Annotated in this window: 51 protein-coding genes and 1 tRNA gene (2 of these 52 only partly in view); 28 read left to right on the top strand and 24 right to left on the bottom strand. The window is 66.0% G+C overall.

Annotated features, from left to right (window positions below; genetic code table 11):
• From AC5LXK_RS11830 to AC5LXK_RS11795, 8 genes are all read right to left on the bottom strand, one after another.
• A protein-coding gene (locus AC5LXK_RS11830; protein ID WP_493388994.1) for a MotA/TolQ/ExbB proton channel family protein crosses the window boundary here: on the bottom strand, positions 1-656 show its 5' portion. Its footprint begins 76 nt before the window's first position; only the first 656 of its 732 coding nucleotides appear in the window; its start codon is at positions 654-656; its stop codon lies beyond the left edge, outside the window.
• A gap of 35 nt (positions 657-691) precedes the next feature.
• Entirely contained in the window at positions 692-1,417 is a 726-nt protein-coding gene (locus tag AC5LXK_RS11825; protein ID WP_493388993.1) for an energy transducer TonB, read from the bottom strand.
• Between the two features lie 218 nt (positions 1,418-1,635).
• Positions 1,636-1,872, bottom strand: coding sequence for a (2Fe-2S)-binding protein (locus AC5LXK_RS11820; RefSeq protein WP_493388992.1), 237 nt, complete (start codon positions 1,870-1,872; stop codon positions 1,636-1,638).
• Between the two features lie 150 nt (positions 1,873-2,022).
• The gene (gene murI / locus AC5LXK_RS11815) at positions 2,023-2,886 is read right to left on the bottom strand and encodes a glutamate racemase (protein WP_493388991.1); all 864 of its coding nucleotides are present in this window, start codon (positions 2,884-2,886) and stop codon (positions 2,023-2,025) included.
• A 28-nt stretch (positions 2,887-2,914) separates the two neighbouring features.
• On the bottom strand, positions 2,915-3,391 hold the full coding sequence (bfr, locus tag AC5LXK_RS11810) for a bacterioferritin (RefSeq protein ID WP_174994539.1): 477 nt from the start codon (positions 3,389-3,391) through the stop codon (positions 2,915-2,917).
• 197 nt (positions 3,392-3,588) lie between these two features.
• Positions 3,589-5,112 (bottom strand): fumarate hydratase, encoded by a 1,524-nt coding sequence (locus AC5LXK_RS11805; protein WP_006762441.1) that lies wholly within the window; start codon positions 5,110-5,112, stop codon positions 3,589-3,591.
• A 44-nt stretch (positions 5,113-5,156) separates the two neighbouring features.
• Complete coding sequence (locus AC5LXK_RS11800; RefSeq protein WP_493388990.1) at positions 5,157-5,741, bottom strand: TIGR00645 family protein; 585 nt, start codon at positions 5,739-5,741, stop codon at positions 5,157-5,159.
• A gap of 112 nt (positions 5,742-5,853) precedes the next feature.
• Positions 5,854-6,762 (bottom strand): DMT family transporter, encoded by a 909-nt coding sequence (locus AC5LXK_RS11795; protein ID WP_493388989.1) that lies wholly within the window; start codon positions 6,760-6,762, stop codon positions 5,854-5,856.
• A gap of 318 nt (positions 6,763-7,080) precedes the next feature.
• Here AC5LXK_RS11795 and acs point away from each other — a divergent pair, with 318 nt between their 5' ends.
• The 3 genes from acs to AC5LXK_RS11780 all read left to right on the top strand — a co-directional run bounded on the left by acs (position 7,081) and on the right by AC5LXK_RS11780 (position 11,512).
• Complete coding sequence (gene acs, locus AC5LXK_RS11790) at positions 7,081-9,063, top strand: acetate--CoA ligase (protein ID WP_493388988.1); 1,983 nt, start codon at positions 7,081-7,083, stop codon at positions 9,061-9,063.
• An 85-nt stretch (positions 9,064-9,148) separates the two neighbouring features.
• Positions 9,149-9,493: a DUF4212 domain-containing protein gene (locus AC5LXK_RS11785; RefSeq protein WP_493388987.1), complete on the top strand. Its 345-nt coding sequence runs from the start codon at positions 9,149-9,151 to the stop codon at positions 9,491-9,493.
• A gap of 3 nt (positions 9,494-9,496) precedes the next feature.
• Positions 9,497-11,512 (top strand): sodium:solute symporter family protein, encoded by a 2,016-nt coding sequence (locus AC5LXK_RS11780; protein ID WP_493388986.1) that lies wholly within the window; start codon positions 9,497-9,499, stop codon positions 11,510-11,512.
• A 70-nt stretch (positions 11,513-11,582) separates the two neighbouring features.
• On the opposite strand, the gene AC5LXK_RS11775 is transcribed toward AC5LXK_RS11780, so the two are convergent.
• The 4 genes from AC5LXK_RS11775 to AC5LXK_RS11760 form a co-directional block, all read right to left on the bottom strand.
• The gene (locus AC5LXK_RS11775) at positions 11,583-12,185 is read right to left on the bottom strand and encodes a hypothetical protein (protein WP_493388985.1); all 603 of its coding nucleotides are present in this window, start codon (positions 12,183-12,185) and stop codon (positions 11,583-11,585) included.
• 99 nt (positions 12,186-12,284) lie between these two features.
• The gene (locus AC5LXK_RS11770) at positions 12,285-12,905 is read right to left on the bottom strand and encodes a DUF2939 domain-containing protein (RefSeq protein ID WP_493388984.1); all 621 of its coding nucleotides are present in this window, start codon (positions 12,903-12,905) and stop codon (positions 12,285-12,287) included.
• A 661-nt stretch (positions 12,906-13,566) separates the two neighbouring features.
• Positions 13,567-13,657: transfer RNA gene (locus AC5LXK_RS11765), tRNA-Ser, on the bottom strand.
• 57 nt (positions 13,658-13,714) lie between these two features.
• On the bottom strand, positions 13,715-15,895 hold the full coding sequence (locus tag AC5LXK_RS11760; protein WP_493388983.1) for a TonB-dependent receptor: 2,181 nt from the start codon (positions 15,893-15,895) through the stop codon (positions 13,715-13,717).
• A gap of 344 nt (positions 15,896-16,239) precedes the next feature.
• On the opposite strand from AC5LXK_RS11760, the gene AC5LXK_RS11755 reads away from it, so the two are divergent.
• The 14 genes from AC5LXK_RS11755 (at position 16,240) to AC5LXK_RS11690 (ending at position 31,530) form a co-directional block, all read left to right on the top strand.
• Positions 16,240-16,869: a LysE family translocator gene (locus AC5LXK_RS11755; protein WP_493388982.1), complete on the top strand. Its 630-nt coding sequence runs from the start codon at positions 16,240-16,242 to the stop codon at positions 16,867-16,869.
• A gap of 45 nt (positions 16,870-16,914) precedes the next feature.
• Positions 16,915-17,130, top strand: coding sequence for a hypothetical protein (locus tag AC5LXK_RS11750; RefSeq protein WP_493388981.1), 216 nt, complete (start codon positions 16,915-16,917; stop codon positions 17,128-17,130).
• A 437-nt stretch (positions 17,131-17,567) separates the two neighbouring features.
• Positions 17,568-20,345: a type VI secretion system Vgr family protein gene (locus AC5LXK_RS11745; protein WP_493388980.1), complete on the top strand. Its 2,778-nt coding sequence runs from the start codon at positions 17,568-17,570 to the stop codon at positions 20,343-20,345.
• Between the two features lie 23 nt (positions 20,346-20,368).
• Entirely contained in the window at positions 20,369-22,630 is a 2,262-nt protein-coding gene (locus tag AC5LXK_RS11740) for a T6SS effector phospholipase Tle3 domain-containing protein (RefSeq protein ID WP_493388979.1), read from the top strand.
• Between the two features lie 50 nt (positions 22,631-22,680).
• Positions 22,681-24,108, top strand: coding sequence for a virulence factor (locus AC5LXK_RS11735; protein ID WP_493391217.1), 1,428 nt, complete (start codon positions 22,681-22,683; stop codon positions 24,106-24,108).
• 9 nt (positions 24,109-24,117) lie between these two features.
• On the top strand, positions 24,118-24,381 hold the full coding sequence (locus AC5LXK_RS11730) for a PAAR domain-containing protein (RefSeq protein ID WP_027784933.1): 264 nt from the start codon (positions 24,118-24,120) through the stop codon (positions 24,379-24,381).
• A 47-nt stretch (positions 24,382-24,428) separates the two neighbouring features.
• A complete protein-coding gene (locus AC5LXK_RS11725) occupies positions 24,429-25,766 on the top strand; it encodes a virulence factor (protein WP_493388978.1) in 1,338 nt (445 codons plus the stop codon).
• 33 nt (positions 25,767-25,799) lie between these two features.
• Positions 25,800-26,108: a hypothetical protein gene (locus tag AC5LXK_RS11720; protein ID WP_493388977.1), complete on the top strand. Its 309-nt coding sequence runs from the start codon at positions 25,800-25,802 to the stop codon at positions 26,106-26,108.
• 87 nt (positions 26,109-26,195) lie between these two features.
• Positions 26,196-27,293 carry a toxic anion resistance protein gene (locus AC5LXK_RS11715; protein WP_493388976.1) on the top strand — a complete coding sequence of 366 codons (1,098 nt, stop codon included), beginning with the start codon at positions 26,196-26,198 and terminating at the stop codon, positions 27,291-27,293.
• Positions 27,294-27,313: 20 nt separating this feature from the next.
• Positions 27,314-28,054 carry a VWA domain-containing protein gene (locus tag AC5LXK_RS11710; protein WP_493388975.1) on the top strand — a complete coding sequence of 247 codons (741 nt, stop codon included), beginning with the start codon at positions 27,314-27,316 and terminating at the stop codon, positions 28,052-28,054.
• Between the two features lie 43 nt (positions 28,055-28,097).
• A complete protein-coding gene (locus AC5LXK_RS11705) occupies positions 28,098-29,114 on the top strand; it encodes a DUF475 domain-containing protein (RefSeq protein ID WP_493388974.1) in 1,017 nt (338 codons plus the stop codon).
• Positions 29,115-29,215: 101 nt separating this feature from the next.
• Positions 29,216-29,872, top strand: coding sequence for a TerD family protein (locus tag AC5LXK_RS11700; RefSeq protein WP_493388973.1), 657 nt, complete (start codon positions 29,216-29,218; stop codon positions 29,870-29,872).
• A 51-nt stretch (positions 29,873-29,923) separates the two neighbouring features.
• The gene (locus AC5LXK_RS11695; protein WP_493388972.1) at positions 29,924-30,790 is read left to right on the top strand and encodes a hypothetical protein; all 867 of its coding nucleotides are present in this window, start codon (positions 29,924-29,926) and stop codon (positions 30,788-30,790) included.
• Positions 30,791-30,909: 119 nt separating this feature from the next.
• Positions 30,910-31,530, top strand: a complete 621-nt coding sequence (locus tag AC5LXK_RS11690) for an HAD family hydrolase (protein ID WP_493388971.1) — start codon at positions 30,910-30,912, stop codon at positions 31,528-31,530.
• Positions 31,531-31,545: 15 nt separating this feature from the next.
• On the opposite strand, the gene AC5LXK_RS11685 is transcribed toward AC5LXK_RS11690, so the two are convergent.
• On the bottom strand, positions 31,546-32,655 hold the full coding sequence (locus AC5LXK_RS11685) for a fatty acid desaturase (RefSeq protein WP_493388970.1): 1,110 nt from the start codon (positions 32,653-32,655) through the stop codon (positions 31,546-31,548).
• 226 nt (positions 32,656-32,881) lie between these two features.
• On the opposite strand from AC5LXK_RS11685, the gene AC5LXK_RS11680 reads away from it, so the two are divergent.
• Positions 32,882-33,919 carry an AraC family transcriptional regulator gene (locus AC5LXK_RS11680; protein ID WP_493388969.1) on the top strand — a complete coding sequence of 346 codons (1,038 nt, stop codon included), beginning with the start codon at positions 32,882-32,884 and terminating at the stop codon, positions 33,917-33,919.
• 55 nt (positions 33,920-33,974) lie between these two features.
• Here AC5LXK_RS11680 and AC5LXK_RS11675 read toward each other — a convergent pair whose 3' ends face one another.
• From AC5LXK_RS11675 to cysD, 5 genes are all read right to left on the bottom strand, one after another.
• A complete protein-coding gene (locus AC5LXK_RS11675) occupies positions 33,975-35,024 on the bottom strand; it encodes a lactonase family protein (RefSeq protein ID WP_493388968.1) in 1,050 nt (349 codons plus the stop codon).
• Positions 35,011-36,378 (bottom strand): MFS transporter, encoded by a 1,368-nt coding sequence (locus AC5LXK_RS11670; protein WP_493388967.1) that lies wholly within the window; start codon positions 36,376-36,378, stop codon positions 35,011-35,013. The genes AC5LXK_RS11675 and AC5LXK_RS11670 overlap by 14 nt, the downstream gene beginning before the upstream one ends.
• Positions 36,379-36,676: 298 nt before the next feature.
• The gene (locus tag AC5LXK_RS11665; protein ID WP_493388966.1) at positions 36,677-37,864 is read right to left on the bottom strand and encodes a helix-turn-helix transcriptional regulator; all 1,188 of its coding nucleotides are present in this window, start codon (positions 37,862-37,864) and stop codon (positions 36,677-36,679) included.
• A 131-nt stretch (positions 37,865-37,995) separates the two neighbouring features.
• Positions 37,996-39,918, bottom strand: a complete 1,923-nt coding sequence (gene cysN, locus AC5LXK_RS11660; RefSeq protein ID WP_493388965.1) for a sulfate adenylyltransferase subunit CysN — start codon at positions 39,916-39,918, stop codon at positions 37,996-37,998.
• Entirely contained in the window at positions 39,918-40,814 is an 897-nt protein-coding gene (gene cysD, locus AC5LXK_RS11655; protein ID WP_493388964.1) for a sulfate adenylyltransferase subunit CysD, read from the bottom strand. The genes cysN and cysD overlap by 1 nt, the downstream gene beginning before the upstream one ends.
• Before the next feature lie 214 nt (positions 40,815-41,028).
• On the opposite strand from cysD, the gene AC5LXK_RS11650 reads away from it, so the two are divergent.
• Genes AC5LXK_RS11650 through AC5LXK_RS11635 form a run of 4 tightly spaced genes read left to right on the top strand, consistent with a single transcriptional unit; the run spans position 41,029 to position 45,159 of the window.
• Positions 41,029-42,138 (top strand): DUF1214 domain-containing protein, encoded by a 1,110-nt coding sequence (locus tag AC5LXK_RS11650; protein ID WP_493388963.1) that lies wholly within the window; start codon positions 41,029-41,031, stop codon positions 42,136-42,138.
• The gene (locus AC5LXK_RS11645) at positions 42,135-43,328 is read left to right on the top strand and encodes a sulfotransferase family protein (RefSeq protein WP_493388962.1); all 1,194 of its coding nucleotides are present in this window, start codon (positions 42,135-42,137) and stop codon (positions 43,326-43,328) included. The genes AC5LXK_RS11650 and AC5LXK_RS11645 overlap by 4 nt, the downstream gene beginning before the upstream one ends.
• A gap of 41 nt (positions 43,329-43,369) precedes the next feature.
• The gene (locus AC5LXK_RS11640; protein ID WP_493388961.1) at positions 43,370-44,161 is read left to right on the top strand and encodes an SDR family oxidoreductase; all 792 of its coding nucleotides are present in this window, start codon (positions 43,370-43,372) and stop codon (positions 44,159-44,161) included.
• Between the two features lie 17 nt (positions 44,162-44,178).
• Positions 44,179-45,159 (top strand): acetyltransferase, encoded by a 981-nt coding sequence (locus AC5LXK_RS11635; protein WP_493388960.1) that lies wholly within the window; start codon positions 44,179-44,181, stop codon positions 45,157-45,159.
• 67 nt (positions 45,160-45,226) lie between these two features.
• On the opposite strand, the gene AC5LXK_RS11630 is transcribed toward AC5LXK_RS11635, so the two are convergent.
• Positions 45,227-45,679, bottom strand: a complete 453-nt coding sequence (locus tag AC5LXK_RS11630; protein WP_493388959.1) for a nuclear transport factor 2 family protein — start codon at positions 45,677-45,679, stop codon at positions 45,227-45,229.
• Positions 45,680-45,692: 13 nt separating this feature from the next.
• Entirely contained in the window at positions 45,693-46,172 is a 480-nt protein-coding gene (locus AC5LXK_RS11625; RefSeq protein ID WP_493388958.1) for an SRPBCC domain-containing protein, read from the bottom strand.
• A 317-nt stretch (positions 46,173-46,489) separates the two neighbouring features.
• Between AC5LXK_RS11625 and AC5LXK_RS11620 the strand changes: the two genes are divergently transcribed.
• Positions 46,490-47,968, top strand: a complete 1,479-nt coding sequence (locus tag AC5LXK_RS11620; RefSeq protein ID WP_493388957.1) for a cryptochrome/photolyase family protein — start codon at positions 46,490-46,492, stop codon at positions 47,966-47,968.
• A gap of 22 nt (positions 47,969-47,990) precedes the next feature.
• Here AC5LXK_RS11620 and AC5LXK_RS11615 read toward each other — a convergent pair whose 3' ends face one another.
• The 3 genes from AC5LXK_RS11615 to AC5LXK_RS11605 all read right to left on the bottom strand — a co-directional run bounded on the left by AC5LXK_RS11615 (position 47,991) and on the right by AC5LXK_RS11605 (position 50,443).
• On the bottom strand, positions 47,991-48,113 hold the full coding sequence (locus AC5LXK_RS11615) for a hypothetical protein (RefSeq protein ID WP_006478335.1): 123 nt from the start codon (positions 48,111-48,113) through the stop codon (positions 47,991-47,993).
• Entirely contained in the window at positions 48,104-49,336 is a 1,233-nt protein-coding gene (locus AC5LXK_RS11610) for an MFS transporter (RefSeq protein WP_493388956.1), read from the bottom strand. Before AC5LXK_RS11610 ends, AC5LXK_RS11615 begins: the two co-directional genes overlap by 10 nt.
• Positions 49,337-49,501: 165 nt before the next feature.
• Positions 49,502-50,443: a LysR substrate-binding domain-containing protein gene (locus AC5LXK_RS11605; RefSeq protein WP_493388955.1), complete on the bottom strand. Its 942-nt coding sequence runs from the start codon at positions 50,441-50,443 to the stop codon at positions 49,502-49,504.
• A 350-nt stretch (positions 50,444-50,793) separates the two neighbouring features.
• On the opposite strand from AC5LXK_RS11605, the gene AC5LXK_RS11600 reads away from it, so the two are divergent.
• Entirely contained in the window at positions 50,794-51,834 is a 1,041-nt protein-coding gene (locus tag AC5LXK_RS11600; protein ID WP_493388954.1) for an alpha/beta hydrolase family protein, read from the top strand.
• 124 nt (positions 51,835-51,958) lie between these two features.
• Positions 51,959-52,714, top strand: coding sequence for a 4'-phosphopantetheinyl transferase family protein (locus AC5LXK_RS11595; protein ID WP_493388953.1), 756 nt, complete (start codon positions 51,959-51,961; stop codon positions 52,712-52,714).
• A gap of 21 nt (positions 52,715-52,735) precedes the next feature.
• On the opposite strand, the gene AC5LXK_RS11590 is transcribed toward AC5LXK_RS11595, so the two are convergent.
• Positions 52,736-53,656: a glutamate/aspartate ABC transporter substrate-binding protein gene (locus AC5LXK_RS11590; RefSeq protein ID WP_493388952.1), complete on the bottom strand. Its 921-nt coding sequence runs from the start codon at positions 53,654-53,656 to the stop codon at positions 52,736-52,738.
• Between the two features lie 214 nt (positions 53,657-53,870).
• Here AC5LXK_RS11590 and hutH point away from each other — a divergent pair, with 214 nt between their 5' ends.
• The 3 genes in view from hutH to hutU are tightly spaced (at most 39 nt apart) and all read left to right on the top strand, a layout consistent with a single transcriptional unit that may run on beyond the window.
• Positions 53,871-55,394, top strand: a complete 1,524-nt coding sequence (hutH, locus tag AC5LXK_RS11585; RefSeq protein WP_493388951.1) for a histidine ammonia-lyase — start codon at positions 53,871-53,873, stop codon at positions 55,392-55,394.
• Between the two features lie 4 nt (positions 55,395-55,398).
• Positions 55,399-56,094, top strand: coding sequence for a histidine utilization transcriptional repressor HutC (gene hutC, locus AC5LXK_RS11580; protein ID WP_085043442.1), 696 nt, complete (start codon positions 55,399-55,401; stop codon positions 56,092-56,094).
• 39 nt (positions 56,095-56,133) lie between these two features.
• Positions 56,134-56,634 carry the 5' end (the start) of a urocanate hydratase gene (gene hutU, locus AC5LXK_RS11575; protein ID WP_493388950.1) on the top strand. It continues 1,188 nt past the right edge of the window, so only the first 501 of its 1,689 coding nucleotides appear in the window; the start codon lies at positions 56,134-56,136; its stop codon lies beyond the right edge, outside the window.

The raw sequence follows: 56,634 nt of genomic DNA, 5'->3' as shown, positions 1-56,634 counted from the left end.
GCGTGGAGGCCGTGCGCGAAGCGACGCAGCTTGCTGACGACACCCTTGTTCGCACGGGTCAGCGCGTTGTAGCCGAGCACGGCCGGAATCGCGACGAACAGGCCGAAGGCCGTCATGATCAGCGATTCGCCGACCGGGCCTGCAACCTGGTCGATCGACGTCTGGCCGGTCGCGCCGATCGCGAGCAGCGCGTGATAGATGCCCCACACCGTGCCGAACAGGCCGACGAACGGTGCCGTGCTGCCGATCGATGCGAGGATCGCGAGACCGCTCTGCATGCGCGAGATGCCTTCATCCATCGTGTCCTTCAGGCAGCGCGTGACCCAGTCCGACACGTCCATGCGATCGTGCAGGTGCGGTTGCGTCTGGTGATGATGGTCGGCGGCTTCCTTGCCCGATAGCGCGAGCGCGAGGAACGGGTTGTCGTTCGGCGTCGATGCAGCGAGGCCGAGCTTCTTGATGCCGTCGTCGAAATCGTCGGAATGCCAGAACGCCTGCTCGGCGTTCTTCGTGAGGCGGTTCAGGCGGATCACGTTCCAGCCCTTGATGACGATCACCATCCACGACAGGACCGACATCACGAGCAGCGTGATCGCGATGGCGCGCGTGACGAAATCACCTTGCGCCCAGACGTGCGCGATACCGTAGCTTTGCATTTTTTGTTTCCTTTGAATCTTCCGGATGAGGCAGGTTAGTCGGTGAGCCCGAATTTGTAGGGCTGTGTACGGGCGGCGCGGATCGCCTGGCCGTTCTCGACATACGGACGGCACGTGGTGGCGCGCATCGCGTCGAGCGCGGCATCGTCTAGGCGCGGATAGCCGCTGCTCTTCTGCAGTTCGATGCTTTCGATCTTGCCGGTCACGCCGACAACGAAGTGAACATACGCCGTGCCCGATTCGCCGCGGCGGCGCGACATCTGCGGGTAGATCGGATCGATGAAATTGCACTGGAGCGTCGGGACGTTCTTCGGTGCGCTGACCTGCATCGTTTCGCGCGCCGGGCTGGGCGTGGCGGCCGGTGCCGAGGGGGCGGGCGCGGAAGGCGTCGGCGTCGGATCGGCGGCCGGTGTAGGCGACGGGGCCGGTGATTGCGCAACCGGCTGCGGCGTCGGCTTTGCCGCCTTCTGCACCGGCTTCGGTTCGACCTTCGGCTTCACGCGCGGTACGGGCTTCGGCGGCGCAGGTTGCGGGATCGATTCGGCCGCGACCTGCTGTGCGATCGGCGCAGGCTGGATGAGCTGTACGGCGATCGACTGAACTTCGACCGTTTTCGGCGGCGGCGGGTTGCGATGGAGCCAGGCGGCCGTCAGCATGATCGCGTGTGCGGCAAGCACACCGACCGCGACGACGATCACTCGGGGATTCATACGTGGTGCAGCCGGCATGGCGCCGGCAGGAGCGAGATGCGAAGCCTGCATGTTAGCTTGAAAGAACGATGTCGCACCCGGGGCGCGGCGGGTGAATCGGCATCACTTGCGGAAGATCAGCAGCGAGATGCAAACGGTGGTCACAAATCCGATCAGCAATTCCATGACAGGCTCCTTGGCAGGTAAGCCGCTGGCTCGCGTAGACGGTGGCTTGCTGACGGTCAAGACAAAAAATGCGGCCGGGGCCGCATGCGCACACTCGGCGCCGGTCAGGCAGCCTTGCGTTCGTAGAACGTGACCGGGATCGGGTGAGCGTGATGCTCGACACCGCACCGGCTCGCGCAGACGCCTTGCTCGGCCATGAGGTCGCGTACGGACTCCTCGCACTTGCCGCAGCACGTGGCCACGCCGAGTTCGAACTGGAGTTCATCGAAAGAGCTCGCGCCCTCGGCGAGGGACGCGCGAATCTTGCGATCGGAAACAGACTTGCACACGCAGACGATCATGATGAGTTGCGATAGCTAACGTTAATGCGAATTATTATCATTAATTTTGCGGGCGTTGACAAGCCTGGGTCGGGCTTTTTTTAAGGTCATCGGACCCTTGAAACGGCGGGAGCGGCGGAGCCGCGGCAGGAGCGGGCGTGCGGGCCCGCGTCAGACGGTCGCGCAGGTGCGCGCGTTCGGCGAGGAAATGGTGACGGATTCGACCGGCGCGTCGAGGCCGAGCAGCGTCGACGCGAGCGCGCGCAGTTGCAGGCCGTCGCTCGTCGAGCAGAAGCGCGGCGGCTCGGCATGCGTGCCGGCGGGCGCGCGCAGGCCGCGTTCGTCGAGCACTCGTGCGAGCTGGCGCGCGATGGCATCGCTCGTGTCGACGATCGTCAGGCGGTCGCCGACAAGGTCACGAATCGTTTCCGTGAAGAAAGGGTAGTGCGTGCAGCCGAGCACCAGTGTATCGGCGCCGTCGTCGAGCATCGGTTGCAGGTAACGCTCGAGCAACGCGCGCAGGGCGGGCGAGTTCGTGTCGCCGCGTTCGATCGCTTCGACGAGCCCGTGGCCGGGCTGGCAGATGAAGCGACGGCCGGCGCCGTAGCGGTCGAGCAGCGCCTGGAAGCGCGGGCTGTTCAGCGTCGATTGCGTGGCGAGCACGCCCGCGACGCCGGTTGCGGACAACGCGGCGGCCGGCTTGATGCCCGGTTCGACCCCGACGAGCGGGATCGACAGGCGCTCGCGGATGGTCGCGATCGCCCGCGCCGTTGCCGTGTTGCATGCGATGACGAGCGCTTTCGCCCCTTCGCGGGCGAGCCATTCGCCGATGGCCAGCGTGCGTTCCGTAATGAACGCCTCGTCGCGCGGGCCATACGGCGCGTGGTGCGAGTCGGCGACGTAGACGAACGATTCGCCGGGCAGGTGCGCGCGCACGGCGCGCAGCACCGACAGGCCGCCGAGCCCCGAGTCGAAGATGCCGACTGGAGCGGCGGGGCGGACCCCGGAAGCGGCTGGCTGGTTCGTCATCGTCATGTGGACGGCCGTGCGGCAGGGAGGCCGGTTACTCGGCCGAACCCATCATCGTTTGCTGGTAGTTCTGCAGGCCGACCTTGCCGATCAGGTCGATCTGCGTTTCCAGCCAGTCGATGTGTTCTTCGGTGTCGTCGAGGATCTTTTCGAAGATCTCGCGCGACACGTAGTCGCGAACCGTTTCGCAGTAAGCGATCGCTTCCTTGCAGGTGGACTGCGAGATCTGCTCGAGCTTCAGGTCGCACTTCAGGATCTCTTCGGTTTCCTCGCCGACGAGCAGCTTGTGCAGGTCCTGCAGGTTCGGCAGGCCGTCGAGCATGAACACGCGCTCGATCAGCCAGTCGGCGTGCTTCATTTCGCCGATCGACTCGTCGTACTCGTGCTTGCCGAGCTTCTCGAGGCCCCAGTGCTTGTACATGCGGGCATGCAGGAAGTACTGGTTGATCGCCGTGAGTTCATTCTTCAGTTGGGCGTTCAGATATTCGATGACTTTCTTGTCGCCTTGCATGGCTGTTCCTTGTTCAGTGGGGCTTCAGAAACCGAACGATAATCGCTCGAACGAGAAAAGCCAAGCCTCAAAGCCTTGTCTGGCCTGCCTTTTGCGTGTAATGAGAATCAGCCTCGAATAACCGGCCGTACACAATAATGAGAATGAGAAGTAAAAAGGCCGGACTTCCGTCCGGCCTTTCGTTCGATCGCGCCTGATTAAGCGGTTGCGACCGGGATCTTGCCGATCTTCGCCTGCCACTCCTTCGGGCCGGTCTGGTGCACCGACGTGCCCGACGAATCGACGGCGACCGTCACCGGCATGTCCTGCACGTCGAACTCGTAGATCGCTTCCATGCCGAGGTCTTCGAACGCGAGCACCTTCGCGCCGCGGATCGCCTTCGACACGAGGTACGCCGCGCCGCCGACCGCCATCAGGTACGCAGCCTTGTGCTTCTTGATCGCGTCGATCGCGACCGGGCCGCGCTCGGCCTTGCCGACCATCGAGATCAGGCCCGTCTGCGCGAGCATCGTCTCGGTGAACTTGTCCATGCGCGTGGCCGTCGTCGGGCCGGCCGGGCCGACCACTTCGTCACGCACCGGATCGACCGGGCCGACGTAGTAGATCACGCGGTTCGTGAAGTCGACCGGCAGCTTCTCGCCCTTCGCGAGCATGTCGGCGATGCGCTTGTGCGCGGCGTCGCGGCCGGTGAGCATCTTGCCCGACAGCAGCAGCGTCTGGCCCGGTGCCCAGCTCGCGACTTCTTCCGGCGTCAGTGTGTTCAGGTCGACGCGCTTGCTCGTTTCCGTGTTCGGTTCCCACTGGACCTTCGGCCAGGCGTCGAGCGACGGCGCTTCGAGCTTGGCCGGGCCCGAACCGTCGAGCACGAAGTGCGCGTGGCGCGTGGCCGCGCAGTTCGGGATCAGCGCGACCGGCTTCGAGGCCGCGTGCGTCGGTGCCGCCATGATCTTCACGTCGAGCACGGTCGCGAGACCGCCGAGGCCCTGCGCGCCGATACCGAGCGCGTTGACCTTCTCGTGCAGCTCGACGCGCAGTTCCTCGACCCAGTCCTTCGGGCCGCGCGCGATGATTTCCTGGATGTCGATCGGCTCCATCAGCGATTCCTTCGCCATCAGCATCGCCTTTTCCGCCGTGCCGCCGATGCCGATCCCGAGCATGCCCGGCGGGCACCAGCCGGCGCCCATCGTCGGGACCGTCTTCAGCACCCAGTCGACGATCGAGTCGGACGGGTTCAGCATCACGAACTTCGACTTGTTCTCCGAGCCGCCGCCCTTCGCCGCGACCTGCACGTCGACCTTGTCGCCCGGCACGATCTCGTAGTGGATCACGGCCGGCGTGTTGTCCTTCGTGTTCTTGCGGGCGCCTTCCGGCGGGTTGACGATCGATGCGCGCAGCACGTTGTCCGGGTGCGTGTAACCGCGGCGAACGCCTTCGTTGATCATGTCGGTCAGGCCCATCGTCGCGCCGTCCCAGCGCACGTCCATGCCGACCTTCACGAAGATCGTGACGATGCCGGTGTCCTGGCAGATCGGACGCTTGCCTTCGGCGCACATGCGGCTGTTCGTGAGGATCTGCGCGATCGCATCCTTCGCTGCCGGGCTCTCTTCCAGCTCGTACGCGCGGCCGAGGGCCTGGATGTAGTCGAGCGGGTGGTAATAGCTGATGTACTGCAGCGAATCCGCGATGCTCTGGATCAGGTCTTCCTGTTTGATGACGGTCATGGCTGAGACTCTGTGGGGACAGTGGGGAATGGTTTGCCGACGGTTCAGGCCGCCGGTCCGGACGTTGCTGGCGCGTGCGTCTCGTGGAAATGGGCCGGGTGCGTGTGCGTCGTCAGGCGGTCGACCCACGCCATCACGAGCGCCGACACGAGGAACGACACGTGGATGATCACCTGCCACATGATCGCGTGCATCGTGTGCTGGTCGGGGTTGATGAACGTCTTCAGCAGGTGGATCGACGAAATGCTGATCAGCGCCATCGACAGCTTGACCTTCAGCACGCCCGCGTTCACGTGGTCGAGCCATTCGGGCTCGTCGGGGTGACCCTCGATGCCGAGACGCGACACGAACGTTTCGTAACCCCCGACGATCACCATGATCAGCAGGTTCGAGATCATCACCACGTCGATCAGGCCGAGTACCGCGAGCATCACGCTGATCTCGTCGAGGCTCGTCGCATGCGACAGCAGGTGCCAGACTTCCTTCAGGAACAGGAATACGTAGACGGCCTGCGCGACGATCAGGCCGAGGTACAGCGGTACCTGGAGCCAGCGGCTCATGAAAATCAGCGCGGGAAGGGGGCGAAGCGGGCGACGGGCGGGACGGCCGGGCGAATGCGGGGCGGACATGTTGGGGTACGGGCGCGGTGCGCAGGTATCGGGGGTAATCTTGAAAAGGCGCGCTATTGTAGCGCGTCGGCCGGCGCGACTGCAGCGACGCGCCGGGTATGCCGGGGACGGATCAGGAGGCCGCGGCCGGCACGCGCTTCACGCGCAGGCTCGCAAGCACGATGCCGGCGACCACGCACGCGAGCGCGATGCCGTGTGCGAGCGTCGGGCGCTCGCCGAGGAACGCGATGCCGTACGCGGCCGCGGCGATCGGCAGCACCGCGCTGAACACGCCGGCGAGGCTGCCCGGCACGTGCCGGATGCCCTTCATCCACAGCCAGAACGAGAAGATGCTGGCCGACAGGCCATACCAGACGACGAGCGCCCAGGTGCCGGCCGGCACGCTCGCGTAATCGAAGCGCCACAGCGCCGTCGCGCCGAGCGGCAGCATCAGGAACAGGCCGAACAGATGGGTATACGCGCAGATGTCGATCGGCGCGAGCGTCTGCGTGAGCCGGCGCGACAGGATCACGTAGATCGATTCGCAGCACACCGCGCCGAGGATCAGCAGGTTGCCGGTCAGCGAGCCGGACGCGTCGCCGTGGGCGCCGTGCGCGGCCGCGCCGCCGTTGGCGAGGTTGATCGTGACGACGCCGGCGATCGCGAGCGCGATCGACACGAGCGCACGGCCGTTCGGTTTTTCACGCAGGATCAGCCATGCGAACAGCGCGACGATCGCCGGGATCGTGCTCGTGATGACGCCGGCCGCCACCGCGCTCGTGCGCTGCACGCCGTTGAGCATCAGCAGCGTGAACATGAAGGTGCCGAAAAAGGCCTGCAGGAACAGGTTCAGCCATTCGCCGCGCTTGACCTGGCGCATCTTCACGGGGCTGAACAGCGGCCACAGCACGGCGATCGCGATCACGAAACGCAGCGTGGCGAGGATGGCGACGGGGACGAATGCAACGATGGATTTACCGATACCGACGTTGCTGCCGACGAACAGCATCGACAGGATGAGGAAGAGGGCGTAGCGATTCAAGCTGGAATCCGGAAGGCGAGTTCAGTTAGGATTGTAGAGTCGCGGTTGTAACAGCGTAAAGCTGACCGTAATGCGGCGCCTCCCGGCGTGCGAAATGCACGATGCCGCGTAAGTGCCGGGTAAGTTCGGGCGCTTATCGTGGAAACCGCCGGGCCGCATGGTCACGTTCGCGTGATGTGGTGCGGCGCAGCATCGCGCGCGGCCTTCACGGCAGCGTGCGGGTGGTGGGAGACAGCGGCGCGCATGCGCCGGCCAAGACGCGCGGCGCGCACGATCGCGCCGCCATGCAGAGGATTCATGTTCACCAAGGGGTAGTCGATGTCTGCGATTGAATCGGTTCTTCACGAAACCCGTCAGTTCGCGCCGCCCGCGGCGCTCGAGAAGGCGGCGACCATTTCCGGCATGCCGGCCTATCGTGCGCTTGCCGCCGAGGCCGAGCAGGATTACGAAGGCTTCTGGGCGCGTCTCGCGCGCGAAGGCCTCGCGTGGCACAAGCCGTTCACGAAAGTGCTCGACGAGAGCAACGCGCCGTTCTACAAGTGGTTCGAGGACGGCGAGCTGAACGCGTCGTACAACTGCCTCGACCGTCACGTCGAAGCCGGCAACGGCGAGCGCGTCGCGGTGATCTTCGAGGCCGACGACGGCACCGTCACGCGCGTCACCTATGCGGATCTGCTCGCCCGCGTGTCGCGCTTCGCGAACGCGCTGAAGAAACGCGGGATCGGCAAGGGCGATCGCGTCGTCATCTATATTCCGATGTCGATCGAAGGCATCGTCGCGATGCAGGCCTGCGCGCGCATCGGCGCGACGCACTCGGTCGTGTTCGGCGGCTTCTCCGCGAAATCGCTGAACGAGCGGCTCGTCGACGTCGGCGCGGTCGCGCTGATCACGGCCGACGAGCAGGCGCGCGGCGGCAAGACGCTGCCGCTCAAGAGCATTGCCGACGAGGCGATCGCGATGGGCGGCTGCGACGCGGTGAAGAGCGTGATCGTCTATCGGCGCACCGGCGGCAAGGTCGATTGGCATGCGGACCGCGACCTGTGGATGCATGACATCGCGGACGGCGAGTCCGACACGTGTGCGCCGGAATGGGTCGGCGCCGAGCATCCGCTGTTCATCCTGTATACGTCGGGCTCGACCGGCAAGCCGAAGGGCGTGCAGCACAGCACGGGCGGCTACCTGCTGTGGGCCGCGCAGACGATGAAGTGGACCTTCGACTGGAAACCCGACGACGTGTTCTGGTGCACGGCCGACATCGGCTGGGTCACGGGCCACACGTACATCACGTACGGCCCGCTCGCGTGCGGCGGCACGCAGGTCGTGTTCGAAGGCGTGCCGACCTATCCGGACGCCGGCCGTTTCTGGAAGATGATCGGCGATCACAAGGTCACCGTGTTCTACACCGCGCCGACCGCGATCCGTTCGCTGATCAAGGCGGCCGAAGCCGACGACAAGGTGCACCCGAAGAGCCATGACCTGTCGAGCCTGCGCATCATCGGCACGGTCGGCGAGCCGATCAATCCTGAAGCGTGGATGTGGTATCACAGGCACGTCGGCCAGGAACGCTGCCCGATCGTCGATACGTGGTGGCAGACCGAGACGGGCGGCCACATGATCACGCCGCTGCCGGGCGCCACGCCGACCGTGCCGGGCTCGTGCACGCTGCCGTTGCCGGGCATCATGGCCGCGGTGGTCGACGAGACGGGCCAGGACGTGCCGAACGGGCAGGGCGGCATCCTCGTCGTCAAGCGTCCGTGGCCGGCGATGATCCGCACGATCTGGGGCGATCCGGAGCGTTTCAAGAAGAGCTACTACCCCGAGGAACTCGGCGGCCGGCTCTATCTTGCCGGCGACGGCACCGTGCGCGACAAGGACACCGGCTACTTCACGATCATGGGCCGGATCGACGACGTGCTGAACGTGTCGGGCCACCGGCTCGGCACGATGGAGATCGAGTCGGCGCTGGTGTCGCACGAGCTCGTCGCCGAAGCCGCCGTGGTCGGCCGTCCGGACGACACGACGGGCGAGGCGGTCGTCGCGTTCGTCGTGCTGAAGCGTTCGCGTCCGGAGGGCGAGGAAGCCGCGGCACTGGCGAAGACGCTGCGCGACTGGGTCGGCAAGCAGATCGGGCCGATCGCGAAGCCGAAGGACATCCGCTTCGGCGACAACCTGCCGAAGACGCGTTCGGGCAAGATCATGCGGCGCCTGCTGCGCTCGCTCGCGAAGGGCGAGGCGATCACGCAGGATACGTCCACGCTCGAGAACCCGGCCATCCTCGAACAGCTCACCGAAGTACGCTGATCGCCCACCGGGTGCGTGTCACACGCACGAGCCCCTGCGCGGCAATCCCGATTGCCCGCGCAGGGGCTTTTTGCTACATAACGGCATGACCGTTCCGACCCGTCCGGCGCCCGCTGCGCCACCGCCCGTTCCCGAGCCGCTCGCGCGTGCCCACGCGCGCTACTGGCGCTTCAACGTTGCGCTGATCGCGGTGCTGATGGTGATCGGCTTCACGGTGTCGTTCGTCGTGCCGTTCTTCGGGCCCGCGCTCGCCGGAATCCGTTTCGCGGGCTTCAGCCTGCCGTTCTACGTCGGTGCGCAGGGCGCGATTCTCGTGTACCTCGTGCTGATCGTCGTCTACATCGGGCTCATGCAGCGCGCGGACCGCATGCTGCGCCGCGCGTACGACGATCATGCGGCGCGTAGCGACTCTGCGAACGGCGGGCGCTGACTCATGCTGACGCATCGACTGATCCGCGCTTACGCGCTCTACACGCTGGGGTTTCTCGGGTTCGTGCTGCTGATGTGGCGGATCGAGCGTGCGACGGGCTCGGGCGTCTGGATCGGCTACGTGTTCCTGTTCGTGCCGATCGCCGTGTACGCGGTGATCGGGCTGCTGTCGCGCACGTCCGATCTCGTCGAGTATTACGTGGCCGGGCGGCGCGTGCCGTCCGCGTTCAACGGGATGGCGACGGCGGCCGACTGGCTGTCGGCCGCGTCGTTCATCGGCCTGGCGGGCTCGCTCTACGCGACCGGTTACGACGCGCTCGCGTACGTGATGGGCTGGACGGGCGGGTTCTGCCTCGTCGCGTTCCTGCTCGCGCCTTACGTGCGCAAGCTCGCGCGCTACACGATTCCCGATTTTCTCGGCACGCGCTTTTCGAGCACGGCCGTGCGCGCGCTCGCGGCCGGCGCGGCGATCCTGTGCTCGTTCGTCTACCTGGTCGCGCAGATCCAGGGGATCGGCCTGATCGCGACGCGCTTCATCGGCGTCGATTTCGCGATCGGGATCTTCTGCGGGCTCGCGGGCATTCTCGTGTGCTCGTTTCTCGGCGGCATGCGCGCGGTCACGTGGACGCAGGTCGCGCAGTACATCATCCTGATCAGCGCGATCCTGATTCCGGTGTCGCTGATCGCGATGAAGAACGGGCTCGGGCCGGTGCCGCAGTTCAATTACGGCAAGTTGATGGAGCGCGTCGCAGCACGCGAAGCGCAGGTGCGCGATGCGTCCGGCGAGCAGCAGGTGCGTGACGCGTATCGCCGGCAGGCCGCGGACATCCAGACGCGGCTCGACCGGCTGCCCTCGTCGTATGCGGACGCACGCCGGCATCTCGCCGATCAGCTGGCCGACCTGCGGCGCCACAACGGGCCGTTGCGCGAGATCAGCCAGCGCGAGCGCGAGCTGGCCGATTTCCCGCGCGATCCCGCGGCGGCGCGGGTCGCGTGGACGCAGGCGCGCGACGACCTGCTGGCGCGGGCCGAGCCCCCGGTACCGATGCACGAGCCGTTTCCGGCCGCGAGCGAAGACGAGCGCAAGCCGCGCGAACGCAATTTCCTCGCGCTGCTGCTGTGCCTGTCGCTCGGCACCGCGAGCCTGCCGCACATCCTGACGCGCTACAACACGACCACGTCGGTCGCGTCGGCCCGGCGCTCGGTCGGCTGGACGCTGTTCTTCATCGCGCTGTTCTACCTGAGCGTGCCGGTGCTCGCGGTGCTGATCAAGTACGAAATCCTCGCGAACCTGGTCGGGCGGCCGTTCGCCGAGTTGCCGGCGTGGGTCACGCAATGGCATCACTTCGAGCCGGACCTGATCAGCGTCGTCGAGGTGATTCGCGACGGCATCGTGCACTGGTCGGAAATCCAGATGCAGCCGGACATGGTCGTGCTGGCCGCACCGGAGATCGCGGGGCTGCCGTATGTCGTGTCGGGGCTGATCGCGGCCGGCGCGCTGGCCGCGGCGCTGTCGACCGCGGACGGGCTGCTGCTGACGATCGCGAACGCGCTGTCGCACGACGTCTATTACTGCATGGTCGCGCCCGATGCATCGAGCCAGCGGCGCGTGACGATCTCGAAGGTGCTGCTGCTCGGTGTGGCGCTGTTCGCATCGTACGTCGCGTCGCTTAACACGGGGAAGATCCTGTTCCTCGTCGGCGCCGCGTTTTCGCTGGCGGCGTCAAGCTTCTTTCCGGTGCTCGTGCTCGGCGTGTTCTGGAAGCGCACGACGACGCGCGGCGCGATCGCCGGGATGGTGACCGGGTTGGCGGTGTGCGTGTACTACATCGTGTCGACGTACCCGTACTTCACGCAGCTGACCGGGTTCGCGGGGCACACGTGGTTCGGGATCGAGCCGATCAGTTCAGGCGTGTTCGGCGTGCCGGCGGGGTTTGCGGTGGCAATCGCGGTGAGCCTGTGCGACAAGCGGCCGGATGAGTACACGCTGGCGCTGGTGGATTACATCCGGCATCCGTGACGCGGAAGGCGTGCTCGAACGCAGGAACGGGCTGCGTGCCCGCTGCCGGTATCGGCGCCGGTGGCGTGGATCAGAGCGCGGATGTCCCGAGCTCGGCGCCCTTGGTCGGTTGCGCGCGACCGACATCGCAGCTTCCGTCCGTCACACCGTTTGCGTTGGGGATCGCGACGCAGACATAGGCACGAATGCCGTGCGGCAATGTCACGTATCGAAACTCGCCCACCTTGATCGTCGCGACCCGGTCAACGGCAAACTGATCGGTGATCGCCGTCGTGCCCGGCGGGATCGATAGCGTCACTTCCGACGTGGCCTGGCTGGTTTGCGATTTCAGTGTCTGGCTGCCGGCGATCTCCATCGTCACCGCGAAGCGGATTGCGGCTTGCCCTTCGGACACGCGCTGGACAGTTACCGCGACCGTCGGCTTGGCGATGCCCGCCGTGCATTTGGCGGCAACGCATTCGCGAACGGACAGGAGCGTGTGGAACGTTGGCGCAGGCTGACCGACGACCGACAGGTCGGTAGCGGACCCGCCGTCGCGCAGGGTTTTCTGCGATGGCGGAGCCGATGTGACGGCAACGGTGGTACTGATCGTCGGGTGCGACGCGACTGTCGCGCACGCCGACAGCATGGCCGAGACGCTGGCCGTCATGACGAACCGCAGGCTGAATCGCATGGACGTGACTCGTGGAGCCGAAACCTCCTATATCGTCAGATCAATGCAGATCTTTAGCGGGCGGCCTTCAGGATCCGGCGTGCGTCGCACGTCCGAAGATCAGTTCGAACCGATCCTGTCGATCGGCACGTCGATGCCGCTCAGTTTCCACGACCAGAGGCCGTCACGCTTGAACACGAGCGTCACCTGGTCGTCCGTTCCTTTTCGTGCAGTTGCGGTGACGGTCGACCAGTTCTTGTAGCGAACCGAATAGTCGACCCTCGGCGTCGTGTCGGCTTCATGTGGCGCAGCGCCGCCGTCGGAACCCGCGTGAGTCGCTTCCGCCGGGGCGGCAGGCGATGCGGGGGCAGCCGGTGCATCGGCGGGGTGCGCGGGTTTGGCCGCCCCCTGAGCCATCATGGTCATGACGCCCGCCGGCGTCACCATCGTGTCGATGAGCTGGTTCGCGAAACCCATCGCCACCATCATTCCCAGACCGGCGAATGAATTGCCTTTCATATCGGGCGAATTCGCCAGTTTCGATTGCACCATCGTCAGGAATTGACCACGCAGGCTTTCACGCAGCGACGGAAAGTCGACGTGCGAAGAAAACGAGTCGGCATCCTTGTCCGTCATGGCCGATCGCATCTGGTACATCGTGATGTATGGGCTCGCATAACTGGAAGCGATGCCTGCGGCGATGGCGATCCCTGCGATCACGATTTGTGTTTTCTTTTTCATGGTCTCGGCGTGTGTCGATATGGTTTATCGGGAAAGCAGTTTAACGGTCGTGTGGAGGAAAGTTTGAGGCGTTGACTGTTCGCGCGGGGGATCGCTGCGCCGTTTCGCGCGATGGCTGGAGGGGCGGCTGTGCCCGCTTTGGCGGATTTATCGTCCTGTCGGACGCAATGCCGCGCTCGTATCGTGCCGAGCGGCCGGATGAATCGTCGAAATGCGGTTGCCGTTCGATTTTGAATGGCGGTTTGAATGGCGCGCCGGGGCTGAAACGACAATGCACCGATGGGAACCGTGTCGAATTGTCTGGCCCGCGCCGGTGAGCGTGGCGAGCCGGAATTGAAGAAGCGGACACAAGGCGTGCCGTCACCCGGATTCCCCGATCACGTTCGACGACGTGCGGTCGGAGGACGAACAATGAAGCAGAAGCCCGTCACGGCAGCCTGCACCGACGACCGGCGAGCGTTTTCGCGGGGAGAAATGAAAAACGGGCCGAAGGGCCCGTTTTTACCGTGTGCTGGCGGCGAGGGGGATTCGCCCACACGAGCGCGGGCCGCGGATTCGCTTGCAGGCGAATCCCTTCGAATCCCCCGTGCAGGCCGAACGATCGGCTTGCACGCTTCTCTCCGGAAACGAAAATGCCCGCTTGCGCGGGCATTTTGAATTCTGGCGGAGAGAGGGGGATTCGAACCCCCGATAGGCGATTAACCTATACACGCTTTCCAGGCGTGCGACTTAAACCACTCATCCATCTCTCCGGAAGAGCGAGAGTATAGCAAACTCTGGCGGCAGCCCGCCACTCTCTTCCGTGCGTGTCAGAAATCCGTCGTCATCGACAGCCACACCGACCGCGGATCGCCCTGCGTCAGATATCCACCCGTCGTCGACGACCAGTACGACTTGTTCGCGACGTTGCGCACGGTCGCGCGGAACGTCGTCTTCTTGCCGAACAGATCCGTCGCGTAGCGCGCACCCAGGTCGAAGCGGTCCCACGCATGGATCGACATCGTGTTCGCGACGTCCACGTACTGCGGCCCCGTATGGATCCAGCGCGCGGTCAGCGTGAGTCCGTTCAGCATCGGCACATCGTATTCGGCGTTCGCGTTGAACAGGAACGACGGCACGCCGATCGGCCGGTTGCCGTCGTTCGCGCCGCCCTCCGTGTTCTGCAGCGTCGCCTTGAGGTACGTCGCGCCCGCGATCAGTCGCACACCTTTCCACGGTTCGCCGTACACGGCCGTCTCGATGCCGCGGTGCCGCTGCGTGCCGTTGGCGCCGAACAGGTTCGAGGCCGGATCGGTGTATGCCATCGGCTTCTCGATCTGGAACAGCGCGAGCGACGCGCCGTACTTGTCGGTGTCGTAGCGGATCCCGGCTTCGTATTGCTTCGACCGGAACGGCGACAGCGACTGGCCCGCATTGCGCGCGGTGTTCGGGGCGATTTCGCCCTGCGCGAGCGCCTCGCTGCGGTTCGCGAAGATCGATACGTTGCGCCAGGGCTTCACGACGAGACCGAATACCGGCGTCGTGATCGCGTTGCTGTAGGTGTTGGTGACCGCGCCCGTGTAGTCGAAGTTGTCGACCGAGATCGACTGGCGGCGCGCGCCGATCGTGAACAGCACGCGGTCGTCGAGGAAGCCGAGCGTGTCGGACACCGCGAAGCTGCGCAGCCAGGTTTTCGTGATCGTGCCGGGATCGTTCATGTCGCCGCCCGAGTAGGCGGTCGCCGGGAATGCGACCGGCGCCGGATCGTAGAGCGTCGTCGGGAATGCACTCGACATCGTGTACGCGGACTGGCTGTCGATGCGGATGAACGACGCGCCGGCCGTCACGAAGTGCGACACGGGGCCGGTCGTGAAGCGACCGCGCACGCCGGCTTCGGCCGACTGCGCATCTTCCTTGTGCGGCACGCTCAGGCGCGAACCGGTCGTGCCGGACGACGAGTAGGTCGGCGTGTAATAGTCGCCGTGCTCGTTCGTATGGCGCGCGCCGGCCGACACGTAGGCCGTCCACGCGGGCAGGAAATCGTATTCGGCGCGCACGATCCCGACCGTGTCCTCGAGCTCGCTGAAGCTCCACGGCTGCGCATAGTTGTGCGTTGCGGACGGTACGGCCGGCAACTGGTTGCCGCTGATCAGCACGACCGGGCGGCCGTTGTCGATCCGCTGCCGCTGATACAGGAAGTCGCCGTACAGGCGCAGCTTGTCGCCGCGCCAGTCGAGCGAAACCGCCGTCACGTTGCTGCGGCGGCGCTCGTCGTCGACGGCCGTGTCGCCGCCGCTGATCGACTGGTTCACGCGCACGCCGAACTGGCCTTCGCTGCCGAAGCGGCGGCCGATGTCGACGTGCGTGCCGAGCGAACCGGACGTGGCGCCGTCGACGGTGACGCGCGTGAGCGGCTTGTCGTCCGCGCGCTTCAACTGCAGGTTCACGCCGCCGCCGATCGCCGAGCCGCCCGGCGACGCGCCGTTCAGGAACGCATTCGCGCCTTTGAACACGTCGACACGCTCGACCGCGTCGGTCTGGACGAGCTGCCGCGGCGTGACGCCGTACAGGCCGTTCAGCGACACGTCGTCGCCGGCGAGCACGAAACCGCGGATGACGAACACCTGCGAGAAGTTGCCGTAGCCGGATGCGCTGCGCACGGCCGGATCGTTGTCGAGCACGTCGGCGAGCGTGCGGGCCTGCTGGTCCTCGATCAGTTTCGACGTGTAGGTGGTCATGCTGAACGGTACGTCGCTGGCCTTTTGCCGGCCGAGCACGCCGAAATCCGCGCCGCGCGCGACCTGGCCGCCCGCATAGGTCGGCGCGAGGTCGCCGGGCAGCGGCTCGGCGGCGCCGGTTACATTGATCGACGGCAGCACGGCTGCGTCGGGCGCGGCGCCGGCGGCGGAAGTGGCCTGCTGGGCCAGGGCGGCGGCAGGGAAGGTGCAGGCGAGCGCAATGCCGCAGGCAATCGGCGTGAGACGCCGGACGGGTAACGAAAGTGTCGACATGGGACGCAATTCGGGTGTGGTCGGTGATCCATCCCAGGGCGGCAAGTCGGAATCCGGGCGGCGTGGCGCGTCCGTACTGTCGCGGACGCGTTTTTTATCGAGCGGCGGAGTCTAACGTAAACGCGAATGATTGTCGTTTACGAAAATGTCGGCTCACTATCTGGGATGGCGGCCGGTTGCCGTCGAAACGAGGGCCCAAAAACCGCCGAGCGGGGATCACGTCGGCCATGCGATCATTGACCGTCCATATTCGTCGCAACAAATCGCGCAGCGGCTCCGGCCTGCACGGCTGACGAGCGACGCTGCCATCCCCGGATCGCCCTCTCCAGAAGGAACACCAGGCCATGTCGCTCTCCGCCTTGTTTGCATTCGCCCTGATCCTGTCCGTCGGCGTCGCGACGCCCGGCCCGACGGTGCTGCTCGCGATGAGCAACGGCTCGCGGTACGGATTGCGTCACGCGATGGTCGGCATGCTCGGCGCCGTCACGGCCGACGTCGTGCTCGTCGCGCTGGTCGGGTTCGGCCTTGGCATGCTGCTCGACGCGTCGGAAACGGCTTTCGTGACGCTGAAGCTGCTCGGCGCGGCGTGGCTAGCGTACGTGGGCATCCGGATGCTGATGTCGAGCGGCAGCCCGGCCGATGCGCAGGCGTGTGTCCCCGCGACGCCCGATCACCGGACCGCTTTCCTGAAGAGCTTCTTCGTCGCGATGAGCAACCCGAAGTACTACCTGTTCATGTCCGCGCTGCTGCCGCAGTTCGTCGACCGGTCGCACGCGATCGCGCCGCAGTACGCGATCCTCGCGGCGACGATTGTCGCCGTCGACGTGATCGGGATGACCGGTTACGCGCTGCTCGGCGTGCATTCGGTCCGCGTGTGGAAAGCGGCCGGAGAGAAGTGGCTAAACCGGGTCAGCGGGTCGCTGCTGCTGATGCTCGCGGGATACGTTGCGCTGTATCGCAAGGCCGCGCACTGACGCGGCGATGCAGCGGGGAGGTGGCACGCCGAAGGCCGTGCGGCGATGAAGCCGGTCGATCGCTTTGCGCTCGAAACGCACGGCGAGGCGTATGAAGCATGGCCGCCGCGTACGCGTGTGCTTGTCGATGGCGTGTGTTCCGCGCTCGCCGTTTCCGGCTATGTGCTGCTGCGCCAGTTCGAAACGCCGGCCGCGTATCTGCTCGTCACCGACTACGACTGCCTGTTCGAGGAAGCCGTCACGTTTACGCTCGTGTCGTAGGCGCCGCTGAAGGTGCTCGTGCGGCGGACGGTCGGTGCGATGGTTGCGTCATGCCATCTGGACGACCTGACGTGGGCCGACGACCGGCATTTCAGCGCGACGTTCGTCGGTATCGACGGGCGATGGGATTTCACGATTCGCGATGTGGCGATGCCGTTCGTCTGGCCCGGATTGGGCATGCGGCACGTACAGGGATGACACCGGGGCGACGATCGGGTGCCACGGGATGAGGCCTGAGCCGATTCGAAAGAATGTGAATTTTCGAATCCGGTCGGACGTTTTACAAAAATGATTCTAAATCCTGTCAAAAAGCCGTCATCAACCTGACAAATTTGCTATGCTCGCCGAAAACCAGACGAGCGGCACTCCCAGGACGGACCAGCGGGCGTGATTGCTCGACGAATAACGAAGTAAAACAAAATCCTGAGAGTCACGCTGTGAATACAGCCGAATTGCTACGCACGTTTGCGTCCGGGGTGGTCGATCAAAACAATCGGCCGGTTCGCATGAACTGGGGGCCCGCTCAGAAGACGCTCGAGCAGGTGCTGGCGCTCCAGTATGCCGACATCCGCGAAGGGTTGATGGCGGGCGTCGACGGGCATCTGACCTGCGTGTCCGCACGGACCGATCTCCCGATCCGCAGCTTCATCGGGCTGCCGGTTTCCGTCGAGATGACGACCGATCGCGGGCGTCTCCACACCATCAACGGCATCGTCACCGACGTTCGCACCGGACAGTCGGACGGTTCGCTGACCTGCTACCAGCTGACGATTCGCGACGTGCTGTCCGTGATGGAGCGGCGGACCAATTCGCGGCTGTTTCGCTCCAAGAGCCTGCCCGACATCCTGGGCGTGCTGCTTCAGGAGTGGCGCCAGCGCAGCCCGGCGCTCGCCGGCGCATTCGAATTCGACCTGTCCGGCCTGCACGGCGAACGATACCCGGCGCGCGAGCTGACGCGGCAGGTCAACGAGTCGGATGCGCATTTCATCCGGCGGCTGTTGCGGCGCGACGGTGCGACCGTATTCGTCAAGGCGGGCAAGGCCGGCGAGCGGGCAAGCGGCAACGCGCATGACACGCCGGTTCACACGCTCGTCTTCGCCGACGACTCGATGAAGCTGCCGGACACGGCCGCCGGCACCATCCGTTACCACCGCGACACCGCTACGGAAGAACGCGATTCGATCACGTTGTGGGCGACGAGCCGCCGGTTGATCCCGGGCAAGATCGTCCGGCCGACGTGGGATTACAAGAGCGGCCGGATGTCGCAAACCGAGCAGGCGACGATCGTCGACCAGGGCGACGGCGGCAACGACCTCGGGCACTTGCTGGCCGACGCCGTCATCGATATCCCGCACGCGGGGGATTCGTCGTCGGACCTCGACCGGATCGGCAAGGACCGGATGCTGGCGCATGAACTGCGTGCCGAATCCGTCGACGGCGTGAGCAATGTGCGCGACCTGGCCGTCGGTCACTGGTTTGCGCTTGCCGAGCATCCGCAACTCGACACCTTGCCGGCCGAACAGCGGCAGTTCGTCGTCACGTCGCTTCATCATCGCGTGCGGAACAACCTGCCGAAGGAGCTGAACGAGCGCGCGCAGTCGTTGTTCGCGGCAAGCCGCGTGCTGTTCAATGCGGTGCCGGCCGACGTGACCGGCAAGCCGGGCGATGAGAGCGACAGGCGCTACGAGAACACGTTCTCGTGCGTGCGGCGCGGCGTACCGCTGACGCCTGCCTACGATCCCCACGTCGACCTGCCGCCCGTGCATCCGATGACGGCCGTCGTCGTGGGCCCGGAGGGCGAGGAGGTGTTCTGCGATGAAATGGGTCGTATCCGCGTGCGGATCCAGGGGCTGAATGCGGACGATCATGCGCACGCGCAGGGCGCCGGCACGAGCGGCACGCCGTCCGACAGCGCGCCGGTGCGCGTCGCCTGCGCGCTCGCCGGGCCGAGTTTCGGTGCGAATACGTTGCCGCGCGTCGGCATGGAGGTGCTGATCGGTCATATCGGCGGCGATCCGGACCGGCTCGTCGTGATGGGCGTGCTGGCCAACGGGCCGAACATGCCGGCAACCTTCAGCCATACCGGCGCGCTGCCGGGCAACCGTTACCTGTCCGGTACGAAGACGAAGGAAATCAAGGGGCAGCGATACAACCAGATCCGCTTCGACGATACACCCGGGCAGATCAGCAGCCAGCTGGCGAGCGAGCATGCGTACAGTCAGTTGAACCTCGGCTACCTGACGCAACCGCGCGATAACGGGCAAGGCGCGGCGCGCGGCGAGGGCGCCGAATTGCGCAGCGATGCGCACGTAGCGATTCGCAGCGGCAAGGCGATGCTGATTTCTGCATGGGAACGGCTGCGCGCGAGCGACGGGCATCTTGCGCGGGACGAGTATCTGCAATTGATGCAGGAATGCGTCGAGCTGTTCAAGAGCCTCGGCGACTATGCGGGCCAGCACCAGGGCGTTGCGCCGGACACGCAGCCGCACGACGCGCTCATGACCACGGTGAAAGGCTGGCCGACTGGCGAGGCGTCCGGCGGCGGTGAATCGTCGGGCGCGTCGATGGCCGCGATCGGCATCACCGCGCCGGCCGGCATCAGCATGGCGACGCCGAAGACCGTGACGACCCATGCGGGTGGCAACGTCGATGTCGTCGCGCAGAACCACTTGCAGTACACGAGCGGTCAGCGGATCAACCTGCAGGCCGGGCATGGCGTGGCGATGTTCGCGCACAGCGAAGGCGTGTCGGCGATTGCCAACCAGGGGAAGGTGGCGCTGCAGAGCCAGAACGACGATACGCAGATCGATTCGGCGAAGAACATCCAGATGACGGCGGGGGGCGGCAAGCTCGCGGGCATGGCCAGCGAGCAGGTCGTGTTCGTGACGTCGGGCGGCGCGTATCTGAAGTTGCATGGCGGCGATATCGAGCTCGGGTGTCCGGGGAGTTTTACCGTCAAGTCCGCGTCGCATACGTGGGCCGGGCCGGCGAGCATGAGCGCCGATTTTCCGAAGTTCGACCAAGGCTCGCTGGGGCGCGTGCCGAAGCTGGTACGGGCCACTGACGGGCAGCCGGTCGAGGGCATGGAAGCCGAGGTGCGCAAAGCGTCGGGCGAGTTGATCAAGGGGAAGACCGACGCGCAAGGCAAGCTGGAGCCGGTCAGTAGCGATCAGTTCGAACAATTGGCGGTTCGCTTCTTCAAGTCGAGAACCTGAGCTGAGTCTTCAAGAAAAACAACATGTTCAACTACAACTTTGCGCAGAACCCGAGCGGGCAGACGTCGGCTGATGATGCGTCGCAGACTTCGGTGGGCGGTGGGGCGGGGACGACGCTGTTCAATCGCAATGATCTCGAATGCGTGATGCAGATGCCGCTGCCGGGTGTGGTCATCTTCGTGCACGGGGTGAATTCTGAGGGCGAATGGTTCAAGGACGCCGAGCAGGGGCTGTGTGCCGGATTGAACCGGCGCATGGGGCGCTATGACGATCAACTGTTCCATTTCGGGCCAGTGGCCGGGCAGATGACGCCGGTCAGCTATATCGAGAGCCTGACGTCCGACGGCTTCCTGAATCCGGAAATGACGTCGAAGACGTACATCAAGCCCGATCCGTCCTTTTCTCCCGTCATTCATTTCCGGTGGGGCTATGCCGCCAATGCTGAGGAGCTGAAGGAGTATGGCGACAAGATCATGCTCAACGAGAAGAATTACTGGGGCGGCGGGCCGTTCGCGGGCGGGTGTTCGAGTCTGCCGGATCTGTGGAACGACGGGTTGCACGACCGGCTTTTTCTCTGGTTGACCGTCCAGCATATGAATTCGATCGGCAACCGCAAGATCTATTCGACGCCGCCGCGTACCTATGGCGTGCTGGGTGCGCTACGGCTTGCGCGCCTGGTCGAATCGATCCGCAAGCGCCAGGCCGACGTGCCGATCACGATCGTGTGCCACAGCCAGGGAAACATGATCGGTCTTGCCGCTGCGTTCCTCGGCGACCGGTTGCCGGAGGTGGAGGACCGGTGGGGCAAGAAAGGACGCTGCGTGGCGGACACTTATGTTCTTGCCAATCCGCCGTACAGCCTGGTGGAGAGCAACTTCACCGATACCTGGGCACAGCGCGGGGTACGCGACAAGAACGGACACGTGGGGCGCGAGACCTATGTCGCCCGCAAGGAAACGCTGAGGGAGTACTTCGATATCCTGCGCGCTCGAGCCGATCTGGAGATGCCTGCGGAGGATCTCGATCGCGCGATGGAAAACGCCAGACCGTCGGAGTGCGGGGGGAAGCCGTATAGCGCAGCCAAGGACCGGGAGGCGCACGGGTTGTACCAGAAGAATACCTACGGGAGAGTGACACTGTATTGCTGTCCGCATGATCAGGTCATTTCCGCCCTGACCGTTCAAGGGATCGGATGGCGCGGCATGAATATCGAAGAGATCAGTGCGACGAACGCGTGGGGTGTTTTCTCGCAACGTGTGTTCGCGTCGAATTTCGAGGTCGGCGGTGAAAATAAGCTATACCGGTATTGGGAGGATGACTGGCGTAGTGGCAAGAACAAAACGGAGGGGTTTTGGTATCCGCCGTCACCGCCCGCGCGATACGGTTTTGCGCGAGGCATGCATTCCAACGAGGGGTGGTTCGCGAAGTTTGTCACGTTTGTAACGAGCCCCGCCCTCTACCTGTTCAACTTGTCGGACATGGAGGTCAATGCCCTGCCGCCGAACGAATGGGAAATCCCGATTACGGCTCCGATGCTCGACAAGGAAACACGCTTCTTTCCAAAGGCGTTGCGTTACGGCAAACCATCAGGCGCTTGTGATGCGCACGGGAAACCGATCGAGGAAGGGCGCTTCAACGAGGGTTACGATCCGCCGTCGGCTGGCCGCGATGCCAATAAGGAGGGTAAGCGGGATGACGACCCATACGACAACTTCGACACGAAGTCGGAAAAATTTGCGACCGAAAGCGACGCGCTGAAAGCGCAGGGGGATGCTGCATCCGAGGCTGCGCAGCGATACGAGGATCACTCCATTCTCCGTATGGAGGCGCGGAGATCCGGAAATCGCCGCTGGGTCGACAAAGATGGAAAGGTAGTCGGAGAGGACAATCCTGAGTCAGCAAGTGCTGATTACACCGAATGGCGGAACAAGGAGATTTTTCAGATTCTGAACGGTGGGGACAAAAATAACCCCACCAACCATTCGACCATCATGACCAACAAGGACCATGCTGAAAAGGCACTCGCTTATGATGTGGCAATTGGTCTTTGCTATCTGACGGAGCTTGATTTCTATAAGCTTCGCATTGAGGCTGACTGGAGGTTTATCGGTGATCTGGATGACAGTCATCCGAGTCAGAAATTTTCTGAATATCTCTCGTACGGTAAATATAAAAAGGATTTCCTTCAGAATTGGGTGAAGAAGGACAAGGATGCAATGATGCCATCTAAGATATATGACGAACGCGATGGGGGGCTTTTCCTGAAGATCGGGGGTGTTCTGTGAGAACGATCATCGCCACATGGCCTCGTCGTGTAGGAATGGCATGCGTTGTGATGATCGTAACCTCTATCGTTTCGCTTGTACTGGCGACTTCGACCGGTGATTCGACTGGTGGGCTATTGAATTTGGGGGAATTGATGAAGCGACTGGTGCTGCTGCCGGGACTTCTGGCAATTGTGGTGTTGGCGTTGACGACCGTTCTTGTAGCACCGAAAGCGATCGCTGCGCCGGCTGCCGGATCGGCTTCCGCAGGTGCGGGGGCAGAGCCGTCTAAGCCTTTTGTGGCTCAAGTGGTGGGCCTTGAGTGGATGAATCCACTGCAGAGGCGTGACTATCCGACAGAGTGGCAATTGTTGTGGACGCTGGGATTGGTGAAGCCGAACAACAACGACGATATGGTTCGGGCAAATCCGAAGAAATATTCGACGTTGCAAGCAATTTCTATTGTGGCCGATGGTCAATGGGGTAGTGAGTCATTTGTTGGGTTTTATAAGAAGTATGTTAGAAAATTGCTCGTGCTTTTTCGTGCTCGATATGTAACGAGTTCTGATTATTTTTATACGGTAAAGTCTGATAATAAAAAGGAGTGGCGCGAATTGGCTGGTGTCCGCGTCGAGCTCGCCATTCCGAAGGGGCGTCTGGATCCGGTGCTTGCCGGATCATTCTTGAGTGACGAAATGACCAATGCGTATGAGATCGGCAATCCGTCCGCGAAAGACCTATGGAGCCACGATACGCCGCCCGATGTGCATGTGACGACGGGCCAGGGGAATGCCGGCTTCACGTCGCTGAACGCGGCACTGGACTATCTGGCTGCCCACCCCGACAAAAGCGTGTGGGTAATGAACTGGGACGCCCCCAGCTTTCCGCCGAAGGATGAACAGATCAACGAGAACATGGTGGTGCTGTTCCTGGCGGGTCCGGACCTGAAGACGGAACGTGAGCCGCTTGCGTGGATCGGCAAAGCCGCGCGAAGCAACGTCAAGGATTTCGAGGCGAAGCAAGGCGTGAGCCGCGCGGTGCAGGCATGGAAGTCGACGCTCGATAAAGCGGCGATCAATGCAGGCGTGCCGGTGTCGTCGGTGAATTACATCGTGCACGACGCAGGCAAGGGCAGCGATGCTGCATCGACACGGATTGCCTCGCTGTCGCAGACGCTGACGGAAGTGTTGCCGGAATACGATTTCCGTACGCAGACCTTCAACACATCGGCGTTGCTCGGCGACATGGGAGCTGGCGCGGCGCTGACCGATGTGGCGCTGGCGATCGGCCGGGCGAATCACCTCGGCGGCAACGTGCTTGTCGCAGGAACGACCGACACCGAGCATCCGACGGCAGTGGTAGTCGTTGCGCCTTCGAAGCTGACGCCGATCGACGCAGGCAAGGACTGGTTCCGCGCACGCGGGGAGAACAACGCGTACTTGCCGTGGTGGGGCCGCCGTCATGACGCGCGTCCGGCATCGCAAGGCTATTCGGAATAAGGAGCACGCATGCGCGGAATCATTCGAGTCGGCGACGCGACGAGCCATGGCGGGCAGGTCGTAACCGGCAGCGCGGTCAGTGAAGTGATGGGGCGGCCGGTGGCCCGGCTCGGTGATACGTGTGTCTGCCCGATCGCGGGCCATCAGGCCTGCTTTATCGCCGAAGGCGATCCGCAGGTTATCGTCGATGGCAAACCCGCTGCATTCGATGGCCACAAGACATCGTGTGGCGCGACGCTGATTTCGAGTCTGGCGTCGTCCGGACGGGAATGAATTGTCGAACCGGCCTCCGTCACTGGCCGGTTCGACCAGGAATATTCATGTATCGCATTCTTGCCGGACGCGTTGGATTCGTCTCACTCGCCATGGCGGCACTTCTGTCGGGCTCGCCGTTGCGGGCCGAGACGAGTACTGCGCTGGCACCATCTGTCGAAGAGGGGGCTGCCGCACCGTTCGTTGCCCAGGTAGTCGGACTTGAATGGCTCAATCCGCTGCAGCGCCGTGACTATCCGACCGAGTGGCAATTGCTGTGGACGCTCGGGTTGGTGAAGCCGAACGTCAACGACGATATGGTGCGGACAAATCCCCAAAAATACTCGACGTTGCAGGCGATCTCTATCGTGGCGGACGGGCGGTGGGGGCGCGAGTCGTTTGTGGGTTTCTACAAGAAATATATTCGCGAACTTCTTGTGTTGTTTCGGACGCGCTATGTGATGAACCCGGATTATTTTTACACCGTCAGCTCGAAGTACAAGAGAGAGTGGCGCGAGCTGGCCGGGGTACGTGTCGAGTTTGCACTTCCTGCCGGTCGGCTCGACCCTGCCGTTGCCGGAGCGTTCTTGCGCGACGAAATGGTGAATATGTATGAAATCGGCAACCCCTCCGCAAAAAATCTATGGAGTCGTGACACGCCGCCCGATGTGCACGTGACGTCAGGCCAAGGCAATGCCGGCTTCACGTCGCTGAACGCTGCGCTGGACTACCTCGCTGCGCACCCTGACAAAAGCGCATGGGTGATGAACTGGGACGCGCCGAGCTTTCCGCCGCACGACGAACAGATCAACGAAAACATGGTGGTGCTGTTCCTCGCTGGTCCGGGTTTGAAGACCGAACGAGAGCCGCTCGCCTGGATCGGCAAGGCCGCACGGGGCAACCTTCGGGATTTCGACGGGAGCACCGATGCAAAGCGTGCGGCACATGCGTGGAGATCGACGATTATCGATGCGGCAGCAAGCAATGCCGGCGTCACGGTCTCGTCGCTGAACTATGTCATTCATGACGCGGGCAAGGGCAGCGATGCCGCGTCGGCAAGTGCTGCGGCCTTCTCGCAAGGACTCGCGGAAGCCTTGCCGGAAAACGACCTTCGCGAAAATACCTTCAACACGTCGGTATTGCTCGGTGACATGGGTACTGGTGCAGCCTTGACCAATGTGGCACTCGCGATCGGTCGTGCGAATCACCTCGGTGGGAACGTGCTCGTGGCGGGAACGACCGACGCCGACCATCCGACAGCAGTGGTGGTGGTCGCGCCATCGAAGCTGACACCGATCGACGCCAGCAAGAACTGGTTCCGCGCTCGCGGCGAAAACAACGCGTACCTGCCGTGGTGGGGCCGTCGTCACGATGCGCGTCCAGCGTCGCAAGGCTATTCGGAGTAGGACCTGGCGCAGGCGACTGCCGCAATACATCGCATGTCCGCACGTCAGGCATCGACGGATACGCCGCCGGCCGATGCGGTGCGACGCCCCTCCGGCGTTAAGCAATCTGTAACAATCAGCGGAATAGCGAGAAGCGAAGTCTTTCAAAATACTTTCTATTTTTCGTTGCTGGTACTTCCCGAGAAATCCGGATTCTCGCTCCATCAAGGCATTGGCCTCTACGTCACGAGAAGCGTCATCGAGATTTTCATCGCATACATTACAAATAGTATGGAAATTGAAAGATTTCCCTCGCTTGACGCACTGCACGATCGCCCTTTATTGTCCGTCTGCCGCCCGTGAGAGAGCACGACGGCAATCGCGGATGCGCGCCTTGCGCGTACGACGACAACACGTAGCAAAAAGCAGAAAAGGAAACGTGGTAGCCACATGAAGCCGCTATTCGATGACAAGAAATCCGATGCGGTCAGCGATCGTCCTTCCACCCCGTCTTTGTCACCCGTCGCGGTGCCTGCCGCCGTCGCCAACGTCGTCGTGCCGGCCGCGCAGCCGACGGAGCATGCGCGCCTGATCACCGTCGACGAGATCGATCAGCTCGGCGCGACGCAGGGCACGCGGATCGCCGCCTTTTCCCAACAGATTCTCGCAAGCGTCCGCGCGTCGGATGCCGACCAGTTCGGCGACAAGCTCAATGAACTGATCGCGACCGCGAAGGGGCTCGACCCGCGCGGCGCCGACAAGGGCGGGCTGCTCACGCAGGTCACGCGGCTGTTCCGCTCGACCAAGGAGAAGCTGCTGTCGCAATACGAGTCGGTGAGCAAGCGGATGGATACGCTCGTCGTCGAGCTTGAAAGCCATTCGCAGCGCCAGAAGGCCGGCATCGACGAACTCGAGCGGATGTACAACGACAACTTTGCGTTGCACCAGGAACTTGCACAGTCGAAGGCGCACGGCGAAACGGCGCTCACGACGCTGCGCGCGCATCTCGCGGCCGGCCAGCAGCCGGCGGACGATGCATTCGCGGCACAGCGCCTGCTCGACGTGAAGCGCAAGGTCGACGCACTCGAAAGCAAGCTCGACGACCTCGATCGCGCGATGCTGATGTCCAAGCAGCTCGCGCCGCAGATCCGGATGGAGCAGGACCAGAAACGCACGCTGACGTCGAAGTTCATGACGATCAAGACCGTGCTGATCCCCGCGTGGACCAATGCGTTCGCGCTCTACCTCGAGCAGCTCAGCACGAAGCGCGCGGCGGCGCTCGCGAATGCGACGTACGACGCGGCCGACGAGGCGATCCGCGCGCAGGCCGACCTGAACCGCCAGAACGCGCAGGAAGTCGCGAAGCTCGGCCAGCGTCCGGTGATCTCGACCGACACGTTCGAATACGCGCAGCAACAGCTGTTCGGCGCATTCGACGACATCACGCAAATCATCGCCGACGGCAAGCGCCAGCGCGAGCAGGACGCACCGCGCCTGCGCCAGCTCGAACAGGACCTGATCACCCGATTCGCTCCGAAGCACAACTGAGAGAACTGAGAGAACACCGCATGATTACGCTTGAGAAACGCGCGGCGAAGGTCGCGATCGTCCTCGAAAAACGTCAGATCCTGAAGCCTCCTGTCGTGCGCGTCGGCGCGGCGCTCGACATCTCGGGCTCCGCGAAGCCGCTGTACCAGTCGGGCGTGATCCAGGAGACGCACGACCGGATCCTCGGCATCGCGCTGAAATTCGACGACAACGGCGAAGTCGACACGTGGACCTTCACCGAAGGCTACGACCGCCTGCCGACCGCGACGCCGGACAACTACGGCTCGTACATCTCCGATCATGTGCTCGAAGCGCGGATCGACAAGTGGGGCGGCACGCAGTACGCGCCGGTGATGAACGACATCGTCGACTTCTTCTTCCGTGCGCCGGAGCCGAAGCGCGAAGAAAAGCGCGGCTTCCTGAGCAGGCTGTTCGGCAGTTCGGAAGATACGTCCACGCCGGCCGCCTCCGCACCGGTGAACGGCCATCTGCCCGCATGGGTGCTGTTCGTCACCGACGGCCAGAACCCGAAGAACGACCGCAAGCGCGTGCGCCAGCTGCTGGCCGAGTCGCAGCACTTCCCGCTGTACTGGTCGCTCGTCGGCGTCGGCGATCCGAGCGAGTTCGGCTTCCTCTCGGAGATCGCGGACGAAATGCCCAACGTCGGCTTCCTGCATCTCGAATCGCTGAATATCAGCGACGAACAGATCTACGAACAGCTGATCACGCAGGAATTCTGCGACTGGGTGCGCGCGAAGTAAGCGCTGCCCGCACGCCCATTTTTCTGAACTCGATTACCCCATCATGTTGAAAGACTTCAAGATCCCGTTGTCGCTCACGGTGCTCGCGCTGGTCGCGGCCTATCTCCTCGGCGGCGTGAAGGACATGCTGATCGTTGCGGTCCTGTCGGTGCTCGAAATCTCGCTGTCGCTCGACAACGCGGTCGTCAACGCATCGGTGCTCAAGAACTGGTCGGAGAAGTGGCGCAACCGCTTCATGGTGTTCGGCCTGCCGGTCGCCGTGTTCGGCATGCGGCTCGTGTTCCCGCTGCTGATCGTCGCCGTGATCGGCCACATCGGCCTGTGGGACGCACTGACGCTCGCGATCGAATCGCCGGAGAAGTACGCAGCGGTGCTGACGTCCGCGCATCACGAGGTGTCGGCGTTCGGCGGCGCGTTCCTGCTGATGGTGTTCTTCAAGTTCATGCTCGACACCGAGAAGGACGAGCACTGGATCGGCTTCCTCGAAGGCCCGATGCGCCATCTCGGCCGCATCACCGCGCTGGAGGTGGCGCTGACGCTCGCGATCGTGATCGTCGCGTCGTTCTACGTGCCGGCGGCCGAGCAGGTCAGCTTCCTGCTCGCGGGCGCGTTCGGCGTGATCGGCTTCGTGATCGCGCACGGCGTGGGCGACCTGGTCGGCGGCGGGGAAACGGGCACGCGCGTGGTGCGCGAAGGCGTCGCGGGTTTCATGTATCTCGAAGTGCTCGATTCGTCGTTCAGCTTCGACGGCGTGATCGGCGCATTCGCGCTGTCGAACAACATCTTCCTGATCGCACTCGGCCTCGGCGTCGGTGCGGCCTATATCCGGGAGATGACGCTCGTGCTGCTGAAGAAGGGAACGCTCGCGCAGTACCGCTTTCTCGAGCACGGCGCGTTCTGGGCAATCGGTGCGCTCGCAACGATCATGTTCATGGGCGTGAAGTTCGAGGTGCCCGAGGTCGTCACGGGCCTGATCGGTGCGGCGATGATCGCCGCGGCCGTGTGGTCGTCGATCGTCGTGCAGCGCAAGGAAGACCGCGCCGCGGTGGCGAGCGAGTAACTGAGCACACGTCGCGCAGGTCGAAAGTCATCAACGAGGGGCCGCACGTGCGGCCCGGCATTGCCGCCGACGCAACGGCGGTTCCAGCAGAAGAGGTTCAGATGATCAATTTGTCGAAAGGCGGTCGCGTCAACCTGTCGAAGGAAGCGCCCGGCACGCAGAAATTCCGCATCGGTCTCGGTTGGGACGCGAACGCAACGGACACGGGTACGGACTTCGATCTCGACGTGTCGGTGTTCCTGTGCAAGTACGACGCGCAGAGCAACCCGCGGCTGATCTCGGATCAGCACTTCGTGTTCTACAACAGCGAAGTGCGCACGATGGAGCGCAAGGAAACCTTCATCCAGCCGGGCGACGATTTCCCGAAGCGCGGGATGCCCGCGTCGAAGTGCCTGGGCGTCGTGCATAGCGGCGACAACCGCACGGGCAGCGGCGACGGCGACGATGAAGTGATCTTCATCGACGTGACGAAGCTCGCGGCCGACATCGAGGAAATCTCGGTGGTCGTGACGATCGACCAGGCCGAAGCGCGCCGCCAGAATTTCGGGCAGGTTCGCAACAGCTATATCCAGATCGCCGACGAGGTGTCGGGTGCGGTGATCGCGAAGTACGCGCTCGAAGAAGACTTCTCGATGGAGACGTCGGTGCAGGTCGGCAGCTTCTACCGCCGCGACGGCCACTTCATGTTCAAGGCGGTCGGCGCCGGCTACAACCGCGGCCTCGGCGATTTCGTGCGCGCATACGGCGGCGCGGTCTGACTGGCGGCAGCCCGGCGTGCTGAATCCAGTCGCGCCGGGCGGGAAGCAGCGATGACGAATCCGTCCGACGAGCCGAAGCGGCTCGAGTTCGACACGACGCCCGAGTGCACGCCCGGGCGTCTTGCGTTCGACGCACCGCCCGCGGCCGGTGCGCCGTTCGCGCGCGCGCCCGAGCGGCCCGCGCCGCAGGCGCTCGACCTCGGGCCCGCGCCCGACAAGGCCGGGCGTGCGGTACCTGCCGATGCGGTCGGCCGCGCGCTGTTCGGCGAATCGAACCACCCGCAGCTCGACGCGTGCTTCCGCGCCGCGCAGGCCAGCTTCCCGAATCTCTATCCCGACTACGCGCCGCGCATCGAGCGGCACATCCGGCAACTGGTGCCGCTCAAGCTCGCGACGGTCGCGACGATCGGCGACGGCGCGCTGGAGACGGCGGGCAACCTCGTCGAAGCCGTCGCGGCGACGACGCGCGAATTCAACGAGCTCGGCGCGGCCGACATGATGGCCGGGATGCTCGCGCAGGCGACGCGCAAGGCCGGCATGTTCGAGCGCTGGTTCGGCGGCGCGTCGGGGCACGTCGACTACCGCGCGGCGATCGGCGCGCTCAAACAGTCGCTCGGCTTCTTCCCTCGCCGGACCGAGGAACTCGGCGCGAAGGTCCGCCATGCGGAGGAAAACCTCGTGGTCGTGCTGGCGGCGCTGAGCGCGGTGGCGGACGTCGTGCGCGCGCCGGACGATGCGGGTGTCGAGCGTACGCTGTTCGATCGCCGCAACATCGTCGGGCAGGCCGTCCAGCAGATCCGGATGCAGCCGGCGCAACTGCGCGGGCTCGACGAGCGCGTGACCGACCTGCTGTCGCGCGCCGATCACCTGATGAACGTCGTACTGCCGGCGGCATTTGCCGCGCGCCCGCGGCGCTGAGCGAACGGGACGGACTCGCGCGCTTCGGCGCGCGGTTTCGCGTCGGGCGATACGGTTCGCGCGGATGGCCGCGAGTCTGCTATCTTCCGGGCATTCCATCGTTTTCCCGCCGATTCTCCATGACTGACCGCATCGTCGCCGCATTCGATTTCGACGGCACCATCACGACTACCGACAGCTTCCGCCATTTCGTCCGCTATGCGGTCGGCACGCCGCGTTTCGCGTGGGCCGGGCTGCGCGCGCTGCCGTGGATCGTCGCGATGAAGGCCGGGCTGCTGTCGCGCGGCGACGCGAAGGCGAAGTTCGCGTCGTTCGCGTTCGGGCCGATCCGCGAGGACGCGCTCGATGCGCAGGCGCGCACGTTCGTCGATACCTATCTGCCGGGCCTCGTGCGTGCGGACATGCTCGAGCGCATTCGCGAGCATCGGGCGCGCGGGCATGAAGTCGTGCTGGTCAGCGCGTCGCCGTCGCTGTATCTGGAGAAGTGGGCGAAGACGGCCGGCTTCGATGCCGTGCTCGCGACGCGACTCGCGTTCGAGCGCGGCACCTTCGCCGGGCGGCTCGACGGCGAGAACTGCTGGGGGCCGCAGAAGGTCGTGCGGCTGCGCGGGTGGTGGGGCAACCGGCCGCCGAAGCAGTTGTTCGCGTACGGCGACAGCCGCGGCGACAAGGAAATGGCGGAGCTCGCGAACTGGTCGTGGATTCGCGGCCAGGGGCCGATGCCGCCGATCGGCGATTGATGCGATGCGGCGGCGTTACGCGTCGGCCGATGCGTTGCGCGTGCCGCGCGACGGGCGATAGCCGCTCCAGCGATTCGCACGGGCGAACGTGCCGACGTCGTTGAAGCGCACGCCGACTTCGCGCAATGCCGCATGCGCGGTACGCGCGGTCAGTTGCCGGATGTAGAACGGATCGCGCACCACGAAGTGATGGATCGCGTGCGTGCTGCCGAAATTGAAGCAGAACAGCTGGAACGGCAGCATCCACCACGGGTTCAGCACCTGGGTTTGCTGGATCACGTTGCGCGAATCGATGTCGCCGAAGTAGTGCATGTTCGAGCTGACGAAGTTGATGCAGAAGCTGCGCACGAAGTTCGGCCCGAGCCATACCACCGCCAGGAAATCGACGACGCTCATCACGCGTCCGACGACGGCCGGCACCGTCACCGCGTAGCCGAACGCATGCAGCGCGAACAGGCCGGCGTGATAGACGATGAACGCATGCCACAGCACGTAGTACACGTGGCCGACCGGCATGTACGACGACACCTGCTCGACGCGCAGCTGCAGGCGTTCAGACGGATCCTGCACCGGCTGCGCGGCCACGTACTGTTTCACCTTGCGGCGCATCGCGGCCGGCCGCAGCACGACGGCGAGCATGCCGTCCGCGATCATCAGCAGGCGCTTCACGCCCCAGCGCTCGCCGTTGGTGATGCCGAATTCCTCGAGATCCGATTCGCCGCCCGACACCTTGTGGTGATGCAGGTGCATGCGCCGCCGCGTCCACGGGTTGATCGTGCCGGGCCGCGTGAGCCAGCACAGCGCCATCATCAGGTGATAGGCCCACGGCGTCTTCTTGAAGTACATCAGGTGGATCAGGTCGTGTTCGAGCTCGTGGATCAGCGACGTGACGAACGCGGCGAGCGGCAGTGCGACGTACCACGCGATCGTGCCGCGCGCATACAGCCACGCGATCGCGAGCATCGCGCTCACCGACACGGCCATCACGGTCGCGCCGACGAGGTTCTGGTTGTCGAGCAGCGGAAAGCGCGCGCGGATCGCGTCGCTCGCGGCGTTGACCTCGCGGCGGACGTAGGCGACCTTGTCTGCATCGTGGCGAAAGACGGTTCGTGCGGGTTGGCTCATCGACCGGAATCCGTGCGGAAAGAGTGGGGCGCAATGCCGATGTGACTAGCATAGGCGCGCGCCGGACCGCATGCGAGGGCCGCTGGTGCCAATGGCAGTGTCATTTCGGGCCACGTTGGCCGGCCGGCGCGCAGCAGATTGCATGCCGCCCGGCTAGAGTGCCGCTGCGGTGTCATTGTGGGCCAGCGACGCTACAATCCGCCCAAACCGCTCCGGAGTCCACCGCATGGTCCTGTCCGTTCCGGATGCCGCGCGCCAGCTGAACAAGGCGACGGTGTCGTCCGCGTATGCGCTGTTCATGCTGATGCTGGCCGAGGAGCGCGGCATCGACGGCGGCCGCATTCTCGCCGGCTCGGGCATCGAGCGCGACCGGCTCGCGCAGCCCGATGCACGCATCACGCCGCTTCAGCAGGCGGCGATCGTGTTCAATCTGCTCGACGCGACCGACGACCCGTCGATCGCGATCGAGATCGGCCTGCGCAGCAGCCTGACGAAAGCGGGGCTGATCGGCTTCGGGCTGATGAGCTGCGCGACGCTCGGCGAGGCGATCGCGCTCGGCATCCGTTACCTGCCGACGCGCGTGCCGTTCTTCTCGGTACGGCTCGCGCAGCTCGACGGCATCGTCGACATCGACGTGCTCGAAGCGTTTCCGCTCGGTCGGCTGCGCCAGTTCGCGGTCGAGAACTTCCTGGTCGAGACCGCGATCCTGTTCAATTCGCTGTTGTATCCGACGCCGGGGCGCACGCTGCAGTCGCGCGCCGAACTCCATTTCGAATGGCCCGAACCGCCGTGGTTCGAGCGTTATCGCGCGCGGCTGCCGCGCTGCCATTTCGATGCGAGCGCGAACCGCATCCGCTGCGACGTCGCACTGCTCGACGAGCCGATCGGCACCGCGAACGCGCAGACCGCGCAGATGATCGTCCAGCAGTGCGAGGCGGAACTCGCGCGGCTCGGCTATGCGGAGAGCATCGTCGAGCGCGTGCGCAACCTGCTGATCTGCGGCGACGGCGGCTATCCGTCGGTCGACGATGTCGCGCGCGAGCTGCACGTGTCGGCGCGCACGCTCAAGCGCAAGCTTGCCGAATACGGTTCAACCTATTCGTCGCTGCTCGACGAGATCCGGCTGCGCGATGCGCTGCGGCTGCTCGAGGGCACGCGCCTGCCGGTCGACGAGATCGCGGCGCGCGTCGGCTATACGGACCGCGCCAATTTCACGCGCGCGTTCAAGCGCTGGACGGGCGTGGCGCCGAGCGAGCGACGCTGAACGCCGCATCCGCGGCGGCCTGCCGGTTCCCGCACAGGCGGGCACCGTTGCTGCGTCAGACGATCGCGATCCAGTTCGCGCCGCGTCCGCCCGGCACGCGCGCATGCAGCGTCAGCGCGCCGTCGTCCGGCGCGATCGCATGGATTGCCACGTGCTCCGACTGTTCGCCGCAGGCGACGAGCCAGCGGCCGGACGGATCGATCGCGAAACCGCGCGGCTGCGTTTCGGTGGCCGTCGCGTGTGCGGGTTCGAACGACCCGTCGTCGTTGCGGCGATAGCAGAGCAACTGGCTCGACGTGCGCTCGCTGACATACGCGAAGCGTTCGTCGGGCGTCAGATGCAGGTCGGCGGCCCACACGGACGGTTCGGCGGGCGCGGGCGGGCGCGCGTGGCCTGGCGCGAGTTCGGCGACGGCCGGGTGGCGTGCGCTCACGTGAGCGTCGCCGAGCCGGCCGGTGTCGGGGTCGCGTGCGAAGGTGGCGAGCGTGGCCTGGAATTCGCTGACGACGATGAGCGTTCGGCCGTCATCCGCGAAATGCAGGTGACGCGGGCCGAAGCCGGCCGGCACGCGAGTTTCGCCGTGTTCGACCGCGCGCAGGCCGGCCGCATCCTCGACGAGCGCGAAGCCGAACACGCGGTCCGAGCCGAGCGAGCTGACGTACGCGAAACGATTGTCCGGCGACACGACGACCGAATGCGCGTTCGCGATGCCGCCCGCGATCTGCAGCGGCGTACCGTCACCGTCGCGCACGCGCGCGGCGTCGTAGAGGCTCAGCGAATTGCCGCCGTACGACGCGCCCAGCAGCCAGCGGCTGCTGCGGTCGAGCGACAGGTACGCATGGCTCGCGTCGATCGCCGTCGTGCCGATCCGCACGAGCGCGCCTGTGGCTGCGGCGACGCGGAACGCGACGATCGTCGGCTGCTCGCCGCGCGTCGCGACGTAGAGCCGCGCGCGGTCGGCCTGCACGGCGATCGGCATCGCGACGTCGGCTGCGGGGTAGCGGGCGAGCGGCGCGAGCGTGCCGTCGCCGGCGAGGGAGAACGTGGCGAGGTCGCCGTCGGTGGCATTCGAGACGACGACGGTCAGGCGGTCAGTGTTCGGCATGGCGGAGCATCGAAGCGTTCGTGAAGGAGTCGTCGGCCGGCAGGCCGTTCGGCGGATCGCTGCGCCGGTGCGTGCGCGCGAACAGCGCGGCGACCGCGGCGACGAGCGAAGCGATCGCGAGCGCGTACAGCCCGCCCGTGATCGAACCCGTATGTTGCTTCAGATAGCCGAAGGCCGTCGGTGCGACGAAACCGCCGAGGTTGCCGACCGAGTTGATCAACGCGATCACGGCCGCGGCCACGCGCGTGTCGAGATAGCCCTGCGGGATCGGCCAGAACAACGACGACGCGGCCTTGAAGCCGAGTGCGGCGAAGCAGATCGACGCGAACGACCATACCGGATCGTGCGACGTCGACGCAAACAGCCCGCAGGCGGCGAGCACGAGCGCACACGCGAGCCAGCGCTGCGGATGCTTCCACTTCGACGACAGCACGGCGAAGCCGTACATCGCGCCGATCGCGATCATCCACGGAATCGTGTTGTACAGGCCGACCTGGAAATCGGTGAGGCCACCCATCTTGCGGATGATCGTCGGCAGCCAGAACGTGGCCGCGTAGATCGTCAGCTGGATCGAGAAGTACAGGAAGCAAAACAGCATGATCTGCGGATCGCGCATCAGTGCGGTGGCGCGCACCGGCACGTTCGAGCGGACGTCGCGCTTAGCGCGTTCCTCGTCGAGGGCGTTCTGGAGCGCGGTGCGTTCTTCGGCCGTGAGCCACGTCGCGTCGCGGATGTGCGATTTCAGCAGCAGCCAGCTCGCGCCGCACAGCACGACCGAGAACAGCCCTTCGATCAGGAACATCCATTGCCAGCCTTCGAGGCCGAAGCCGCGGATCGACAGCAGCGCACCGGTCACGGGCCCGGACAGCACCGACGCGAACGCGGAGCCGCCGAGGAAGATCGCCATCGCCTTGCCGCGCTCCTGCGGCGGCAGCCATTGCGACAGGTACAGCACGACGCCGGGGAAGAAGCCGGCCTCGGCCACGCCGAGCAGGAAGCGCAGCGTGTAGAACGACGTGTCGTTCCACACGAATGCCATCGCGGCCGCGACGATGCCCCACGTCGCCATGATCCGCGCGAGCCACACGCGTGCGCCATAGCGCTGCATCAGCAGGTTCGACGGCACTTCGAACAGCGCGTAGCCGACGAAGAACAGCCCGGCGCCGAGCCCGTACGCGGCCGCGCCGATGCCGATCGACGCCTCGAGGTGACGATCGACGAAGCCGACGTTTACGCGGTCGATGTAGTTCGCGATGAACATGATCAGCACGAGCGGCAGCACGTGCCACTTCACTTTCGAAACGGCGGACGCGAGCGGGTCGCGGCCGGGCAGGGCGGGCGAGGGCGGGTTCAAGGGTGTCTCCGGTCGGGCGGCGGCGGATGGGGCCTTGGCTCGCATCCGCATCTGGATCGCAATCGATGTAGTATGTCGTCGTATGACATGGTACGCCTGAGTGCGAGCAAAGACGTCGCGGGTTTACCCGGAAAAATCTCAAATACTGGGGAGTACCGCGAGACAGATTGACGACCTATTCATGTCTGATGACGTATGACATGAAATGAGATCACGACGATCGCCGGACCGCGTTGGCCTACCCGCTATCGGCATCGCATGTCGGCCGTACAGGTCGACCGGCGGCGGCCAGCAGGTGCTAGGCCATCGACACGACGCTGTTGAGCAACGTCTTCACGAGCACGGCTTGCCGCGTTGCGCCCGTTTTCGCGAAGATGCCCCGCAGGTGTGCGCGCGCGGTGTTCTTCGTGATGCCCGTCGCGGCGGCCGCCTCGTCGAGCGTGAGCCCGTCGACGAGCAGCAGCGCGATCTCGGTTTCCATCGGCGTGAGCCGGAACAGCCGGTGCAGCATGTCGCGCGACGTCTGCGGTGACGAAGCCGGGTCGCGCACGAACACGGCGACGGCCGGCCGGTGCTGGCGGTCCTCGGCGCCGCGATAGGGCGCGAGCGGGCGCAGCAGCACGCTCAGCGGCATCGCGCCGCCGGGGCGCGACAGCGTGGTGGCCTCGATGCGCGTGAGCGCGCCCGCGCGGAAATGCTCGAGCGCGGCCTGCAGCGCCTTCTGCAGCCGGCGCTCGTCGAGCGGGCACGACGCGTGGAGCCGCTCCTGGCGCACGCACAGCCCGTCCTGCTGCTCGATCAACCGTTCGGCGATGCGGTTGCGCTTGATCACGCGGCCGTCCTCGTCGACGATCGCGGTGCCGACGTCGAGCCGGTCGACGGTGCCGGCGTACAGCGCGCGTTCGGCATCGAGCACGTCGAACGCCGCGTGCAGCTCGACCGCACGCTGCAGGTGCGGCAGCAGTGTCGCGACCTGCGCGCGCTCGGCGGCGTCGAAATCGCGGCCGCCGTGCGCGCGGCTCACGAAGAATGCACACTCGACGCCGCGTTCGCCGCGCAGGTTCGCGCCGAGGATGTAGCGCAGGTCGAGCGGCTGCAGGTACTGCCGGTAGAACTCATGCGCGCGCCAGGCGGTTTCGCCGAACAGGCTGTCAGCCGTGAAGACCTGGCCGGGCGGGTGGTCGAGAAACGGGCACAGCGCATAGAACTGCTCGCTGTACGACGGCTCGCCGGGCAGCAGCGGGCCGTGCGCCGACGCATTGATGATGAGCCCGTGCCGCGCGCCGCCCGGATTGCGCAGCACGAGCGTCGTGAAGCTCGCGTCGAGCCGCACGCGGGTCGCTTCGAGAAAGCCGGCCCACGGCGTCGCTTCCGACGGCCCCTGGTAGACGAGCCCGAGCCACGCGCTGAGTTCGCGCGCCGTCCATGCCGCGTCGTCGAAGCCGTCGTGCGCGGCCGTGTCGCCGGGCGCCAGCGCGATCCGCATGCTCGTGTTCTCCTGGGTTGGGGATGAGGGGCTCCCGAACCAGCATACCGGCCGGCCGGCGGCCCGCGTCATCCGAACGGAGTAGACGACGCGGGCAGGCGGGCGCCCGCGAGGCTGCCCGCTGGCGGGGCTTATGCCGCGCGCTCGCGCAGCAGGTACGCGACGATGCGGTTGGCCGCAGCCTCCGGCGATTCGGCCACGGTGTCGATGCGCAATTCGGGCTGCGCGGGCGGCTCGTACGGCGAGTCGATGCCCGTGAAGTGCTTCAGCTCGCCGCGCCGCGCCTTCTTGTACAGACCCTTAGGATCGCGTTCCTCGGCGACCGCGAGCGGCGTGTCGACGAACACTTCGACGAATTCGTCCGCGCCGACGCGCGCGCGCGCCATGTCGCGCTCCGCGCGGAATGGCGAGATGAACGACACGAGCGTGATGAGGCCCGCGTCGAGCATCAGCCGCGCAACTTCGGCCACGCGCCGGATGTTTTCCACGCGATCGGCCTCGGTGAAGCCGAGATCGCGGTTGAGCCCGTGCCGCACGTTGTCGCCGTCGAGCAGGTACGTATGCTTGCCGAGTGCGTGCAGCCGCTTCTCGACGAGGTTCGCGATCGTCGACTTGCCGGCGCCCGACAGCCCGGTCAGCCACACGATGCGCGGCGTCTGTGCCTTCTGCACTGCGCGCGCGTCGCGATCGACGTCGACGGCCTGCCAGTGCACGTTGTGCGCGCGGCGCAGCGCGAAGTGCAGCATGCCGGCGCCGACCGTGTCGTTGGTGAAGCGGTCGATCACGATGAAGCCGCCCGTATGGCGATTGCGGTTGTACGGATCGAACGCGACGGGCCGGTCGAAGCTCAGGTTGCACACGCCGATTTCGTTGAGCGCGAGCGTGCGCGCGGCGAGATGCTCGCGCGTGTTCACGTCGACCTTGTACTTCGGCATCGCGCAGGTTGCGCCGACCGTCTGCGTGCCGAGCTTCACGAGGTACGGGCGGCCGGGCAGCAGCGGTTCGTCGTGCATCCACACGAGCGTTGCTTCGAACTGGTCGGCCACTTCGGGCGGCGCGTCCGCATGCGCGATCATGTCGCCGCGGCTGATGTCGAGCTCGTCGGCGAGCGTGAGCGTCACCGCGTCGCCGGCGCGCGCGATGCCGCTGTCGCCGCCTGGCGTGATCACCGATGCGACGCGGCTCTCCTTGCCGGATGGCAGCACGCGCACGCGCTCACCGACGCGGATCTCGCCCGATGCGATGCTGCCCGCGTAGCCGCGGAAGTTCAGGTTCGGACGGTTGACCCACTGCACGGAAAGCCGGAACGGTTCGTCGCGCGTCACGCGCGCGGCGAGCGGCAGGCGGTCGAGGTGCTGCATCAGCGTCGGGCCCGCGTACCAGGGCATCCGTGCGCTCGGCACGATCACGTTGTCGCCGCGCAGCGCGGACATCGGAATGCTGACGATGTCCGCGAGCCCGAGCTCGGCCGCGAATGCGCGATAGTCGGCATCGATGCGGTCGAACACGGCCCGGTCGTAGTCGACGAGATCCATCTTGTTGATCGCGAGCACGACGCGCCTGATGCCGATCAGCGCGACGAGATGGCTGTGGCGGCGTGTCTGCGTGAGCATGCCCTTGCGGGCATCGATCAGGATCACCGCGAGATCGGCGGTCGACGCGCCGGTGATCATGTTGCGCGTGTACTGCTCGTGGCCGGGCGTATCGGCGACGATGAACTTGCGTTGCGCGGTCGCGAAGAAGCGGTACGCGACGTCGATCGTGATCCCTTGCTCGCGCTCGGCCGACAGGCCGTCGACGAGCAGCGCGAAATCGAGTTCGCCGCCTTGCGTGCCGACCTTTTTCGAATCGGCTTCGAGCTGCGTGAGCTGGTCGTCGAACAGCATGTTCGATTCGTAGAGCAGGCGCCCGATCAGCGTGCTCTTGCCGTCGTCGACGCTGCCGCACGTGATGAAGCGCAGCAGGTCCTTGGTTGGGTCATGCTCGCCGTCGGTAGCGGACGCTTCGGGGGCGTGGCGCGCGAGTTCGTCGGGCGCAATGAGTACGTGTGCCATCAGAAATATCCCTCCTGTTTCTTCTTTTCCATCGAACCGGCCGAGTCGCTGTCGATCAGCCGTCCCTGGCGCTCGGACGTGCGCGTCTCGCGCATCTCCTGCAGGATGTCGTCGAGCGTTGTCGCATCGCTGTCGATCGCGCCCGTCAGCGGATAGCAGCCGAGCGTGCGAAAGCGCACGTTGCGCAGTTGCGGCACTTCGCCTTTGCGCAGCGGCAGCCGTTCGTCGTCGACCATGATCAGTGCGCCGTCGCGTTCGACGACGGGGCGTTCCTTCGCGAAGTAGAGCGGCACGATCGGGATGTCGTGAAGCTGGATGTACTGCCAGATGTCGAGCTCGGTCCAGTTCGAGATCGGAAATACGCGCAGGCTTTCGCCCTGGCGTTTGCGCGCGTTGTACAGCGACCAGAGTTCGGGGCGCTGGCGCTTCGGATCCCAGCGGTGCTGCTCCGAGCGCAGCGACACGATGCGTTCCTTCGCGCGCGATTTTTCCTCGTCGCGGCGCGCGCCGCCGAATGCGGCGTCGAAGCCGTAGTGATCGAGCGCCTGCTTGAGCCCCTGCGTTTTCCACACGTCGGTGTGCACGGCCGAGCCGTGCGTGAACGGATTGATGTCGTTCGCGACGCCGTCGGGGTTGACGTGCACGCGCAGGTCGAGGCCGAGGCGTTCGGCCGTCTCGTCGCGAAACGCGATCATCTCGCGGAATTTCCACGTCGTATCGACGTGCAGCAGCGGAAAGGGCGGCTTCGCCGGGTAGAACGCCTTCATCGCGAGATGCAGCATGACCGAGCTGTCCTTGCCGATCGAATACAGCATCACCGGGTTGTCGCTCTCGGCCACCACCTCGCGCATGATGTGGATGCTTTCGGCCTCCAGCCGCTCCAAGTGGGTCAACATCGTTCGTCTCCTTGTTTCATGCCGGCGCCGCGCGACATGTGCGGCGTTTCGTGCATGACACCGACGGTATCGAGCGAGCGGCATGCCGCTCTTCGTCCGGGTGGACTAAACCGGCGCCCGGCGACGGAGCGGATCTTTCCTTAGTCCACCCGGACGAAGTGGCGCGCGACGACGGCGCTTAAGGTGAGCGCTCGACCATCGGCGGAGACGACACATGACGGAAGACACACGTGCGGCGCAATTGCTTTCGGGCCAGACCTGGGCCGATTTCTGCGACACCCTGAAACGCAGCGGACAACAGATCCTGCGCAACGAGGCGCCGGACGATCCGCTGACGCGCGCGGAAGGCTTCCGCTACCTGAGCCGGCTGATGCGCATCGCGCTCGAGATGCACGTCGAGTTCGCGGACGGCGCGTGGCCCGGCTTCTTCTCGCCGTCGCACGAGACCGCGAAGATCGGCGCCGACAATCCCGACAACCTGTACCAGTACGCACGCGTCGACGGCCGCTGCGAATACCGCGTGACGGGGCGGCGCGGCTCGGTTGCGTACCTGAGCTTCGGCACGCAGAAGGGCGGCTACGAGACCGACGGCAAGATGCTGCAGACGGGTTTTCTCGACGCGAAGCAGCTCGAGGTCGCGCCGGACGGCAGCTTCGAGATCGTGCTGAGCGAGACGCCGCATGCGGGCAACTGGGTACGCATGGAGCCGGGCACGAATGCGCTGCTCGTGCGTCAGACCTTCCTCGACCGGCGGGCCGAAACGCCTGCACAACTGAAGATCGAGCGCATCGGCGCCGGTGATCGCCCGGCGCCGCTCGACCCGCTCGTGCTGCAGGGCGGTCTCATGCGTGCCGCGCAGTTCGTCGAACAGACGTCGAAGCTGTTCGCGGACTGGGCCGCGAGCTACCGGTCGCACGTGAACACGCTGCCGCCCGCCGATCAGGCGCTGTGCCAGTCGGTCGGCGGCGATCCGAACATCTACTACTACCACTCGTGCTGGTCGCTCGCCGACGACGAGGCGTTCGTGATCGATGTCGATACCGTTCCGGACTGCGATTTCTGGAACGTGCAGCTCAACAACTACTGGATGGAGTCGCTCGACTACCGGCACTTCGACATCTGCGTGAACAAGCACAGCGCACGGCTGAATGCCGATCGCGGCGTGACCGTGATCGTCGCGGCCGCGCGACCGGGCGACGCGAACTGGCTCGATACGGCCGGGCATCGCACCGGCACGATATGCTGGCGCTGGGTGGGTGCCGCACAACCCGTGCATCCGCGCACGCGCGTCGTGAAGCTCGCCACGCTGAAGGAGGCTGCATGAGCGCGCCGCTGGATCAGACCCGCACGCTTCTCGCACCCGACGGATTGATCGCCGAAGCCGTGTCGCGCACGGGCGGGCTCACCGCGTTCGGCGACGGGCCGTATCGCGAAGCGCTCGACGTGATGTGCGCGTCGCTGATCGACGAGGCGAAGCTGTCCGCGCGCGGCGCGGAGATGATGCGCGAGAAGCTCGTCGGCCAGCTCTTGAACCGGCTCGTCATCGAGGATTACTTCGGGCGTCATCCGGAGATCGCGGACATCGCGATCGACGATCCGCTCGTGATCGTCGGCCTGCCGCGCACGGGCACGACGCTATTGCAGCGGCTGCTGGCCGTCGATCCGCGCTTTCATTCGGCCGCGTGGTGGGAAACGCGCTACCCGGCGCCGCTCGCCGGCGAGACGCTCGACTCGCCCGCCGTGCGCATCGCACGCGCGCAGGCCGAGGTCGCGACGATGATCGAGTACATTCCGCAGATCCTGACGATCCATCCGCTCGACGCGATGCTCGCCGACGAGGAGTTCATGCTGATGGAGCATTCGTTCGTGTGCGCGATGGATTCGTACGCGGACGTGCCGCGCTACACGGCCTGGCTCGCGCGGCAGGATCTCACGCCTGTCTACACGTACCTGAAGCGGATGCTGCAGTTCCTGCAGTGGCAGAAGGCGCGGCGCGGCATTGTGCCGGCGCGGCGCTGGCTGCTGAAGACGCCGCAGCATCTGCATGCGCTCGACGTGCTGTGCCGCGTGTTTCCGCGCGCGCAGGTCGTGCTGACGCACCGCGACCCGGCGCAGACGATTCCGTCGATGGCGAGCATGGCGCACACGCTGTGGCAGATGTATGCGGACGATCCCGATCCGCTCGCCGTCGGCGCGCAGTGGAACGCGGGAATGGCGCGCGCGATCGGCGCGGCGATGGCGGCGCGCGATGTGCTGCCTGCCGACCGGTTTTTCGACGTGCGTTTCGAGGACACCGTATCGAATCCGCTGGGCGTGGCGGAAGCCGTGTATGCGTTCGCCGGCATGTCGCTCGATGTGCGGCAGCGTGCGGCGATGACCGACTGGATGGCGCGCAACGGTCGCGACAAGCGTGCCGCGCACGACTATTCGATCGCGCGCTTCGGCTTCACCGATGCGCAGCTCGCGCACGACTTCGCCGCGTATCGTGCGCGGCACCTGCGGGCGGCCGGCTGACGGCCGCGTTCGCGACACGAACGACAACCAGGAGACAATCCATGTTGCTGAAGGACAAGATCGTCGTGATTTCCGGGATCGGGCCGGGCCTCGGGGTGAAGCTCGCGGTCGAGGCCGCGCGCGAGGGTGCGCGCGGTGTGGCCGTCGCGGCGCGTACGATGGACAAGCTCGACGACGCCGAAGCACGGATCCATGCACTCGGCGTCGATTGCGACGTGTTGAAGGTGCGGACCGACATCACCGACCGCGCGCAGTGCCGGCAGCTCGCGACGCAGGCCGTCGAGCGGTTCGGCAGGATCGACGCGCTCGTGAACAGCGCGTTCGTGCACGGCACGTTTCCGGAGCCGGTGGAGGAAGCCGACCTCGACGGCTGGCGCGCGGTGTTCGATACCAACGTGTTCGGCACGATGGCGCTCACGCAGGAAGTCGTGCCGCACATGAAGCGGCAGCAGCGCGGTGCGATCGTGATGATCAACACGCAGGCGACCCGCAAGCCATTTGCAGGGGAAGGCGGCTACGCTGTATCCAAGGGCGCGCTCGCCGTTGCGGCAAAATACCTGGCGCGCGAACTCGGCGTGCACGGCATTCGCGCGAACAGCATCCACATGGGCTGGATGTGGGGCGTGCCGACGCAGACGTATTTCCGGCAGGCGGCCACCGACTACGGGACGACGGAGGAGCAGATCATCGCGCCGATCGCGTCCAATATAGCGCTCGCGAAGCTGCCGACCGACGACGATTGTGCGCGCGCGGCGCTGTTTCTCGCGTCCGACTACGCGAATGCGGTGACGGGCGCGACACTCGACGCGAACGGCGGCGATTTCATGCCTTGACGATGGAGCAACGAATCATGCAGGACACTCGACACGCGCAGCATTTCTTCGCGTTCAACGGCGACGCGGACGGCCTGTGCGCACTTCAGCAACTGCGGCTCGCGGAACGCGTGCGCGGCACGCTCGTGACCGGCGTGAAGCGCGACATCCGGCTGTTAGAACGCATCGACGCGCGTGCGGGCGACATCGTCACGGTGCTCGACGTGTCGCACGACCAGAATCGCGATGCGTGCACGCGGCTGCTGCGCGACGGCGCGACGGTCCGGTATTTCGACCATCACTTCGCGGGCGAGCTGCCCGACGATCCGCGCTTCGATGCGCATATCGACACGGCGGCCGACGTCTGCACGAGCGCGATCGTGAACCGCTATCTTGGCGGCCGGCACGTGCGCTGGGCGGTCGTCGCGGCATTCGGCGACGAATTGCCGGCGCTCGGCGATGCGCTCGCGCGCGAGCACGGGATCGACGAAGCCGAACACCGCACGCTTGCCGAACTCGGGCTCTACCTGAACTACAACGCGTACGGCGAGTGCGTCGGCGATCTGCATTTCGATCCGGCGGTACTCGCCGACGCGATGCTGCCGTGCACCGATCCGCTCGATTTCGTACGCGAGACGGCGGTGTTCGCCGCGCTGCGAGACGGCTACCGCGACGACATGGCGCGCGCCTGCGCGCTCGCGCCGCTGCGCGAGGTGCCCGGTGCGACGCTGGTCAGGATGCCGGATCATCCGTGGGCGCGGCGCGCCACGGGCATGCTCGCGAACGAGCGGATGCGCAACGCGCCGCACGCGGCGCTCGCCGTGTTGTCGCCGCGTGCGGATGGCGGGCTCGTCGTCAGCGTGCGCGTGCCCGACGGCCGGCCGATCGGTGCGGACGAATTCTGCCGCGGTTTTGCGACCGGTGGCGGACGCAAGCGCGCGGGCGGCATCAACCATCTGCCGGAGGCCGAGTTCGACGCGTTCGCCGAGCGCTTCGAGGCCGCGTTCCGGCTCGACTGATTCGATTGATGTCGCGGCTGCCACGCGCGCGCCGTGCAGCCTGCACGAAGCGCGCGTGGCAGCCGGCTCAGCCGGTTGCGCCCGCAAGCACGGCGGGCACGTTGTGGCCGTAGCAGCGTTCCTCCACGCGTTCGGCAATACGCCAGCCGTACGCGGTGCGCACGAACCGGTCGATGTACCACAGCCCGAGAAACATCACCTGCGTGCCGCCGTCCGGCAGCGCGACTTCCATCGGATTGAAGCAGATCGTGCGGCCGCTCGCGGTGTCGCCGTCGATCCGGATCGACTGGTTGCCGACCAGATGCTGGTACCGCGGAAACTGCGGCAGTACGGCGCGCAGCCACGCCTTCACGTCCGGATAGCAGCCGGCGATGCCACCCATCGCACGATAGTCGATCGCCGCATCGGGCGTGAACACGGCATCGAGCGCGTCGAAGTCGCGCGAGTCGATCGCACTCGAATACGCGACGATCAGCTCGCGGATGTCGTGATGGTCGGACAGCGTCTGCAGATCGGGCATCGGGCGCTCCCGGTCACGCGCTCTTGCGCTTGCGCGCCGCATGCAGCGCTTCGGCACGCTGCTTCACGTCGCGTGCGCACTGGTCGAAGCCCTGTTTCACCCATGCGCCATGGTGCTGCATGATCGTGTCCGCGTTGATGCCGAGAAACTGGTCCGTCGTGAAATAGCGGCAGCGCTCCGCGCCGTTCGCGTCGAGGTACTGGTCGCGGCGGGCGGCGTCCTTGTTGTCATCGGTCGGGCGTTGTTCCCACGACAGCAGGCGTTCGGGTTCGTACGCGACGAGGATTTCGCTGACCGGAATCACGGTCTCCGTGCCGGGAATACGCACCTGCATGTGCACGAAATCGCCGAGCTTGCCGGTCGTTTCGAAACCGACGCAGAACGTGTTCCATTCGCCGTAGCGCGGGAAGTCGGTCAGCACTTCCCACACGACGGAGGCTGGTGCGTCGATGTCGACGGTGATCGAGGTGACGAGATTCGAGGGTTTGGTCATGGCGGCATATCGGATGAAGCCGCGCGCCTGGCTGGCCGGCGGCGTCGCGGCGGTCGGAAGGAGCCGCGCCGGCATCGGCCGGCGCGCGCGTGACGGGTGCGAATCGGGGCATGCGGGGCCGGTTGTGGCCGGCACGTCCCGCGCGGCGCACCCGACATCGAGCGTAGGCCGGCGCACGCGCCGAAGAATCGTCGGAACGGACTAAGGCGTTTCACCGGGCCACGCGGTGCGATTGCCGTGATGGTCGGCGGCGTCGACACCGCGCGGCGCAGCCGCGACAATACGCATCTCTTCCCGTTTTCGTCATCGAGGTGCCCGTGCTCGCCAAGTCGTCCATTGCTCCCGCGATCGTCTGGTTCCGCGACGATCTGCGGGTGACCGACCAGCCCGCGCTGACGCGCGCGGTCGAATCCGGCCGGCCGCTCGTCTGCGTATTCGTCGACGACACGGGCGTCGGCGCCGGGCGCCCGCTCGGCGGCGCGGGGCGCTGGTGGCTGCACGGGTCGCTGGCCGGGCTCGACGCCGCGCTCGCACATCGCGGCGGGCGCCTGTTGCTGTTGCAGGGCGATGCGCCGAGCGAGATCGAGCGCGTGGTGCGCGACACGGGCGCGGAGGCCGTGTACTGGAACCGCCGCTATGCGCAGCAGCAGCGCGACGCCGACGCGGCGCTGAAGGCATCGCTCAAGGCGCGTGGCGTCACGGTCGAGAGCAGCAACGGCAGCCTGCTGAACGAGCCGTGGGAGGTGCTGACAGGCGGCGGCACGCCGTATCAGGTGTTCACCGCGTACTGGCGTGCGGCGCGCCGCGACCGCACGGTCGCCGTGCCGTTGCCGGAACCGGGGCGGATTGCGTTTCATGCCTGGCCGAAAGCCGTGCGTGACCGCGCGCTGGCGCTCGACGCGCTCGCGCTGCTTCCGCACGCGCCGGACTGGGCCGGCGGCCTGCGCGACGCATGGCCTGCGCCCGACGAAGCCGGTGCGCACGCGCAACTCGACGCATTCCTGACGGACTCGCTCGCCGGCTATGCGGATGCGCGCGATCGTCCCGACCGGCCTGCGACGAGCCGGTTGTCGCCGTACCTGCGCTTCGGCAACGTGTCGCCGCGACAGGTGTGGCATGCGGTGCAGGGTGCCGCGAACGCAGGCGGCGCGGCGTACGCGGCGGACGCCGATAAATTCCTCGGCGAGCTCGGCTGGCGCGAATTCAGCTACACGCTGCTGTATCACTTCCCGGCGCTCGCGACCGACAACTTCCGCGCGCAGTTCGACGCGATGCCGTGGCGCGACGATCCTGCCGCGCTGCACGCATGGCAGCGCGGGATGACCGGCTATCCGCTCGTCGATGCGGGCCTGCGCGAGCTGTGGACGACCGGCTGGATGCATAACCGCGTGCGGATGGTCGTCGCGTCGTTCCTGATCAAGCACCTGCTGATCGACTGGCGCGCGGGCGAGGCGTGGTTCTGGGACACGCTGGTCGACGCGGATCCCGCGAACAATGCGGCGAGCTGGCAATGGGTGGCCGGTTGCGGCGCCGACGCCGCGCCATACTTCCGGATCTTCAATCCGGTTGCGCAGGGGCAAAAGTTCGACCCGGACGGCGCGTACATACGGCGCTGGGTGCCGGAGCTGGCCGGCCTCGACAACGCGTCGATCCATGCGCCGTGGGAGGCATCGCCGCTGGAACGCGAAGCGACCGGCGTGCGGCTCGGCGTCGACTATCCGGAGCCGCTCGTCGAGCATGCGGCCGCGCGCGCCCGCGCGCTCGATGCACTGGCCGCGTTGCCGAAGCGTCGTTGAACGCCGGCCCCGGTTTGCCGCATCAGTTGCAAAACGCGACGTGCTCGAGCAGCGCGTACGCGACGCCCGAATCGAAATAGGCCGCGCCGCACCACGCGACGAAGGCGAGCGTGCCGGCGGCCAGCGCCGCGCGAATCATGCCCATGCCGCGTGACCCGAGGCCGGCCGCGCGACGCGCGCGTCGTCGATCGGCAGGTGCAGCAGCGCCGCAAGGACGCCGAGCGCGATCGAGCCGAGCCACAGCGGCATGTACGAATGCATCGCGTCGTACACGACCGCCCCGAGCCAGACGCCGAAGAAGCTGCCGAGCTGGTGCCCGAAGAACACGAAGCCGAACAGCGTCGCGATGTAGCGCACGCCGAACACCTGCGAGATCACGCCGTTCGTCAGCGGCACCGTGCCGAGCCACGTGAACCCCATCACGGCCGCGAATACGTAGACGCTCGCGGGCGACAGCGGGACGGCGACGAACGCGGCCATCGCGAGCGCACGCACGAGGTACAGCACCGACAGCACGTACTTGCGCCGCAGCAGCCCGCCGAGATGGCCGCACGCATAGGTCCCGGCCACGTTGGTCAATGCGATCAGCGCGAGCGCGACGCTCGCGTGGCGCGCGGGCAGCCCGTGGTCGAGCAGGTACGCGGGCAGGTGCGTCGCGATGAACGCGAGCTGGAATCCGCATGCGAAGAAGCCCGCGTTCAGCAGCCAGAAGCCGCGATGCGCGAACGCTTCGCGCACGGCTTCGCCGATCGACTGGCCGGGGCCGGCGTCGGCGCCAGTCGCTTGAGCAGGGCGGTCGCGCAGCAGCACGGCGAGCGGCGCGAGCAGCGCGGCGACGAGCGCCAGCGCGATGAACGCATGGCGCCAGCCGATGCCGCCGATCAGCTCCTGCGCGACGGGCACCATGCAGAACTGGCCGAGCCCGCCGATCGCACCGGCGACACCGAGCGCCCAGCCGCGCCGGTCTGGCGGAAACAGGCGGCTCAGTGCGCCGTAGATCGACGCGAACGCCGAGCCCGACAGCGCGATGCCGATCACGAGCCCGGCGCCGACCGTGAACAGGCCGGTCGTGGCCGCATGTGCCATCGTGACGAGCCCGGCCGCGTACAGCAGCATCCCGGCGACGATCACGCGCACCGAGCCGAAGCGGTCGGCGACCATCCCCGTGAACGGCTGCGCGACGCCCCAGATCAGGTTCTGCAGCGCGAGTGCGAGCGCGAAAGCCTCGCGCGACCAGCCGTGGTCGAGCGACACGGGCGCGAGAAACAGGCCCTGCACGTGGCGGATGCCGAGCGCGGCGCCCATGATCAGGCCGCCTGCCAGCACGGGCAGCCAGCGGCGCCGGACTTCCTGCTCGATCGGGGTCATGCGTGTCTCCGGATGAAGGCGCGCGGCGAAACGGCCGCGCTCGATCCGATTAGACGATCGGGCCCGGCATCGCTCAAGCGATCATTCGGTCAGGTTGGTATGCGTGGAAGGAATGCGACGGGGCGCCGGTGGCCGGCTGCGGCTACGCCTGCCCGCAAAGCGGGTTCAGGCCGACGCCGCATCGTGCACGCGCATCGTCGCATCGCATTCGGCTGCTTCGGCGAGCATCCAGTCGCGCACGTCGGCGACTTCACGGCGCGGGGCCGGATCGTGCTGGAACAGCCAGTAGCCGTACGTTTCCGTCAGCGCCTGCGTGTGCGGCCCGAGCACCGCGAGCCGGCCGTCGGCGAGCATCGGCGCGACGAGCGCGAGCCGGCCGAGCGCGACACCCTGGCCGGCGATCGCGGCCTGGATCACCTGGTCGTACTGGTTGAAGCGCAGCACGCCTTTCGGGCGCGCATCGCCGAGCCCCGCGGCGTGCAGGTGCGCGTGCCACTGCAGTTGCGGTTGCGGCGGCCCGTCGAATTCGAGCAGTACGTGACCCTCGATCGCGGCTGCGTTTGTGACCGGCCGCGCGGCGAGCGCAGGATGCGCGACCGGCACGACGATCTCGTCGAACAGGCGCAGCGCGCCGGCCGGCGCGCGCTCGCGCGGGCAGTAGCGGATGCCGAGGTCGATGCCTTCGGCGCGCAAATCGAGTACCTTGTCGTTCGCGGCGACACGCAGGTCGATCCCGGGCAGGCGCGCCTGCAGCCGCCCGAGCCGCGGCAGCAGCCACAGCGCGGTCACGCCGATGCTCGCGGTGATCGTGACGGGCTGGCGCTCTCGCGCGGCGGCGAGCGACGCGACGGTGTCCTGCAGGCCGTACAACGCGGCATCCGCGACGCGAAACAGCCGTTCGCCTTCCGGCGTGAACGCGATTTTCCGGTAGCCGCGCTGGAGCAGCGCGACACCGAGATGCGTTTCGAGCGCATGGATCTGACGGCTGACCGCCGACTGCGTGACGCACAGGTCCTGCGCGGCGAGCGTGATGCTCATGCGGCGGCCGACGGCGACGAAACCGCGGACGAGATCGAGGGACGGGAGGCGGACGAGCGGCGTTGACATGCGCGTGACTCATGCGAACGGAGCTGCAAGATTGGTTGAGAACGCGGCACGCGTCAAGTTCAATGGAGGCTGGCGCGAAGGTGTGGATAGCGGTTCGCGAAGCATGGGGTTCAGGTAAGGGCTAAAGCGCCAACCTGGACCGACCGCGAAGCATGGGGTTCAGGTAAGGGCTAAAGCGCCAACCTGAACCGACCGCGAAGCATGGGGCCCAAGTAAGCGCTAAAGCGCTAACTTGGACCGACCGCGAAGCATGGGGTCCAAGTAAGCGCTAAAGCGCTAACTTGGACCGACCGCGAAGCATGGGGTCCAAGTAAGCGCTAAAGCGCTAACTTGGACCGACAGGAGACACGATGACGATTTCGAACGAAGCGAGCGGGGCGCCACAGGGCAGTCGGGCGGCAGGCGCGTTGCCGCCCGAGCCCGTGACGCTGCGCGCAGCCGACGGTTATGAATTGCGTGGCCACGTGTGGCGCCATCGAGGCGGCGGCGCCGCGCGGCCCGTGACGGTCGTCAATTGCGCGACGTCGGTGCGCTGCGACTACTACTTCCGTTTCGCGGCCTGGCTGTTCGCGCAGGGACGCGACGTGCTCGTCTACGACTATCGCGGCATCGGCGGGTCGCGCCCGGCGCAGCTCGCGAAGCTGCGCGCGAACTGGCTCGACTGGGGACGGCTCGATTGCGAAGCCGCGCTGCACTACGCGCGCGACGCGTTTCCGGGCCAGCCGCTCGACGTCGTCGCGCACAGCATCGGCGGCTGCGTGCTCGGGCTCGCGGCATCGAACGTGCACGTGCGGCATGCGGTGACCGTCGGCGCGCAATATGCGTACTGGCGCGACTATCTGCCGGCCGAACGGCGCCGCATGTGGTGGAAGTGGCACGTCGCGATGCCCGCGCTCGCCGCCGTGTTCGGCTACGTGCCCGCGAAGCGGCTCGGCTGGATGGAGGACACGCCGCGCGGCGTCGCGCTGTCGTGGGCGCGTGCGCAGCCGCGTTTCGAGGACGGCTACGTCGGCGGCGTGCTCGATGCCGGCACCATGAGCCGCGCGGCATTGCCGGCGCGCTTTGCGGGGCTGACGGCGCCGATGCTCGCGATCGGCATCGACGACGACGCGTTCGGCACGGTCGACGCGATCGAGCGGCTGGTCGGCTACTACACGGGCAGCAACGTCACGCATCTGCGGATCGCGCCGGCCGACATCGGCGTCGACGCGATCGGCCATTTCGCGTTTTTCCACAGCCGCTTCGCCGACACGCTATGGCCCGTCGCACTGTACTGGCTGCAGCACGGCGTGCTGCCGGCCGATGCGCCGGGCGGCGTGCATGCGCTTCACCCGGCGTCGCGCGGGCGAGGGACGGGCAGCGGCGTGCCGGGCGTGGCCGCGAACGGGTGAGCCGGCGGCAGCGAGCGCAACGCGCGGTGCCCGTTCGCTTCACGATCCCGTCGCGGTGGCCGCACGCCGGCGCGATCGATTAACATCGGACGTTTCATTTTCCAGCACAGGCTGCCGCGCGCCGATGTCCATTCCGTCCGATTCCGCTTCCCCGGTCGAAACGCCCCGTGCGTGGCGCGTGCAGGCACTCGACGTACCGCCCGCCGCATCCCGCGCCGGCGTGCGGATCGCGCGCGTCGATTTCGACTGGCGCGTGCCGCTCGTATCGCCCGCGTATGCGGCGCTGAGCGACGGCGAGCGCGCACGGGCAGCCCGCTTCCTGAGGCACGAGGACGCGGTGCGCAGTGCCGCGACGCGCGCCGCGCTGCGCGACGTGCTCGGCGCGGCGCTTGGTATCGCGCCGCACGCGGTCGTGATCGTCGTCGACGCGTCGGGGCGGCCGTCGCTGGACCGTGCGCATCGCGCGTCGCTCGATTTCAACGTGTCGCATGCGGGCGAGCATGCGCTGCTCGCGTGGGCGCCGGCGGGCCGCGTCGGCGTCGATATCGAGGGCTGCAACCGGGTGGCCGACTGGCGCGCACTGACGCGCGAAGTCTGCGCGCCCGCCGAGGTCGCGTATCTGGACGGCCTGCCGCCCGGCGCGCGCGAAGGCGAATTCATGCGCGTGTGGTCCGCGAAGGAGGCGTTGCTCAAGGCACTCGGCACGGGCATCGGCGGCGGCCTGCGCGCGTTCGCGGTCGTGCCGCCGCGCGACGCGGCAACGCCCGCGACGACGATCGTCGAGCCGGCCGAGCCCGCCGCCGGCGTGGCGGCGTTCGATGCGGCGTGGCTCGACGCGGCGCCCGGCTACGCGGCGTGCGTCGCGTGGACGCGCGCGTGAGCCGACGTCAACATGTGCCGCTCATTCGAGCGGCGCGTCGTTCGGCGCCGCGTAGCGCGCCTTGATCACGTCGCTCATCGGGAAGTCGAACGACAGCCCCTTCGGCGGCACCGGCTTCATGAACCACTTGTCGTACAGCGCGTTGATCTCGCCGTGCTTCATCAACTGCACGAGCACGCCGTCGACGAGTGCCTTGAACTGCGGATCGTCCTTGCGCAGCATGAACCCGTAGGCTTCCGACGATTGCGGCGTGCCGACGATCTGCCAGTCGGCCGGTTTCGCGGCGAGCTGGCGCACGCCCGCCAGCAGCACGTCGTCCATCATGTACGCGGCCGCGCGGCCCGATTCGAGCGTGAGGCGTCCTTCGCCGTAGTCCTTCGCGCTGATGATCTGCATGTTCATCTTCTTTTCCTCGTTCATCTTGCGCAGCAGGCGTTCGGACGTCGTGCCCTGGTTCGTCACGACCGTCTTGCCGGCGAGGTCGGGGAAGTCGCGGATGCCCGACGTCGTGCGCGTGAGCAGCCGCGTCGTCGCGACGAAGAAGGTGGTCGAGAACGCGACCTGCGCGTGGCGCGCGGCGAGGTTGGTGGTCACGCCGCATTCGAGGTCGACGGTGCCGTTCTGCACGAGCGGGATGCGGTTCTGCGACGTGACCGGGATGAAGCGCACCTGCAGGTCGGGCTTGCCCGTGCGCGCCTTCACGGCCGCGATCACGCGGTCGCACAGGTCCTGCGAGAAGCCGATCACCTTGCCGCCCGCATCGACGTAGGAGAACGGCACCGACGTTTCGCGGTGGCCGATCGAGATCAGGTTGTTCTGCCGGATCTTCTCGAGCGTGCCGGACAGCGGCTCGGCGGCGAGCGCGGCGCCGCACGCGAGCGTGCACGCGGCGACGAGCAGCGGGCGGCCGAACCGGGCGGCAAATCGTGACGGGAAGGGCATGGCGGGTCTCCGTGTTGAATGGTGATCCGTATGTTGCCAAAGACAAAATAACTGCAACATATGTTAAGCGCCGGATCCCGCTGACCGACCCGGCGGGCCGGACCGTGCATCAGGGAAACTCCCAAGTCGAAATCGGTGAAAAACGGGTTGTCTAGACAAGTTGACGTGGCTACACTTCAATCCATTCCGAACTTGTCTAGACAGGATTGCTCACATGATTACGTTGACCCCCGGCCACCTGACCCTCCCGCAACTGCGCCAGATCGCACGCGAATCCGTGCAACTGACGCTCGACCCGGCCAGCTTCGCGAAGATCGACGCCGGTGCGAAGGCCGTCGCCGACATCGCCGCGAAGGGCGAGCCGGCCTACGGCATCAACACGGGCTTCGGCCGCCTGGCCAGCACGCATATCCCCCACGACCAGCTCGAACTGCTGCAGAAGAACCTCGTGCTGTCGCACGCGGTCGGCGTTGGCGAGCCGATGGCGCGTTCGTCGGTGCGTCTCTTGATGGCGCTGAAGCTGTCGAGCCTCGGCCGCGGCCACTCGGGCATCCGTCGCGAAGTGATGGACGCGCTGATCAAGCTGTTCAACGCGGACGTGCTGCCGCTGATCCCGGTGAAGGGCTCGGTCGGCGCGTCGGGCGACCTCGCGCCGCTCGCGCACATGTCGGCCGTGCTGCTCGGCGTCGGCGAAGTGTTCATCCGCGGCGAGCGTGCGAGCGCGCTCGACGGTCTGCGCGTCGCGGGCCTCGCGCCGCTGACGCTGCAGGCGAAGGAAGGCCTCGCGCTGCTGAACGGCACGCAGGCATCGACCGCGCTGGCGCTCGACAACATGTTCTCGATCGAAGACCTGTACCGCACGGCGCTCGTCGCCGGCGCGCTGTCGGTCGATGCGGCCGCCGGCTCGGTGAAGCCGTTCGATGCACGTATCCATGAACTGCGCGGCCATCAAGGCCAGATCGACGCCGCGGCGTCGTATCGCGACCTGCTCGAAGGCTCGCCGATCAACCAGTCGCACCGCGATTGCGACAAGGTGCAGGATCCGTACAGCCTGCGCTGCCAGCCGCAGGTGATGGGCGCGTGTCTGGACCAGATGCGCCACGCGGCCGACGTGCTGCTGGTCGAAGCCAACGCCGTGTCGGACAACCCGCTGATCTTCCCGGATACCGGCGAAGTGCTGTCGGGCGGCAACTTCCACGCCGAACCCGTCGCGTTCGCGGCCGACAACCTCGCGCTCGCCGCATCGGAAATCGGCGCGCTGGCCGAACGCCGCATCGCGCTGCTGATCGACGCGACGCTGTCGGGCCTGCCCCCGTTCCTCGTGCGGGACGGCGGCGTGAACTCGGGCTTCATGATCGCTCACGTGACGGCCGCTGCACTCGCATCGGAAAACAAGACGCTCGCGCACCCGGCGTCGGTCGACTCGCTGCCGACTTCCGCGAACCAGGAAGACCACGTGTCGATGGCGACGTTCGCCGCGCGCAAGCTCGCCGACATCGCGGACAACACGAAGCACATCCTCGCGATCGAACTGCTGGCCGCCGCGCAAGGCGTCGACCTGCGCGCGCCGTACCACACGAGCCCGAAGCTCGCGCCGGTGATGGAAACGATCCGCGGCAAGGTCGCGCACTACGAGCTCGACCACTACTTCGCACCGGACATCGCGATGATCGCGAAGCTCGTCGGCGAGCGCGCGTTCGCGAAGGTCGCACCGTTCTCGTTCGCCTCGGAACAGTAAGTCGATGAGCGCGCCGGTCTACCAGGAGATCAAGGATTTCATCCTGGGCCGCATCCACGCTGGCGAGTGGGAGGAGGGCGACCAGGTGCCGTCCGAGAACGAGCTGGCGCGCGAATTCAAGGTGGCGCGCATGACCGTCAACCGCGCGCTGCGCGAGTTGACGGCCGAACAGGTGCTCACGCGGATGAAGGGTGCGGGCACCTACGTCGCGCGGCCGAAGTACGAGTCGACGCTGGTGGCGATCCGCAGCATCTCGGAGGAGGTCGGCGCGCGCGGGCATGCCTATCGTGCCAGCGTGCTCGGGCTCGACACGATCCGCGCCGACGAGGCGCTCGCCGACGAGATGCAGGTGGCCGTACGCACGAAGCTGTTTCATTCGCAGGTGCTGCACTTCGAGAACGACGAGCCCGTGCAGCTCGAAGAACGATGGGTGAATCCGGCGGTCGCGCCGGACTACGCCGAGCAGGATTTCACGAACACGACGCCGAACCTGTACCTGATGCGCGCGGCGCCGCTGCAGCGCGTCGAGTACCGGATCGAAGCGGCGGCCCCGGCGCCGGAGCGGCGCGAGCAGCTGCGGATGGACGACGTCGAACCGTGTCTGGTTTTACATCGGCGCACCTGGTCGCAGGGCGTCGTCGCCTCGGTGGCGAATCTGTGGCATCCCGGCAGCCGTTATCGCTTCACCGGGCATTTCTGATTCCTATTTGATAGTCATTTTCCTTCGGGAGCAGTCGTCATGAACCATCCGAAACACATCGATCCCCGTCTCGATCCGACCCGCACGATCCGCGCGCCGCGCGGCAGCGAGAAGACCTGCAAGACCTGGCTGGCCGAAGCGGCCTACCGGATGCTCCAGAACAACCTTGACCCGGAAGTCGCCGAGCATCCGCACGCGCTTGTCGTGTACGGCGGCATCGGCCGTGCCGCGCGCAACTGGGAATGCTACGACCAGATCCTCGCGTCGCTGAAGGATCTCGAAGAGAACGAAACGCTGCTGATCCAGTCGGGCAAGCCGGTCGGTGTGTTCCGCACGCACAAGGATGCGCCGCGCGTGCTGCTCGCGAACTCGAACCTCGTGCCGCACTGGGCGAACTGGGACCACTTCCACGAGCTCGACCGCAAGGGCCTGATGATGTACGGCCAGATGACGGCCGGCAGCTGGATCTACATCGGCAGCCAGGGCATCGTGCAGGGCACCTATGAAACGTTCTTCTCGGTCGCGAACCAGCACTTCAAC

Source organism: Burkholderia pulmonis, assembly GCF_984667975.1.
This window is presented reverse-complemented; position numbering and strand designations above follow the sequence as displayed.

What these genes read in the sequence shown, in the direction of transcription:
- AC5LXK_RS11725 (WP_493388978.1), top strand. Translation starts at nt 24,429, where the DNA reads ATGTATCGCATTCTTGCCGGACGCGTTGGATTCGTCTCACTCGCCATG.
- AC5LXK_RS11825 (WP_493388993.1), bottom strand. Translation starts at nt 1,417, where the DNA reads ATGCAGGCTTCGCATCTCGCTCCTGCCGGCGCCATGCCGGCTGCACCA.
- AC5LXK_RS11640 (WP_493388961.1), top strand. Translation starts at nt 43,370, where the DNA reads ATGTTGCTGAAGGACAAGATCGTCGTGATTTCCGGGATCGGGCCGGGC.
- AC5LXK_RS11785 (WP_493388987.1), top strand. Translation starts at nt 9,149, where the DNA reads ATGACCGTTCCGACCCGTCCGGCGCCCGCTGCGCCACCGCCCGTTCCC.
- AC5LXK_RS11645 (WP_493388962.1), top strand. Translation starts at nt 42,135, where the DNA reads ATGAGCGCGCCGCTGGATCAGACCCGCACGCTTCTCGCACCCGACGGA.
- AC5LXK_RS11635 (WP_493388960.1), top strand. Translation starts at nt 44,179, where the DNA reads ATGCAGGACACTCGACACGCGCAGCATTTCTTCGCGTTCAACGGCGAC.
- bfr (WP_174994539.1), bottom strand. Translation starts at nt 3,391, where the DNA reads ATGCAAGGCGACAAGAAAGTCATCGAATATCTGAACGCCCAACTGAAG.
- AC5LXK_RS11715 (WP_493388976.1), top strand. Translation starts at nt 26,196, where the DNA reads ATGAAGCCGCTATTCGATGACAAGAAATCCGATGCGGTCAGCGATCGT.
- AC5LXK_RS11675 (WP_493388968.1), bottom strand. Translation starts at nt 35,024, where the DNA reads ATGCCGAACACTGACCGCCTGACCGTCGTCGTCTCGAATGCCACCGAC.
- hutH (WP_493388951.1), top strand. Translation starts at nt 53,871, where the DNA reads ATGATTACGTTGACCCCCGGCCACCTGACCCTCCCGCAACTGCGCCAG.
- cysD (WP_493388964.1), bottom strand. Translation starts at nt 40,814, where the DNA reads ATGTTGACCCACTTGGAGCGGCTGGAGGCCGAAAGCATCCACATCATG.
- AC5LXK_RS11680 (WP_493388969.1), top strand. Translation starts at nt 32,882, where the DNA reads ATGGTCCTGTCCGTTCCGGATGCCGCGCGCCAGCTGAACAAGGCGACG.
- AC5LXK_RS11625 (WP_493388958.1), bottom strand. Translation starts at nt 46,172, where the DNA reads ATGACCAAACCCTCGAATCTCGTCACCTCGATCACCGTCGACATCGAC.
- hutC (WP_085043442.1), top strand. Translation starts at nt 55,399, where the DNA reads ATGAGCGCGCCGGTCTACCAGGAGATCAAGGATTTCATCCTGGGCCGC.
- AC5LXK_RS11595 (WP_493388953.1), top strand. Translation starts at nt 51,959, where the DNA reads ATGTCCATTCCGTCCGATTCCGCTTCCCCGGTCGAAACGCCCCGTGCG.
- AC5LXK_RS11730 (WP_027784933.1), top strand. Translation starts at nt 24,118, where the DNA reads ATGCGCGGAATCATTCGAGTCGGCGACGCGACGAGCCATGGCGGGCAG.
- AC5LXK_RS11705 (WP_493388974.1), top strand. Translation starts at nt 28,098, where the DNA reads ATGTTGAAAGACTTCAAGATCCCGTTGTCGCTCACGGTGCTCGCGCTG.
- AC5LXK_RS11710 (WP_493388975.1), top strand. Translation starts at nt 27,314, where the DNA reads ATGATTACGCTTGAGAAACGCGCGGCGAAGGTCGCGATCGTCCTCGAA.
- AC5LXK_RS11735 (WP_493391217.1), top strand. Translation starts at nt 22,681, where the DNA reads ATGATCGTAACCTCTATCGTTTCGCTTGTACTGGCGACTTCGACCGGT.
- AC5LXK_RS11775 (WP_493388985.1), bottom strand. Translation starts at nt 12,185, where the DNA reads ATGCGATTCAGCCTGCGGTTCGTCATGACGGCCAGCGTCTCGGCCATG.
- AC5LXK_RS11820 (WP_493388992.1), bottom strand. Translation starts at nt 1,872, where the DNA reads ATGATCGTCTGCGTGTGCAAGTCTGTTTCCGATCGCAAGATTCGCGCG.
- AC5LXK_RS11590 (WP_493388952.1), bottom strand. Translation starts at nt 53,656, where the DNA reads ATGCCCTTCCCGTCACGATTTGCCGCCCGGTTCGGCCGCCCGCTGCTC.
- AC5LXK_RS11665 (WP_493388966.1), bottom strand. Translation starts at nt 37,864, where the DNA reads ATGCGGATCGCGCTGGCGCCCGGCGACACGGCCGCGCACGACGGCTTC.
- acs (WP_493388988.1), top strand. Translation starts at nt 7,081, where the DNA reads ATGTCTGCGATTGAATCGGTTCTTCACGAAACCCGTCAGTTCGCGCCG.
- AC5LXK_RS11600 (WP_493388954.1), top strand. Translation starts at nt 50,794, where the DNA reads ATGACGATTTCGAACGAAGCGAGCGGGGCGCCACAGGGCAGTCGGGCG.
- AC5LXK_RS11805 (WP_006762441.1), bottom strand. Translation starts at nt 5,112, where the DNA reads ATGACCGTCATCAAACAGGAAGACCTGATCCAGAGCATCGCGGATTCG.
- AC5LXK_RS11630 (WP_493388959.1), bottom strand. Translation starts at nt 45,679, where the DNA reads ATGCCCGATCTGCAGACGCTGTCCGACCATCACGACATCCGCGAGCTG.
- AC5LXK_RS11755 (WP_493388982.1), top strand. Translation starts at nt 16,240, where the DNA reads ATGTCGCTCTCCGCCTTGTTTGCATTCGCCCTGATCCTGTCCGTCGGC.
- AC5LXK_RS11720 (WP_493388977.1), top strand. Translation starts at nt 25,800, where the DNA reads ATGTCCGCACGTCAGGCATCGACGGATACGCCGCCGGCCGATGCGGTG.
- AC5LXK_RS11650 (WP_493388963.1), top strand. Translation starts at nt 41,029, where the DNA reads ATGACGGAAGACACACGTGCGGCGCAATTGCTTTCGGGCCAGACCTGG.
- cysN (WP_493388965.1), bottom strand. Translation starts at nt 39,918, where the DNA reads ATGGCACACGTACTCATTGCGCCCGACGAACTCGCGCGCCACGCCCCC.
- AC5LXK_RS11740 (WP_493388979.1), top strand. Translation starts at nt 20,369, where the DNA reads ATGTTCAACTACAACTTTGCGCAGAACCCGAGCGGGCAGACGTCGGCT.
- AC5LXK_RS11700 (WP_493388973.1), top strand. Translation starts at nt 29,216, where the DNA reads ATGATCAATTTGTCGAAAGGCGGTCGCGTCAACCTGTCGAAGGAAGCG.
- AC5LXK_RS11610 (WP_493388956.1), bottom strand. Translation starts at nt 49,336, where the DNA reads ATGACCCCGATCGAGCAGGAAGTCCGGCGCCGCTGGCTGCCCGTGCTG.
- AC5LXK_RS11780 (WP_493388986.1), top strand. Translation starts at nt 9,497, where the DNA reads ATGCTGACGCATCGACTGATCCGCGCTTACGCGCTCTACACGCTGGGG.
- AC5LXK_RS11800 (WP_493388990.1), bottom strand. Translation starts at nt 5,741, where the DNA reads ATGTCCGCCCCGCATTCGCCCGGCCGTCCCGCCCGTCGCCCGCTTCGC.
- murI (WP_493388991.1), bottom strand. Translation starts at nt 2,886, where the DNA reads ATGACGATGACGAACCAGCCAGCCGCTTCCGGGGTCCGCCCCGCCGCT.
- AC5LXK_RS11615 (WP_006478335.1), bottom strand. Translation starts at nt 48,113, where the DNA reads ATGGGCATGATTCGCGCGGCGCTGGCCGCCGGCACGCTCGCCTTCGTC.
- AC5LXK_RS11760 (WP_493388983.1), bottom strand. Translation starts at nt 15,895, where the DNA reads ATGTCGACACTTTCGTTACCCGTCCGGCGTCTCACGCCGATTGCCTGC.
- AC5LXK_RS11750 (WP_493388981.1), top strand. Translation starts at nt 16,915, where the DNA reads ATGAAGCCGGTCGATCGCTTTGCGCTCGAAACGCACGGCGAGGCGTAT.
- AC5LXK_RS11695 (WP_493388972.1), top strand. Translation starts at nt 29,924, where the DNA reads ATGACGAATCCGTCCGACGAGCCGAAGCGGCTCGAGTTCGACACGACG.
- AC5LXK_RS11770 (WP_493388984.1), bottom strand. Translation starts at nt 12,905, where the DNA reads ATGAAAAAGAAAACACAAATCGTGATCGCAGGGATCGCCATCGCCGCA.
- AC5LXK_RS11690 (WP_493388971.1), top strand. Translation starts at nt 30,910, where the DNA reads ATGACTGACCGCATCGTCGCCGCATTCGATTTCGACGGCACCATCACG.
- AC5LXK_RS11685 (WP_493388970.1), bottom strand. Translation starts at nt 32,655, where the DNA reads ATGAGCCAACCCGCACGAACCGTCTTTCGCCACGATGCAGACAAGGTC.
- AC5LXK_RS11605 (WP_493388955.1), bottom strand. Translation starts at nt 50,443, where the DNA reads ATGTCAACGCCGCTCGTCCGCCTCCCGTCCCTCGATCTCGTCCGCGGT.